The following is a 41,241-nucleotide window of genomic DNA, read 5'->3' on the forward strand; positions in this document are numbered from 1 at the left end:
CTGCCTTTTTCATCATATTTTAAAACAACATTGATGAATTTTTTGTTTCCCTCTTCTACTACATTGTAGCTCTCGATATAGCCCTTTTGAGCTAAAATTTTAAGAGTAGCCTCTACAACATTTGAGTGAAACAATTTAGCAGTGTCTAAGCGTCTCATAGCTGCATTTCTAATGCGGGTTAATCCGTCTGAAATAAGATCATTTACCATATCTACTCCTTCTTACCAGCTAGCTTTTTTAAGGCCAGGGATTAGACCCTCATTAGCCATTTTTCTTAAACATACACGGCAAATTCCAAAATCTCTATAAACAGAGTGCGGACGACCGCAAATTTGGCATCTTGTATATGCACGAGAGCTGAATTTAGCAGGGCGTTTTGCCTTAGCTATCATTGATTTTTTTGCCATATTACTTTCCTTTTGCGAAAGGCATGCCAAATAATTCTAGCAATTTAAACGCCTCTTTATCGCTATTTGTTGTAGTTACGATTGTAATGTTCATACCGTGAGTTCTTAGGATATTATCATACTCTACCTCAGGGAACATTAATTGCTCTTGCAAACCGAAGTTATAGTTACCGCGACCATCAAAGCCATTGCGTGCAACACCACGGAAGTCTTTTACTCTTGGTAATGCGATTGAGATAAGTTTATCAAAAAACGCATACATTTGCTCTTTGCGCAATGTAACCATAATACCGACAGGAAATCCCTCTCTGACTTTAAAACCAGCAACTGATTTTTTTGCATTTACAATAAGTGCTTTTTGACCTGCAATCAAAGAGATTGTATCAGCCATGTTTTGAAGCACTTTTTGATCTTTGCCAGATTCGCCTACACCAACGCTAATTACGATTTTTTCAAGTGCCGGAATTAGCATAGGATTTTTTATATCAAATTCTTTTTGTAAAGCTGGTCTAATTGACTCAACATATTTAGTTTGTAATCTGTTCATAATCAACCCTCAACCAATGCGACATTTGAAATATCCATAGGCATTTCTTTGTTTGTGAAACCGCCACTTGGATTTTGCTCAGTTGGTTTAACAGCTTTTTTAGCTATTTTACAACCCTCAACTATAACTTGTGATTTTTTAGGGAAAACAGCTTTTACAACGCCAGTTTTACCTTTATCATCACCTGCGATAATTTTTACTTGATCGCCTTTTTTAATCTTAAATTTCACTGCCATTATAGAACCTCCGGAGCCAATGAAACGATTTTCATAAAACCGCCGTATCTGACTTCTCTACCGATTGGGCCAAAAATACGAGTGCCAATCGGCTCTTTTTTTGCATCCAAAATTACAGCTGCATTTTCATCAAATCTAATCAAAGAGCCATTTCCTCTGTGAAGCTCTTTTTTTGTTCTAACGACGACGGCTTTTACAACTTGACCGCGTTTAATCTTGCCATTTGGTAGAGCTTTTTTTACAGAACAAACTATAATATCGCCTACTGTTGCATAGCGGCGTTTGCTACCACCCAAAACTTTAATACACATAAGTTCTTTTGCACCGCTGTTATCAGCTACTGCAAGTCTTGTAAAACTTTGTATCATTATTCAACTCCTGTTTTCAAAACCGCTTTTAAGCGAAATGTTTTTTTCGCACTAAGTGGTCTGCACTCAACTGCTGATATAGTATCGCCGATTTTGACGATATTGTTCTCGTCATGGATAAGATATTTTTTAAATCTTTTGACGATTTTTCTATATCTTGGGTGGATAACTCTTCTCTCTACCAAAATAGTAGCAGTTTTATTGCCCGCTTTTTTTACGACTACGCCTTGAATTTCTCTTTTAAATGCCATAACTCTATCCTTATTTTGCTTTTATAGCAGTATTGATTCTAGCGATATCTTTTTTGATCGCACGAATTTCATTAGGATTGCTTAACTGCATTGTTTTAAGCTTTTGCTTAGCCGTAAATAAAAGCAACTTATTATCTTTCAACATCTTATTTAGCTCAGCTAAATCTTTATCTTTCAAATCAGTATATTTCATTTTCGCTATCCCTAGTTACAATTTTTGTTTTGAAAGGTAATTTGTGGATTGATAGCGTAAGAGCTGCTCTTGCTTGCTCTTCACTTACACCAGTCATCTCGAAAATCATTCTGCCTGGTTTGATATTCATTACCCACTCTTCTACACCAGCTTTACCTTTACCCATACGAGTTTGTAGAGGTTTTTTGGTAAGTGGTTTATCAGGAAATACCTTAATCCAAATTTTAGCTTGGCGATTTACATAGCGAGTCATCGCGATACGAGCTGCTTCGATTTGGCGTGAATTAATTCTACCTGCTTCAACAGCTTTGATACCAAAATCACCAAATGTCAAAGCATTACCGCGAGTTGCGTAGCCGCGATTGCGACCTTTCATCATCTTACGATATTTTGTTCTTTTAGGCATCAACATGGCTATTTACCTCTTCTTGTTCTGCGTGGTTTTTTAGAAGCTTCTTCTGTTTTTTCAGCTTGAATTCCTTTTTGCAAAATTTCGCCTTTGAAAATCCAAACTTTAATACCGATATTTCCGTATGTAGTGTGAGCCTCAGCAAAACCATAATCGATTTTTGCTCTTAGAGTGTGAAGTGGAACGCGTCCCTCTAAATACCACTCTGTGCGAGCCATTTCAGCGCCACCTAAACGACCAGAAACTGAAATTTTAATACCTTTTGCGCCTGCTTTTTGCGCACCTTGAATTACTTTTTTCATAGCGCGTCTAAATGCAACCCTGCGCTCTAATTGCATAGCTACATTTTCAGCTGCCAAAAGTGCATTAGCGCCGACTTTGCGCTCTTCTTTGATGTTTAAATTCACATCTTTATTTACTAGTTTAACAACTTCGGCTCTTAAATTCTCTACTTCGCCACCTTTTTTACCGATGATAACACCTGGGCGAGCTGCAACGATAGTTACGCGAACTTTTTTAGCTGTTCTTTCAACAAGAATTTGGCTAATTCCTGCGTAATAAAGTTTAGCTTTTAGGAATTTACGGATTTTGTAATCCTCGCCGATGTTTTCTGATAGTGTTGATTTAGCAGGAAACCATCTTGATTCCCAGTTTCTATTGATACCTAGTCTTAAACCAATCGGATTAACTTTTTGTCCCATACTACGCTTCCTTACTTGGTTTTGCTACTTCAACGCTAATGTGTGAAGTTGGCTTTCTGATTCTGCTTGCTGTTCCACGAGCGCGTGGTCTAAATCTTTTTAGAACTGGACCAGCATCTACGCGACAACTTTTTACTATAACTTCCTCTGGTTCAAAACCGCCATTAGCAACTGCGCTTGAAATAGCAGTAGCGATATATTTTGCACCACGATTTGGAGTGAATTCCAATGTAGCAAGTGCAAATTCAGCGTTCATGCCTTGAACTTGTTTTGCGATAAGTCTTGCCTTAGTCGGTGAAAGGCGAACAAATTTGATAGTTGATTTACTCATTTATTTCCCCTTATTTACCGATTTTCTTTTGAACTGAGCCTTTGTGGCCTTTGAAAGTTCTAGTAGGAGCAAACTCACCTAATTTATAACCAATGTGGTGTTCTGTAACATACACTGGGATAAAATTTTTGCCATTATGCACATTAAATGTTAGTCCAATCATATCAGGAACGATTGTGCTGCGTCTTGACCAAGTTTTAATTGGTTTGTTATCGTTAGCAGCCTTTGCAGCTACTACTTTTTTCATTACATGATCATCTACGAAAGGACCTTTTTTAAGCGATCTAGCCATTTTTATTTTCCTTTCTTTCTAGAAATTATAAGCTTATCACTAGCTTTTTTACGACGAGTTTTCGCACCTTTTGTAGGTTTGCCCCATGGAGTAACTGGGTGACGACCTGAATTTTTCTTGCCTTCACCACCACCGTGTGGGTGATCTACTGGGTTCATCGCTGAACCTCTGGTTTGTGGGCGAATTCCTCTGTGGCGATTGCGACCAGCTTTTCCTAGAACGACATTGGCCCAGTCTTCGTTACCAACAACGCCGATAGTAGCCATACACTCAGCCAAAACTCTTCTCATCTCGCCTGATGGCAAACGAAGGATTACATATTTTTCCTCTTTACCCATTAGTTGAGCATATCCACCAGCCGAACGAGCCATTTGAGCGCCTTTGCCAGGTTTTAGCTCGATATTGTGCAAGATAGTTCCCACTGGGATACTTTTCATTTTCATTGCGTTGCCCGGTTTGATATCTAGTCCAGCCTCAGCAGAAGCAACGACATCGCCTACATTTAATTCATTTGGTCTGATAATATAGCGTTTCTCGCCATCAGCATAAGAGATCAAAGCAATTCTACAATTTCTGTTTGGATCGTATTCGATAGCCTCTACTTTACCTGGAATTCCAAATTTTCTTCTTTTGAAATCAATAATTCTGTAAAGTTTGCTAGCACCAGCTTCTTTATGGCGGCTTGTAATGCGACCATTATTGTTTCTACCAGCAGCGGCTGGGATTTTTACAAGTAGGCTTCTAACGCTTGCTTTTGCAGTGATATCATCGCTGCTAAGGCCTGTCATAAATCTTCTACTTGGAGTATATGGTTTGTATGTTTTAATCGCCATCTTACGCCTCCGCATTTTCTAGGGTTGCACCCTCTGGAAGTTTGACATAAAATTTCTTTACATCATCTCTTACGCCTAATCTTCCTCTAAATCTTTTAACTTTACCATCTTGGCGCAATGAATTTACTTTTACAGGCACGATGCCAAAGTATTCTTTCAAAACGCTTTTTAGTCCATTTTTAGTCATTGACGGACTTGTTTGGATAACAACTACGCCACTTTCTTGTAGGCCAAGAGACTTTTCTGTATAAAGTATAGTTTTGATATCTGTTATATCTGCCATTTTAGTCCTCTTTCACCAATGTTTCAAATGCAGCTTTTTCGCATACGATTGAGCTATATACTGCAACCAAATAAGCATTTACTTCGCTAGCATCAACTACATAGCAATTTTTCAAATTTCTGTATGCTAAAAGTGTTTGTGCATCTAGCTCGTTTTTAACGATTAAAGCATCTCTTACACCTAGTTTCTCGATAAATTTAGCAGCGTCTTTTGTTTTGCCGCTTTCTACGCTTAGGTTATCGAAAACATAAAATTTGCCCTCGTTTGCTTTTTCGTTCATAGCAAATTCAAGCGCAAGGCGTTTTTGTTTTTTATTGACTTTTTGCTCATAGTTTCTGTTGTTTGTCGGACCAAATGCAACCGCACCGCCAACCCAAACATTTGTTCTAGTCGAACCAGCTCTTGCACCGCCACGACCTTTTTGACGCCATGGTTTTTTGCCACCACCGCTAACTTCTGAACGACCTTTTGTTTGTGCCGTATTTGCACGAAGTGAAGCAAGGTAAGATTTTACATATAAATATAAATTGTGCGAATTTACCTCTGCATATTTTGCAGGAAGCTCGATTTCGCTAGCTTTTTCTAATTTTTCATTAAGAACGCTTACTTTACTCATTTTACTATCCTTATTCTGCCCATTGCACCATTAAATCCTGGGATAGAACCTTTTACTACCAAAATTTTATTCTCAGCATCGAAGCTTACTATCTCGTTTTTAGCAGTGATTGTCTCATTGCCTGTGTGACCTGCCATTCTCATACCTGGTTGGACGCGACCTGGCCACTCGCAGTTTCCGATAGAACCTGGTCTTCTGTGGAAGCGTGAGCCATGAGCTGCTGGACCGCCAGAGAAACCGTGGCGTTTGATAACACCTTGGAAACCTTTACCTTTTGAAGTAAAAGTAACTTTTACGATTTTAGCTGAGCTTAATACTTCTGTGCTTTGATCGCCAACCTCAGCATTTTCGACATTTAGTGTCGCGAATTTGTTAAATTCTTTGCTTAGGCTATACTTTTTCTGAATTCCTGCGATAGATTTGTTGTATGCTTTGCCGTTAGCGTAAGCTACGATAGCTTGCTTGTCGTTGCATACTTCGCAAATTTTAGTATTAATAAGCTTTAAAAGCGTTACAGGCGTGCTTTTGATGCCGACTGTTCTACTCATGCCTATTTTTTCTACGATATATTCCATACTTTAACTCCTTATTTGCCCATCGCATGAACTTCGACATTAACTTCTGGGGCTAAGTCAAGTTTAGTTAGCGAATCAACTGTATCAGGGGTTGCCGCTACGATATCTAGCATACGAGCGTGAATTCTCATCTCAAACTGCTCTCTCGAATCTTTGTTAATGTGTGGAGATTTCAAGACTGTGTAGCGTTTGATCTTCGTAGGCATTGGAACTGGACCTCTCACATCGGCGCCTGTTCTCTTGACGGCTTCTACAATTGCCGCAACTGTGCGATCTAAAACCCTATGGTCATAAGCTTTTAACTTTAACCTGATTTTTTGCATCTGCTTTCCTTAAAAAGAACTTGTCACAACGCGTGACCTTTTGCCTTAAAAACAAAAGACTGGGATTATATGAAAAAGGCAAAATTTTGTCAAGAAATTCACTAAATTTTATAGAATTTTTTCCTTTTTATAAGGAAATATTCTGAAATTTAGAGCAAAATTTTTGAAATTTTAAAATTTTGTAAATTTTGCTGAATTTATTTCCTTTTAATAAGGAAAATTTTAAAATGCAATTTATGCAAAATTTAGAATATTTTTATGACAATCTGCCAGAAGAGGCGAAATTTATAGCTAGAAAAACCTCCATTGATACGCCCAAAACTATACTTTATGGCGCGCTTGGGGCTGGGAAAAGTTTGATTTTGTTTGATTATATTTCAAATTTCAAAAAGGGCGAGTTTTTGTATATAAATTTCGCGGATTTGCGCTATGAATTTTTAAATCTAAGCGATGAATTTAATAAAATTTTTAAATTTTTAGAGCAAAATTCGCAGATTATCGCGCTGTTTTTGGATAATTTAGATGAAATTTTGCCGGGCGAAATTTCGCATTTGCAAAATTTGCTAAACTCTGGCGCCTCGCAAAATTTGCAAAGCATTATCATCTCCACGCGCAAAAGTAGCTTTACGCTAGCAAATTTTGCAAAGCTAAAAATTACGCCACTTTGTTTTGAAGAATTTATCGCTTTCGATAAACGCCACAGCGAGATAAACGCCATTATTTCGGCATTTTTCTCGCAAGGCGGGAGTGTGGGTGGCTTGCTTTTGCACTCAGCAGGGAGCATAAATTCCGAGCAAAACGCGCTAAAATCAGCTCTAAGCGCAAACGAGATTAAAATTTTAAAAGAGTGCGCGGCTTTCGTCGCAGCGTCATTTAGCGCGAATAAAATTTATATGAGCTTAAAGGAAAAAATCCGCATTTCAAAGGACAGCGTCTATGCCGCCATAGTGAAATTCGATGATGAAAATTTCATAAATTTTATCCCAAAATTTGGCGATGAAAAAGCGGCGAAAAAGATGTTTTTTTCGAATTTCAATCTCAAAGAAATTCTCGGCTTCAAAAAGGATTTTGTGAAAAAATTTTTAAACGCCGTGTATTGCGAGCTGGCAAATTTGGGCGCGCCCATTTACTACACCAAGGATTTGGATTTTTACCTGCCGAGCCGAAATTTAGGGGTTTTGATCGTGCCATTTAGCGCGAGTGAGATTGTGTTTTTGAGATTTAAAAAGCTGATTTTGGAGCTAAAACGGCTCAAAATCACGCGCCTTGCCGTGATCTCCATGGCAAATACAGGCGCGCTTGAAATCGAGGGGATAAAGTGCGAAGTCGTGCCGTTTCACAGCTTCGCACTGGGACTTTGATTATTTTATAACGATTTTGCCTTTGCCTACTTGTTCGGCTTTTAAATCTTTTTCTTTAATAATCATCATGACATCTTCGCAATTCCCTTCTTTACTTGTTATAATTTCAATCTCATTTTCGTTTTTTACATTAAACCTTGCACAAACTTCTTTGATTACTTTTATTTCTTTTGGAACATTTGTCATATTTTCCATTTTATCAAATTTGCCCATACTATTATAATATGCATCAAAATCATAAAATGCTGTTTGTATATTGTTTGCGGCTTTTGCTATTTCGGCATCAATTCTACTAGAAGCAACCATTGAATTAAAAACCAATTTCGTTTTTTTATCAAATTCGTCTAATGTAGATTTCTGCTCTAATGTCGCAAATCCATTACTTATCTTTTCAAATTCTATCTTTGATCGTTTAGTTATTTTTTTGCCTCCTAATTTGGCGGATTTATCAATATCCAAAAGTAATTCTCCTCTTTTTAGCCATATTAGCGTGTCATTTTCATTTTTTTCAGCGTAAATTTTAAAGAAAGAAGCTCCATTTTTAGCCTTATCGTTTGAGTGACTTCTAATTTTGCTCATAAGAATCGTATCCATTGCAACCTGACAAGTTTGCGATTCGATATTACTACCTTTTTTAAGATAAATTGTATTTTGACCATCATTAAGAACTTCGGCACAATAATCATCTCCACACCCGCTAAATCCAAATACCACAAAAGCCAAAAGGCTAAGAGTTAAAATTCTTTTCATATTTTTCCTTTGAAATGAAATTAAAATTTTCATTTTATCGTTTTTTTTTGTTTCGCTTAAAGTTAGCTGAAATTTTGGAATTTTTATTGAATTTTGAAATTTTGCTTACGCAACCTTGTAATACTGCGCCGAAATTTTACCTTTTATTATAAATGCAAAATTTTGCATTTAAATGTCATTGCGAGCCCGCTTTGCTGGCATGGCAATCCAGCAACGGCAAAACCGTTTATAAAAATCAAACATTGTTTAAATTTACTGGATTGCTTCGGCGATAAATCGCCTCGCAATGACAGATTATACAAATTTCGTTCGCTATTGTCATTGCGAGGAGCTGTGAAACAGCGACGAAGCAATCTACAAAGTCAAAATAAACAATATGGTAAATGGCAAAATTTTTGAATTTCATGGGTTTTAGAATTTCAAAATTTTGCCATTTTTGTGGTTGGTAGTTTAGGCTTTGTAGATTGCCACGCTCGTTTCACTCGCTCGCAATGACAGATTATACAAATTTCGTTCGCTATTGTCATTGCGAGGAGCTGTGAAACAGCGACGAAGCAATCTACAAAGTCAAAATTAATGATAAGGCAAATGGCAAAATTTTTGAATTTCATGGGTTTTTGGAATTTCAAATTTTGCCATTTTTGCGGTTGGTAATTTATGCTTTGTAGATTGCCACGGAATTTTGCTGGCGCAAAATCCCTCGCAATGACACTTAGAAGCGAAATATAAATTTCCTTAGACCACTTCGACAATGGTGCAAATTTACTTCGATTTGTCATTGCAAGCGCGAAACGCCGAAGCAATCTACGAGCTTAAAATTCACAAACACTAAATTCGTTATCATCGCAAGACGCAGGTTCCGCGCGCAAATTAACTATGTTTTAGCGCCAAATTCTACTGTCCGTAACGCCTAAAAATGTATGTGGAACAATCCAAGCATCTGTGTAAATCGTAACTTTTGGCATTTTACTCTCCTTTGTTTTTGATTTTTATCGTTAAAAATGGTTTTTCATTTGGCTTGACAACTCGACTATAAGTAACCCCTGAATTATTAGAATTATTAGAAAAATGAAGTGGTGTTTTGTAAATCAATATTTTCATATTTACACCTTGAATTTTAGAAGATTCTGATACATTTTTCATTATTTGTTCTAATTCTAAATTATTAAATCCATAGATATTAAAACATATTCTTCCAAATCAGTTACAAAACCGCAACTATACATCCAATTTTTATCTGTATTTTTTATCTCGGTATGTAAAATTTTACTTGCCTTTTCATTTGGCTCTGTTCTACAAGGGTCGCCACAGCCCGCAAGCCCCATAACCACGCAAACTGCAAGGCTAAATTTAAGAAATTTTTTCATTTTAATCCTTGATAAATTTATGAAATTTTGAAATTTTAAGACAAATTTGGCGCAAATTTCGCAAAATTTGCGCCAAATCAAAAATTTAATAAACCGAAATTTCGACCAAATTTCCGTCTGGATCGTATAGATACACGCTTTTCATCTTGCCAAGCGCGCCGGTTCGCTCCACAGGTCCTAGCTCGATTACAGCGCCACGAGAGGTGATTTCGCGCGCGATTTCATCGATATCACCTTGCGCGATTAGGCAAAAATCAGCCGAGCCGTAGGTTTGATTTTTCGCTACGGGTAGAAATTCGGCTAGTTTTTGGTGGATATTGATTTTAGAATCTCCGAATTTCACAGCCATTTTGGCGCCGTTTTGCACGATTTCAAGGCCTAAAATTTCGCCGTAAAATTTCAGCGTCGCCTCTAAATTTGCGCTTAAAATCACAAAGTGATCGATATTTTTGATTTTCACAATCTCCCCTTACGCGATAAAATCGCCGTCGAAAAGGTGTCTGACATCGCCTGATATACACGCAGTCTCGCCACGCTTTTTTACGCCGATTTTTTCGCCACTCACGCACGCCATATTTGCGTTTTCGCTCAGATTATAGTGCGCTCTGCCTGCGATATATGCGCTAGCTATGCCAGTTCCGCATGATAACACCTCTTTTTTCGCGCCGTGTGCGTATGTGCGAACTCTAACCCCAGTGTTACTCATCTCAGCATAACTTACATTGGCATTAAATTTCTCGCTAAGCTCGGTAGCTAGGGTGTGGTTGTATGCGCTCAAATCTTTGACAAAGGTTACGACATTTGGCATACCGACCTCGTATAAATACCACATGTGGCCATTGCTCATAAATCCCTCGCCAAGTCGATTGACATTATCAAACTCGACCTCGACATTTGCCGTGATTGCGCGGTTTGAGCCCATGCCATAAATTTGACCAAAATTTGAATCTCGTTTTTTTGTGCCAAAACTCACGCTTCTACCTGTGTCAAATCCACGAATTTCGCCGTTTATTACATTGGCGTCGTTTTTGAATTTCACATTTTTGCCAGATAAAAATCGCTCGTAGGCATACATACACACGACCATTGCGGCGTTTGCGCTTATCGGGCTTCTAGTGCCGTCTGGGTTGTAAAACTCCACAATAATATTATTGTCGTTGCTTCCAGGGGTTGTTTGGTTGCTTAGCGAAATAAATCCGTTGGCTCCGATACCCTCTGCGCGGTTGCAAAGCACCCTAGCTAAACTGCCACGCTCAGCACTTTGTGAAAACTCGACTACTACAAAATCATTTCCGCATGCGTTATACTTTGAAAAATTCAATTTATCTCCTTTAAAAAATTTTTCACATTTTTTTCAAGTGTTATTTTATCGCTAACATTTTCTATAACAAAATTTGCGTTTGCACGCTTAAATTCGATATCTGCTTGCAAACTAACTCTAAGCTCGGCTTGCTCACGCGTTAGTGCATTTCGCTCCATAATGCGCTCTATAAGCAAGTCGTGTAGGGCATATACGACTACGATTTTATCGAATTCATCGTATTTTTGACGCTCGAAATACAGCGGAATATCGGCGAAAAATGGTTTATTTAGGTGTTCTAAAATTTCAGATTGTCTTAGAATTTCATCTTTGATTTTTGGGTGCAAGATTGCTTCTAGTTTGGCAAGCTCTGACTTGTCGTTAAAGACCAAATCGCCTAGCTTTTTCCTGCGGATTCGCACGGATTTACCGTCTTTTATGATGTATTTGTTGCCAAAAATTTTTGAAATATCTATCCAAGATTTATCTAGTAGCTGGTGCGAGATTTCGTCTGCGTCGATGATTTGATAGCCCAAATCACGCAAAATTTTACTAACGCTAGATTTGCCAGATCCTATCGAGCCTGTGATTACATAACCATTTTTATATGCCATTTCACACCCCTTTATAGCGTTTTTATGCAATTTTAGCTAAAATAATTTAATTTTCTAATAAATCCAAAAAAAGGAAAAACCGTGATTAGCTACAAAGAAGCAGGTGTCGATATCGACGCAGGAAATGAGTTCGTGCAAAGTATAAAACCCCTAGTCAAATCCACAATGACCCCAGGCGTGATTGGCGGAATTGGCTCATTTAGCGGTGCGTTCGCACTACCAAGCGGGTATAAAAAACCAGCGATTTTGGGTGCAACTGACGGAGTGGGCACCAAACTTCGCCTAGCAATCGACACAGACAAGCTTGACGGCGTGGGTATCGATCTAGTCGCAATGTGCGTCAATGACCTCATCTGCAACTTCGCTACACCGCTATTTTTCCTAGATTATTACGCTACGGCAAAACTAGAAATCGCAAGCGCAAAACGCGTAGTAGCAGGTATCGCCGAGGGCTGCAAAATGGCTAGGTGCGCGCTAATCGGTGGCGAGACAGCCGAAATGCCGTCGATGTATGAGGGCAAAGATTTCGATTTGGCTGGTTTTGCCGTAGGAATAGCCGAGCAAGACGAGATAGATCGCACGAAATTTGTAGAGCGTGGCGATATTTTGATTGCTTTGCCAAGTAGTGGTTTGCACTCAAACGGCTTTTCGCTAGCGCGCAGAGTAGTTTCTGAGCTAGGGCTGAAATTTGACGAGAAAATCGGCGAAAAAACCCTAATCGACACGCTTTTAGAGCCGACTAGAATTTATGTAAAAGAGTTTTTGGTACTGAAAGATAAAATTCACGCCTGCGCGCATATCACGGGTGGTGGTTTGGTAGAAAATCTGCCTCGTGTATTCCCTGCTGGGCTTGGTGCGAAAATCGAGAAAAACGCAATCAAAACGCCTGAGATTTTTAAAATTTTAGCCAAAAAGGTCGAAGCAGCCGAAATGGAGCGCACATTTAATAACGGCGTGGGTTTGGTGTTAGTCGCACCGAAGACTAACGCTGATTTTGTGTTAGCTAACACCGACGGATATGTTATCGGCGAAGTGTGCGAGGGAAATGGCGTAATAATGGCGTAAATCACGCGCTAACAAAGACTAACAAATTTATGAAAAATTTCGTTTTTTGTTTGGTTTTGTGTGTTAGTGCGTTTGCTAACACACAAATTTCAGGGCTCGAAAAAGAGTGCGAAAACGGCAATACCGATAAATGCTTTGAGTTGGCGACAAATTTAGAAAATAGTTGCGATAAAACCAAAAATTTTGAAGTTGGCGCAAAAGCCATAAAATACTATGAAAAAATATGTAATTCAGATGAAACCTTTTTTTATGGCGCTTGCCTGAGGTTAGCGGGTATTTACACAAGAGGCAATTGCACACAGAAAAATTCAGCAAAAGCACTAAAATATCTAAAACTATGTTGCGACAAAGAGCATGTCGATAATGCTTGCAGTGTTTATCAAAGAGGTTTGGCATCGGTCGAACATTTCAGAAGCAAGTGTAAAAACGGCGAGCAAAGAGCCTGCGAGTGGCTAAAATCAAATGGATATTAAATTAAAATTTGGCGAAATTTTAAAATTCCGCCAAATTTCAGACTATTTTGCTAGATCAAAAATCTCTTTCACAGCTTTTGCGTCGTATTGTGGTAAGCCCCATTTTGGCGCGTCTCGCACGATGATTTCCATGACTTCACCTACATTGCTATCATCAATTTTTACCCCGCCAAGCGTCGTTGGGGTACCGATTTTATCAAACCACGCTTTAAGCGCGTCAATTCCAGCCTCTGCGCTATCAAGCCCAAAAATCTCTTTGGCAAAGCGCGCAAATTTGGCTTCATTATTTTTCTTATACCATTTCATCCACGCTGGCATTATCACGCTTAGACCTGCACCATGCGCACAATCAACCACCGCGCTCATTGCATGTTCTAACATGTGATTTGGATATGAATAACCACTAACACCAACATAAGTTAGTCCGTTTAATGCCATTGTCGCAGCCCACGCGAAATCGCCCCTAGCCTCGTAATCATCAGGGTTTTTAAGCAAAATTTCGGTTGTTTTCATAACGGTTTTGATGTTTGCTTCGATATACATATCGATGATTTCAGGGTGTTTTGTGGCTGTGAAATAGCCCTCGATTGAGTGTGCGATGATATCGCTAGCCGAATACACCAAATACTCAGGCGTTACGGTAGCTTGAAGCTCTGGGTTTATAACTGAAACTTTTGGGAACAAAGCTGGGCCATCTATGCCAAATTTTTGCTTTGTCGCTTCGTTTGTGACTACGCCGCCTCTATTCATCTCAGAACCAGTCGCGGCAAGTGTGATAATGTCAAAAATCATAAGTGCTTTTTGAACCTCTTTTGCGAAGAAAAAGTCCCACACATCGCCCTCATAGCACGCTCCTGCTGCGATTGCCTTACAGCTATCTAGCACGCTTCCGCCACCGATTGCTAGCACGCTATCTGCGCCGAAATCTTTCGCGATTTTCACGCCCTCATGGACTTTGCTAAGCACTGGATTGCTTTTGACCCCGCCAAGCTCGGCGTATTCTATGCCGTGAGCTTTGAGCGAATTTACGGCCGTATCGAAAAGTCCAGATTTTTTCACTCTATCGCTTCCATAAACCACAAGCGCCTTTTTCGCGCCGTATTTTGCCATATACTCGCCGATATTTTTCTCTTTACCCTTGCCAAATTCGACCTGCACAGGGTTTTTAAAACTGAAATTTTCCATAATTCTCCTTTAAAAAATTTCGCACATTATAACCGAATTTACAAAATTCTTATAGACAAATTTTACAAATTTATTGCCTAATTCTGCAAAATTTAAAATTCTTTGCTAAAATAAATCAAAATTTCAAAAGGGGCGAAAATGAAAGATAAAAACAAAATTTTAGATGAAATTGCAAATTTTATTGATAAAAATTATCCAAATTACGGCATTATAGATACACAAATCGAGCAGATTAAATTTTACCGCGCGGACGAAACCACCGAGTTTCGCAGCGGAATTTACAAGCCTAGTATCTGTATCGCTCTACGCGGAAACAAGCTAGTGAAATTTAACGGCAAAGAGTATTTTTATAACAAAGACCAATTCATGCTCACCCCTACTCACATACCGATTTCGGGCAGGGTTACGCAGTGCCCACTTTTGTCAATTATTGTCGAATTTAAAGTCGATGATTTGGCAGAGGCGATCAAAAACATAAATTTCACCCCGTCGAAAAAAAAGCTCAAAGAGAGCCTATATGTGAGCAAAATCAGCTTCGATTTGGCTGATTCTATCGCTAGGCTGGTGCATTTGCTAGAACGAGGCGGCGCGCACAGCGAGTATTTGGTAAATCTATCGATAAAAGAGGTTTTGTATTCGCTGATGAGTGGCGATGAGGGAGCTGCGAATTTCTTATACAAATTTATCCTAAACGGCACCATGCAAAACCAAATCGCACACGCTATCAGCGAGATTTCAGCGCATTTTAACGAAGCGATAAATATGAGCGATTTGGCTGAAAAAATCGGCATTAGCGTTTCGTCTTTTTACCACAATTTCAAAAAATTTACCGCCCTTTCGCCGCTAGAATTTCAAAAACGAATTAGACTAGAAGAAGCGAAATTTATGCTACTAAATACCACGACTTCGGTCTCGCAAGTGGCGTTTGATGTGGGCTATGAGAGCACGAGTCAGTTTAGCAGAGAATACGCACGCATGTATGGACTGCCCCCAAAAGCGCATATCCAAACGCTAAAAGAATTGACGCTGAGCTAAAATCGGTGTAATTTAAAATCGTATAAAAAAATGGTGTCAAGAGAGAGACTTGAACTCTCGACCTCCGGCTTATGAGACCAGCGCTCTAACCAGCTGAGCTACCTTGACACATTGTAGGAAAAATGGAGTTTATCCAAATTTTACTTATATAAAATTTAAAAAGCGCAAAATTTTAAATATAATTTATGCTAAAATAGCAAAATTTCATTTTCAAAGGGAAAATATGGGCGGTTTTACTATTTTTTTAATCATTGTTGCCGTTTTGATTTTTAGCATTATTGGGATTTATAACTCTTTGATTGCCAAGCGAAATCAGGTCGCAAATATCGCTTCTAGCGTCGATACACAGCTTAAAAAACGCTACGATTTGATCCCAAATTTACTCGCCTCTGTCAAAGCCTACCTAACGCACGAGCGCGAAGTATTGAGCAAAATCACGGCTTTGCGAAGCGAGGCGATGAGCGCCACAAACGACGCGCAAAAATTCGCCCTAAACGCCGAACTCTCGCGCACTCTTGGCTCGCTAAAAATCGCTGTGGAAAACTACCCAGAGCTAAAAGCCAACGAAAATGTTCTTCATCTCCAAGCCACACTAAGCGAAGTCGAGGAGCAAATCAGCGCAGCCAGACGCGCTTACAACGGCGCAGTTATGGTGTATAACAACGCATGCGAAATGTTTCCCACAAACCTCATCGCTAGCTTTTTTCACTTCAAAAAAAGCGAATTTTTCGCCGCCGATGATAGCGAAAAACGCGCGCCAAATTTATCAGAAATGCTAAAATAATGGAAAAAATTTTAAAATTTAAAAACGAAGAAATTATCCAGAATTTGGAAATTTTAGAAAAAAAGCGCGCAAAAATCGCCAAAAATTTACGCATTTTAAAGGTCGCTTCCTTTGCGCTTATTTTCGTCCTGCTCCCCGTTTTGCTACGATTTGTGCCTGATTTGCTCATTTCTAGCATAATTTGCGTTTTTGCCTCGCTTATGTTTTTTAGTATTTCGCACGCTAGGCTTATAACGCCCTTTAACGCGCGCTTTAAGGACGAAATCCTAAGCCTAATCGCCAAAGACGAAAATTTAAACTACGAGCGCAAGAGATTTTTCGAATTCGCCGAATTTAACGCGCCCGGGTTTTATGAAAGCGGTTTTAGCGTGTATAGGGGCGATGATTTTTTCGCCGGGGAAATCGAGGGCGTGAGGGCGCAGTTTTGCGATATTTATCTCGCCAAACAAACACAAACGCACACTAACCAAAAACAAACACCCAAACTAACAACCCTGTTTTATGGCATAACGCTTATAGCCGAATTTAACCAAAATTTCGCCTCCACGCTCCATGTCATCGACACTAACGCCAGAGCTAACTCACACCTAAAACGCGTTAGTATGGATAACGCTGAGTTTGAGCAGTATTTCCGCACATATTCAAATGATCCTATCAGCGCGCATTACATACTAACGCCCAAATTTATGGAGCAATTAATCGCACTTAGGGATTATTTCAAAGCCCCACTTAGCCTAGCATGTGAGGGAGGTAAAATTTGGCTATATATCGCACTTGGTAAAAACAGCTTCGAGCCAAATATTTCATACCCGCTCCTTGGCGAAAACTCCCCGGCCGTCACGCTAAAAAAGGAGTTGGAAAAATTTAAAATTTTGGCTAAAATTTTGAAAAACAATCAAAAAGCATTTGTGGAGAAAATATGAGTATAGTATCGTTTGAGCTGAAAAAAAAGACGATTTTAGAAAGTGAAGCGAGCGCGAAAAAACGGCTAATTATCGTCGTTTGCGTGGTTTGTGCGCTGGCGTTTTTGATTTTAAGTGGCGGATATTCGCTGAAATTTAAAATCATTTTGGGCTGTTTGATTGGGATTTGCGGGATTTTGGCGCACTCGTATTTTGACAAAAACCAAAAACAGCACTTCTCAGCCCTGCTCGACAAAGCATTTGATAATGAAATTTTGCTTTGGATTGCCAAGGAAACCGGGCTTACTTTTAAGCCATTTGGCGCATTTTTTTTAGAGGATTTAAGCTCGCTTCCGATTAAAAAAGACGCTAACACATGCGTTTGCAAACGATCACTAGTAGGCAAAGTAGGTGAAATCGAGGCGAAATTTGGCGATGCTGCGCTAACACGGGCTAACAAACGAAAAAAAAGTTTGCTCGGACTTGATAAATTCGAGTGGGGGCGCATAAATGACGGCAAAATTTACACTGGATTTATAGCGAAATTTGACTATCCGCTCGCTTTTGCTAGTGATTTTTCGGCGATTGGCAAGGGTGAGTTTATGCTCCAAACCCCGCACCTCAAACTCCAAAAGGCAAATATCGCCAAATCCGATATTTTCGACATTTACGCTGGCGAGAATTTTGACAGCGAGGTTTTAAAAGACGGCAAAATCCTAACCACGCTCGAACTCATCAGCATTAGCCTAAACTCCCCAGTGCAAATGCACGCTGTGAGCAACTCCGTATTTATCGCGGTTTCGAACGACACGCTCTTTACTCGCATAGACACGAACCAAAATGCAAATGTGATTTTAAGCATAAATATGATGATAGAAATCGCGCGAAATCTCGCTCCCTTCGCCACTAACGAAATCAAAGCGAGTGAAGAGCCAAAGATTACGGCTTTGCTAAACGAAATGCGCTCTTAGCGAAATTTAGCTTTTAAATTTAGGGTAAATTCGAGCGCTGAAATTTAGCCTTCTAATTTCACGGCAAATTCGCCAAATTCTGCCTTTGTCGCAGTCGCCAAATCGTTTGGATTTAGCCAAATTTGTTTGCCCCGCACTCCTGCGCTAACGCAAATTTGAGTTTGTGTTAGTGCGCGTGAGTCGATAAATGTGCGAAAGTGCTTTTTCATGCCAAGTGGCGAACAACCGCCCCTAACATAGCCTGTGATTTTTGTTAGCTCTTTTAGGTTCATTAGCTCGGCTCGTTTGACTTTCGCAATTCTAGCTAACGCCTTTAAATCAAGGTTTAAATCGCCTTGCAAACACGCTGTGATATATTCATTTCCGCACTCGCAAACTATCGTTTTATAGACCTGCTCGATAGGCTTTTGACACGAATTTGCCACATGCACGGCGTCAAGGTTGTTTTCATCTACTTCGTATTCTAGGATTTCATACTGAATTTTAAGCCCGTCAAGTATGCGACAAGCGTTAGTTTTTTCGATTTTTTTGGACATTTTTAGCCTATTTTCTTATCTTTTACATATTTTTTCAAAGCTTCGTTATCATCTAAAATTTTGTCAAATTCTCCATTAAATCTAGTTGGATTTTTTGTATCGTAATCTCTAATGGTTTCTAAAAATTTGGAAAAATCAATATTTTTATTACTTAAATCATTAACCACGCTAAAATCAAGTGTATTGTTAAATTTTGCTCTTGCCAAAATTTCGCTTTGAGCGATTTCACTTGGATTTAGGCTGATGACGCCAATGCCAAACGAGTTGTTTAATTTTTTTATCAATTCCATAAGCTCTTCATCGGTTACATCGACATTTAACGCAACCAAATACCCTTCATTAGCCCAACTTGAATTGCTAACAGCTTGAAAATAATACTCTCTAAAATTTCCCACATTTAGCTCTTTTTTCATTTCAAAAGAATAAATTGTTATCGGTAATTTTGCGTATTTGTCAATAAATTTCGTAAGACTTGGGGTAAAACTTTCATATTCAAATCTTGCCGCCACAATGTCAGGGTAGAGCCATTTATCTGCGCCTTTTTTATTTTTTTGACTTTTTTCGTGATAGATTGTTTTTGCCCTAGCGTAGAAATTTTCATTTGAATAAATAAAATTTACTAAAAGTTGATGCAAATCTCGCTCATGAAATGAAAATTTATCATCGCTTATAGTTTCATTTATTTTTTGCTCAATTTTACCGACTTTATTATTTTTCAAAACTACCAATTTTGGTCTTTCTTGATAAATTTCAAACGGAGTATCTAAATTATTTTTTACATCCATATAGATATCACGACTAAAACTTTCCCACGGAGTTTTCCCTTTAAAATTTAGCTTATGAACCAATCCAAATTCTACGGCTTTATTCCAAAATTTCATAGGACTAAGTGGAGAATTTCCTAGTTTTTGCAAAATTTCAACAGCTACATTTATGGCTTCACTTCTTTTTACTCTACTCATTTTATCGCCTTTGTTAAAAGTTCAAACAGAAAATTCTAACAGAATTTGTATTAAAAATGAATTTGCTTGTATTTTTACGCAAAAAATATTCAAGACAAAATAGGCGTAGTAATTTAAAAAATTTCAGGCTTTCAAGGGAGCGGACTAGGTCGTCCGTGACCGCAGGAAGCGTGAAATTTTTTAATTTAATCCGTCAAGTCTGGGGAATTTTAGTAATAAATTTTTTCTTGTTTTAAGAAATCTCGCAGGTCTTCATACTCGCTACTATCCAAATATCTCCACTTTCCGGGCTTCAAAGTCCCTAGCGTAACTCGCCCAAATGCCGTGCGTTTGAGATCCACCACTTCTAGGTCAAAATACCCAAAAAACCGCCTTAACTCCCTGTTTTGCCCTTCGTTTATGATAGCTTTGATTTTGGTGTAGCCACCACTGCTTGGCATTATGCGATATGCCAAAAAGGGCTTAAATTCCATTGATTTGATTTTGCTTTTGGCGTGAGCGCCCTTGGTGGCATCATCTGCGTAAAAGCCCTCTTTTATCGCCGTTACGACTTCATCACTCACTTCGCCTTTGACTTTTAGGTAATATTCGCGCTCGATGTCGCTTTTCATTAGAGCCGTGGCGATCGCAGGGGCGTCAGTTAATAGCAAAAGCCCTTCACTAGCAAAATCAAGCCGTCCGATACTAACAAATTTAGAAAATCCGTTTGGTAAGCTGTCATAAATCGTCTTGCGACCGCGGTCGTCTTTTTTGGTGACTAACTCGCCCTTTGGTTTGTGATAGACAATCACGCTAAATTCGGTTTTTTTCTTGACCAAACGCCCGTTTATGCGAATTTTCTCTTCACCGCTAACTTCGACAAACTCACTAACAACTCGCCCATTTATGCTAACTTTGCCGTTTTTGATTAGCTCGTCGGCTTCACGGCGTGAATAGCCCGTATTGTGCGAGATAAATTTATTTAAACGCATTTTTTCCATTTTACAGCCCTATGTTTTTAAGGTCGTGGATATGCACGGTGCCGATTGGGGTGCCGTTTTCGTCCGTAACGGCTAAAAGCTGAATTTTGAAATTTTCTATCATCTCTAACGCCTTGGAAGCTAAAATTTGCGAATTTTCAATGGTTTTTGGCGATTTTGTAGCAAATTTAATCGCGCTTTCTTCAAGGCTAAAATTCTCGCTCATGAGCGCCCTACGCAAATCGCCGTCGCTTAAAATCGCCGTTAGTTTTCCGTTAGTGTTAGTTAGCAAAACGGTGCCTAGTTTGCCGTGCGTCATCGCATTTATGGCTTCTTTTAGACTAACACTCTCGCTAACAATCGGCAAATCGTTAGTTCGCATGACATCGGCGACTTTTAGATATAGCCGTTTGCCAAGACTGCCGCCCGGGTGGAAGTTTGCGAAATCTTCTTTTTGAAATTTTCGCTCACTCATCAAACACACTGCTAACGCATCGCCTAACGCTAATGTTAGCGTGGTAGAAACCGTAGGCGCAGCCCCAAGCGGACAAGCTTCTTTTTCGATTTTAAGGCTGATAAATTCGTCGCTTATTCGCCCAAGAGAGCTATTTTTATTACTTGCCATTGCGATGATTTTCACGCCAAATCGCTTAATATGTGGCAAAATTCGCACTAACTCTTCGCTCTCGCCACTAAAACTTATCGCCAAAACCAAATCATCTTTGCCGACCATTCCCAAATCGCCGTGCAGGGCTTCTGTGGGGTGCATGAAAAAGCTAGGTGTGCCGGTACTTGCCAAAGTGGCAGCGATTTTTGCGCCGATATGTCCGCTTTTGCCCACACCTGTAACGATTAGCTTTCCTTTGCACTCTAAAATCAAATTTACCGCTCTTTCGATTTCATCGCCGATAAGCTCGGCGTGGCGTAAAAGCTCGCTACCTTCGAGCCTTAAAACCTCTTTTGCGTTTTCTAAAATGCCCATAAAATGCCCCTTACATTAGGTAAATAACCGGCACGATTGTCGGATATTTTTTCGTTTTTCTAAAAATGTGCTTTCGCACGGCTTGGCGAATTTGCGACTCTAACACGCGGTTATCAAGCAAAATTTCGGTTTTCATATTCGCCAAAAACTGCTCGATTAAGCCCTCCATATCCTTGGTAAAGGCAGATGTCTGCGACTCTGCGACAAGCCCATAGGTAATGACGCGAGATTTGATAAGCTTTTTGGCTGTTTTGTCGATTTGAGCGATGATTACAGCCACGCCAGCGTCGGCCAAATTTTGCCTGTGTTTTACGATTTCATCGGAAATTTGCTTATTGATTTGATTGTCAATGAAAACCTTGCCAGTTTTGACGGTTTTGACCCGTTTTAGGTATTTTTCGCAAATCTCCATTTGATCGCCGTCGTTCATCAAATAGATATTTTTCTCATCAATCCCGCATTCTATCGCAGTTTCGCGGTGTTTGACTATGTGGTTATACTCGCCATGAACTGGTAGGAAAAATTTCGGCTTGATTAGGCGAAGCATTAGTTTTTGCTCCTCTTGGGCAGCGTGTCCGCTGACATGGATTTCGCTGAAATCCTGATACGCCACCTTCGCGCCACTTTTTAGCAAGAAATTTAGCACGGTTGAGACGCTGTTTTCGTTGCCCGGAATCGCCTTTGCCGAAATGATAACTTGATCGGTTGGTTTGATTTTTATGTATTTGTGCTCATCTGTGGCCATACGATATAACGCGCTCATAGTCTCACCCTGAGAGCCTGTGGTTACGATCAAAACCTCATTGTCGGGGTATTTGCTAACCTCATCTGGATCGATGAAAATTTTGCGATCGAGCTCGACATAGCCTAGCTCCATTGCCGTAAATAGGTTTCGCTCCATACTTCGCCCTATCACGCAGACCTTGCGACCGTATTTCACACCGCGCTCGATCGCTTGATAGACGCGGTGGATATTCGAGCTAAATGTGCTCATAATCACGCGCCCTTTCGAGCTAGCAAAAATGCCGTCAAATGTCCTGCCTACCGAATTTTCGGATTTGGTAATGCCGTCTCTGTGAGAATTCGTGCTATCGCTCATCAGTAGCATTACGCCACGATCGCCATAATGCGCCAAGCGGTTTAAATCGGTCGGATAGCCGTCGATTGGGGTGTGGTCGATTTTAAAATCGCCAGTGTGGATAATCGTGCCAGCCTTTGTGGTAATCGCAAGTGCGCTAGCGTCGATAATCGAGTGCGTTATGTGGATAAATTCGACCTCAAAATCGCCGATTTTGTAAATTTTGCGCTTTTGCACTGGGCGGAAATAGCTTCGCTCTGCCTTTAAGCCATGCTCTTCAAATTTGTTTGAAATCATACCCAAAGGCAACGGCGTAGCGTAGATTGGGAATTGAAATTCCTTGAAAAAATAGGGCATTGCGCCGATGTGATCCTCGTGCGCGTGCGTGATGATGATACCTTTGACTTTATCAGCGATTTTGCGAACATAGCTAAAATCAGGGATCAAAATATCCACGCCGGGCATATTATCATCAGGAAAACTCATACCCACATCGACGATAATCGCGCTCGTAGCGGTCTCGAAAATCGTCATATTCGCGCCGATCTCGCCAAGTCCGCCAAGCGGAGTTATGCGGATAGTTTCACTAGAATTTGCATTTTTTAGCGGATAGAGCCTTGCTTCGTGCATAGCCTTATTCGCCGCGATCGCCTCGTCCATAGCCACATGCCACGGCTCGGTACCGGTTAGGCTTTTTGGCATATTTGTCTTGCGTTTGGAGCGTTTTTTCTTTTTAGCGCCCTCCTCTGAATTTGGGCTTTGCACGGCTGTTTCGCTGGATAGATTTTGCGCTTTTTCGCTTTTTGATTTTTTATTTTTTTTGTTTTCGTTTGCTGGGGTTTTTTGCTCGTCTTTTTGATTTTTGCTCTCATCAAACGATTTTTTTAAATTTTCCCTGTGTCTGCGGCGTCTATTTACCTTTTTTAAGCGCTCAGGGCCTGTAAAATCGGAGTTTTGCGCTTGATTGTTAGTTTTTTTCTCTTCCATTTTTCACCTTCAATTTTTTAAAAATATCTAAAAATAAGGCGAAATTTAACTCGTGCGGTCTTGTGTTTTCAAAAATTTCTAGTTCTTCGAAAATTTGGGTTATATCTGATTTGGGCGCGATTGCGCTTAGATTTTTGGCTAGCGTTTTTCTAGGAGAGGCGAAACACACTCTCAAAAACGCCTCAAATTCGCGCTTTTGCTCCACGCTTTGGAAAGGATTGCGCGTCTTTTCTATCCTCATCACGGCTGAAATGACCTTCGGAGCTGGCTCGAAAGCGTGTGGAGGCACCTCGAAAAGATACTGCGCCCCGCCACAGAGGCTAGCCAAAACCGAAATCGCGCCAAATTCCCGCTTCCCAGAAACTGCGCAAAATTTCTGCGCGACCTCTTTTTGCACCATTACAACCAAACCCTCACACAGCGGGTCTTCGATGGCTCGTAGGATTATATTTGTCGCGATATAATACGGCAAATTAGCAACCAAAAAATATGGTTTTTCGCTAAGAGAATTTTCCCAAATTTCCAAAACATCGCCCAAAACCAGCTCCAAATCGCGGTTTTTTATCTCTGTGGCGAAGCTTTGGCACAAAATCCGATATAAATCATTATCAATTTCGAAACTTTTTACTTTATAACTCTTCAAAAGATTACGAGTTAAATCACCCAAGCCAGGCCCAATTTCTACGATATTTTCAGCATTTTTGGGAATCGATTGGATAATTTTGTCTAAAATCAAACTATCTTTTAAAAAATTTTGTCCGAATTTTTTCTTTGCAACTATCATCGAGAAATTTTATCCAATTTTTACTTATAAAATGGTTATATAAGCGAAATTTGGCTAAAATTTACAAAAATTTTAAAGGGCAAAATTTTGAAAACATTTGCAAAACGAATAATTCCATGCCTAGATGTGCAAAATGGGCGCGTGGTAAAGGGCATAAATTTCGTAAATTTACGCGACGCAGGCGATCCTGTCGAAATCGCAAAACGCTATAACGACGAGGGTGCGGACGAGCTTTGTTTTTTAGACATTACGGCTAGTTTTGAGAATCGCGACACTATCGTGCATGTGGTCGAAAGCGTGGCAAAACAGCTTTTTATCCCGCTGACCGTGGGTGGCGGAATCCGTAAAATCGACGATATTTCGCGACTTTTGGATGTGGGTTGCGACAAGGTCAGCCTAAACTCATCAGCCATCGCAAATCCAGGTTTAATCGACGAAGCAGCGAAAAAATTTGGCTCTCAATGCGTCGTCGTGGCAATCGATGTCAAACGAACTGGTGAGGGCTACAATGTCTTTGTCAAAGGTGGCAGAGAAGACACCGGACTGGACGCTTATACGTGGGCAGAGGAAGTGCAAAACCGCGGTGCGGGGGAAATTTTGCTCACTTCTATGGACTGCGACGGCACCAAAAACGGCTTTGATTTAGAAGTTACGGGTAAAATTAGCAAAATGCTAAAAATCCCTGTCATCGCAAGTGGCGGTGCAGGAAATATGGAACATATCAAAGAAGCCTTTGAGTGTGGGGCAGACGCGGCACTCGCGGCGAGCATTTTTCACTTCGGCGAGATAAAAATCAAAGATTTAAAAGCCTATCTTTTGCAAAACGGCATAAGGGTTCGAAGTTGATAGTGTGCGCAGGAAATGGCGAAGAATTCGACTTCGCTCGCGCTGTCGGCGTGGGGCTCGTGGATTGCGCTATCAATTTAACCAAAATTTTAGCGAGCGAAAAACATAGCGAAATTTTGTTTGTAGGCAGTTGCGGTCTATATGGCGAAGGTAAAATTTTTGATATTTTCGAGTGCGAAACAGCCACAAACCACGAAATCTCCGAGCTTTGTGGCTACTCATACAGCCCGATTTTTGACCCTAATGTTTCATATGAAACATTTTGCAACTCATCAAATTTCATCACCACAGATGAAATTTGCGCGCAAAAATTCGCCACACTCGGCTACAAAATCGAAAATATGGAATTTTACTCTGTCGTCAAAGTCGCCGAAAGTTTCAAAATCCCAGCTCGCGGAATTTTCGTCGCGACGAATTTTTGCAACCAAAACGCACACGCAGAATTTTTGAAAAATCACGCAAAAGCCAAAGAAATTTTAGAAAATTACTTAAAACAAAAAGGAATAATTTGAAAAATATCCTAGATTTCACACTTGATGAACTATCCGAGCTTGTAACGCCAAAATTTAGAGCCAAGCAAATTTACGAGTGGATTTACAAAAAAGGTGTTAAAAATTTTGATGAAATGCTAAATTTACCAAAGGAATTAAGAGCAAATTTAAGCGAAAATTTCTATTTAGACTCCGTAAAATGCGTAAAATGCGAAGAGAGTATCGACGGAAGCAAAAAATATCTTTTCGAGCTAAAAGACGGCAAAACCATAGAAAGCGTTTTGCTTCCTATGAAAGATGAAGTCGCCGACGAAAACGGCAAAATTTCACGCCATGCAAGATACACGATTTGTGTCAGTTCGCAAGTTGGTTGCAAAATGGGCTGTGCGTTTTGTCTGACTGCCAAAGGCGGATTTGTGCGAAATCTCACAGCAGGTGAAATCGTCGGGCAAATTTTATACATAAAAATCGCAAATCAAATCCCTTACGAAAGACGCGTAAATATCGTATATATGGGTATGGGCGAACCGCTAGATAACCTAGCAAATGTTGCAAAAGCCGTGCAAATTCTAAAAGAAAATGATGGCCTAGCCATCGCTCCACGCCGCCAGACTATCAGCACGAGCGGTCTAGCTACACAGATAAAAAAGCTTGGCGAAATGGATTTGGGCGTTTTACTTGCCATTTCGCTTCACGCCGTAACCGACGAGCTTCGTGCCAAATTAATGCCGATAAACAAAGCCTACAACATAGCTTCGGTTATGGACGCCGTGCGAAATTTCCCCATAGATATGCGAAAGCGAGTGATGTTTGAATACCTTGTCATGGGTGGCGTAAATGATAGCCCTAGCGACGCAAAAACCCTTGTAAAGCTACTTCACGGCATAAAAGCAAAGGTAAATTTGATATATTTTAACCCGCACGAAGGAAGCCCGTATCTGCGCCCAAGCACGGAAAATATGGTAAAATTCCAAGATTATCTCAGCGCGCATGGCGTAACCTGCACGATTCGCCAAAGCAAGGGGCTTGACATAAGTGCTGCGTGCGGACAACTAAAAGAAAGAAACAAAAATGAGCACACTTGATATAATTGAAATTGTTTTCATCGCCATTGTCGCAGTTGTAGGCATTGGCGGAATTTTGTTCGTAGTTTTGAACGAGAAAAAATAATGGGCTAAATTGCTAGAAAAAATTCTTAAAACAATCTAGCCCATTATTTATAATTTAAATAGATTTATTTTACATGCTTTTGAGCTCGTATAAATTCCGGATTATCTTTTAACTTACGATTCCTTTGAAATTTATATATTGCCACAAGCAAAGTAAGTATGCCGCCACTAATCCATAACAAGCCTCCATCATTAAGAGTGGCAAGACCAAGAAACAATAAAACTATCGCAGCCACAAACCACCCAAGCCACGAACAACCATAAGCAATCTCTGCCTTGCAATCACCACAAACAATCGCACCAAATTTTATGTCATCTTTGCCGCAAAATGGACATGTTAATTCTCGTTTTTCCATGTTATCCTTTCAGATTAAAATTCACAATATCATACCCCCCCCCCCCCCCTTAAAAATTGCTTAAATTTGCAAATTTTAGCTGGTTTAGCTATCGTTTTTTCATAATACCAATCAGTTTATCAAATTTAGGAATTTGTAATAAATATAGAATTTATTGAAGCAATATTTTTATATCCATTTTGTTTCAAAATTTTAACGCTTTCAAAAACTCGCTTTTAAAATCAGCCTTTGTTTGAATATTATAAATTTTCCCGTTAAATTCGAAGTGCAAATTCGCTGCGTGCAAGCAAAGCCTAGAAGCACCTGTTAAATTTATCCGCTCTTCGACACTTAATTTCTCGTCCAAAATCGCTTCGAAAGTCGCCGTATCAGTCCCGTAAAGCGGGTCGCCTAAAATATTGTGTTTCACATGAAACAAATGCAAACGAATTTGATGCTGTCTTCCAGTCAGTGGCACGGCTCGAACCAAAGTGGCATTAAATTCGCTAAAATACTCTATCGGATAAATTTCGGTTATCGCCTTTTTGCCGTTTTCGCAAATTCGCATTTTTATAGCCACTTCGTCAGTTTCTAAACTCTCGCCTATTGGCTCATCGATTACAAATTCTCGCTCAACTTTCCCGCTCACCAAAGCAAAATATGATTTTTTCACTGCCCTATTTTCAAAAAGCATTTTTAGCGCATTTAAACTAGCCAAATTTTTTGCGACCAGTATCACGCCGCTTGTCTCTTTATCGAGCCTATGAACGACCGCCGCAGAGCGACCATAAAGCGACCAAATTTCATCATAAAGCGAATATTTGCAATGTCTGCCGTTTGGGTGAGAAAGCACTCCGCTAGGCTTATCAAAAACACCAAATTCTTCGCATTCAAAAATCGCGCGCAGTCCTTTTGGCTCACATTTATAATCTATCAAAAAAATCTCGCCCTTTGCCACGCTGTTTTTTGCCATTACCGCACCAGAGCTATCTAGCACCCTGCCCTTATCACACAGCCTTTGCGCAGTTTTCATATCGTGCCCCAAGCCCAGCAAAATCTCAAAAATTCGCCGATCTCTAAATTTACCTAAACTAAATTTCTCATACGCCATATTAACTAAGTTTTCAGCCCTTTTTTAATATAATTTCGGATTATATCAAATTTCAAATAAAGGCACAAAAATGGTAGAGCGATACGCACGAAAAATTATGAAAGACAAATGGACGCAATTTGCCAAATACGACGCTTGGCTAAAAGTGGAGCTGGCAGCGGTTAAGGCGTGGAACAAGCTTGGCTTTATCCCTGATGATGATTGCGAAAAAATTTGCAAAAACGCTAAATTTAGCGTCGAACGCATAGACGAAATCGAAAAAACGACAAAGCACGATGTGATTGCGTTTTTAACCAGCGTGAGCGAAAGTCTTGGCGAAGAGAGCAGATTTGTGCATTATGGTATGACAAGTAGCGATTGTATCGATACGGCTGTGGCATTGCAGATAAAAGATAGCTTGGATTTGATTATCGCTGACATCGAAGCCCTAAAATCGGCAATCAAAAATCAAGCGATGAAGCACAAAAATACGCTTATGGTTGGGCGAAGTCATGGAATTCACGGCGAACCGATAACTTTCGGGCTTGTTTTAGCGATTTGGCACGATGAAATTAACCGCGCATTAGAACTTATAAAACACGCTTATGGCGTCATAAGTGTCGGTCAAATCAGTGGCGCAATGGGAAATTTCGCCCACGCTCCGTTAGAACTTGAAGAGCTAGTTTGCCAAAATCTAGGCTTAAAACCAGCCCCGGCGTCAAACCAAGTCATACAAAGAGATCGCTACGCACAAGTTATGAACGCACTAGCGATTTTGGCTTCAAGCTGCGAAAAAATCGCCGTTGCGATCCGCCACTACCAAAGAACAGAAGTTTATGAGTGCGAAGAGTATTTTGCTCCCGGACAAAAAGGGAGCTCAGCTATGCCACACAAACGAAATCCCGTTCTTAGCGAAAATGTAACGGGGCTTTGCAGGGTTTTAAGAAGTTATGCGATTCCTGCTATGGAAAATGTCGCTTTGTGGCACGAAAGAGATATTAGTCATAGTTCGGTTGAGAGATTTATACTGCCAGATGGCTTTGTGACGGCGGATTTTATGCTAAATCGCCTTGCAAATTTGATCGAAAACCTAGTCGTTTATCCTGAAAATATGATGAAAAATTTAAATTTAACAGGCGGACTAGTTTTTTCACAAAGAGTTTTGCTAGAACTTCCTAAAAAAGGGCTGTCGCGTGAAGAAGCCTATAAAATCGTGCAAAGAAATGCGATGAAAGTTTGGGCTGATTTGCAAGAAGGCAAAAAGGCTATCGATGAAAACGGAGCTAGTTTGTATCTGCAAAATTTACTAGCCGATGAAGATTTGCGAAAGGCTTTGAGCGAAGATGAGATTAAAGCGTGTTTTGATTATGGATATTACACCAAAAATGTGGATAAAATTTTCGCTAGGGTGTTTGGGTAAGCTACAAGAGTAAAATTTAAAGGAGTCAGTATGAGAGAGAGCAAACAAGAGAGTTTTTTTGGCGCACGCGCACTTGTAGAAGGCGCTTTATCTTTGTTTTTTTGTTTATTATAGTTGCTATCTGCTTTCCGTTGTGGGAGGCGATTGCTATGAAGCATTTTCACGCCCCCAAACTAACTCTTTTGGAGTTTTTTGGGCTCTGCATTTTAGCTCGTTGTATTTTTGGATTAAAATTTTAAAAATTTAGCCCATTTTGGGCTAAATTTTCTGTCATAAAATCAAAAAATACCCAAATTTTCCCATAATAATTTAACTTAAAATTTAGCAAAACTCCAAAGCAAAATTTGGATAAATTTTCTTAAATCATAAGCTTTAAAAAGATACAATCGCACAATTATTTTTTCTTAGAAACGGACGCAAAAATGAAAGTAATTAAACGCAACGGTAGAACCGAAGAACTCGATATTTCAAAAATCAAAAAATTCACTGGGGACGCGGTAGCGGGGCTTGAAAATGTCAGCCTTAGCGAGCTAGAAGTCGATGCAAAAATTCAGTTTCGCGATATGATTACCACGGAGGAAATCCAGCAAACCCTTATCAAAACCGCCGTCGATAAAATCGACATAGACCGCCCAAACTGGACATTTGTGGCAGCGCGACTTTTCCTTTATGATTTGTATCACAAAGTATCGGGCTTCACCGGCTATCAATCGCTTCAAACCTACTTTGAGCGCGGTGAAAGCGAGGGGCGCATCATGCTAGGGCTAAAAGAAAAATACGACCTAGACGACTTAGACGCCTACATTAAGCCAGAGCGCGATTTGCAATTTACCTATCTTGGCATTAAAACGCTTTATGATCGCTATCTTATAAAAGACAGACAAGCAAAGCCGATTGAGCTTCCACAGCACATGTTTATGGCGATTGCTATGTTTTTGGCGCAAAATGAGCTAGACAGCCAAGGCTGGGCGAAAAAATTCTACGATTTAATAAGCAAATTTGAAGTCATGCTTGCCACTCCGACACTCTCAAACGCACGCACTACTCGCCACCAGCTTTCAAGCTGTTATGTAGGAAGCACGCCTGATAATATCGAAGGAATTTTTGATAGCTACAAAGAAATGGCGCTTTTATCAAAATTTGGTGGCGGTATCGGCTGGGACTGGTGCAAAGTCCGCGCAATGGGCGGCAGTATCGACGGACACAAAAACGCCGCAGGTGGCATAATACCTTTCCTAAAAATCACAAACGACATAGCCGTGGCTGTGGATCAACTAGGCACTAGAAAAGGCGCAATCGCCGTGTATATCGAGCCGTGGCACATGGATATAAACGACTTTTTGGATTTGCGTAAAAACTCAGGCGAAGAACGCCGCAGAGCGCATGAAATTTTCCCTGCTTTGTGGATAAATGATTTATTTATGAAACGCCTAGCAAATAACGAAAAATGGACGCTTTTCGACCCTGTCGATGTGGCTGATTTGTGCGATGTGTGGGGCGAAGAATTTGAAGCAAAATATATCGCCTACGAAAACGACCCAAATATCAGCAAATCAACCGTTCTAGCAAAAGAGCTTTGGAAAAAAATCCTAACTAGCTATTTTGAGACTGGAATGCCGTTTTTGTGCTTTAAAGATAACGCAAACAGGGTTAATCCAAATTCGCACAAAGGGCTAATTCGAAGCTCGAATTTATGCACCGAAATTTTCCAAAATACACAGCCAAATCACTACAAAACAAAAGTGATTTACGCTGACGGAAGCGAAGAGCTTTTTGAAGAAAACGAAGAAGTCGTCGTAAATGGTAAAATCACCAAAAAAGCTAAAAAAATCACCGCACTTGATACGATAAATGGCAAAGACATTTTCATCGTCGAAAAGGGCGTAGATGAGGGCGCAACGGCTGTTTGTAACCTAGCTAGTGTAAATTTAAGCAAAATTCACACGCCAGATGATATAAAACGAGTCGTGCCGATTGCCGTGCGAATGCTAGATAATGTAATAGAGCTAAATTTTTACCCACACGCAAAGGTAAAACGCACGAATTTGCGCTCTCGCGCCATAGGATTAGGCGTAATGGGCGAAGCGCAAATGCTTGCCGAAAAGGGTATTATTTGGGGAAGTTACGAGCATTTTGAGACAATCGATAAAATCATGGAAAACATAAGTTACAACGCCATTTACGCTTCATCAAATTTAGCCCTTGAAAAGGGCAAATACCCTGAATTCGACGGCTCAAAATGGTCGCAAGGAATTTTCCCAATCGATTTAGCAAACGAAAATGCTAAAAAACTAGTCGGTCGCGGGGGGCTTTTTGAAGATAATTCTTGCGACTGGGACGCACTTCGCGCAAAGGTTAAGAAAGACGGCATGAGAAACGGCTATTTAATGGCGATTGCGCCGACTTCATCAATTTCGATTTTAGTAGGCACGACGCAGACTATCGAGCCTGTTTATAAACGCAAATGGTTTGAACACAACCTAAGCGGCATGATTCCTGTGGTCGTGCCAAATCTAAGCCCTGATACTTGGCAAGCCTATGTTCCGGCATACGAGCTAGACCAAAGGCTGCTTATAAAAGCAGGTGCAATCCGCCAAAAATGGATAGATCAAGGTCAAAGCCTAAATATTTTTATCACGCTTGATAAGGCTAGCGGTAAGGTGCTAAATGACATTTACACCCTTGCGTGGGAGCTTGGCATTAAATCGACATATTATCTAAGAAGCGAAAGCCCTTCAACTGATGATTTCAACTCCGATGTCGCCGACAGAAGTATCGAGTGCGAAGGTTGCCAATAGCGCACAGGACGAAATTCTACGAATTTTTAAGTCTCCGAATTTAGACCAAATTTGGAGATTTTTTTGCAAATTTTGGTATCGCAAGATTTACCAAATTTTCACCTTACTGTTGTTTTCACTAAAATTATTCAAAATAATGTCGCTCTCACACATATTATCAAACCTGAATTTCGCACATAGAAACAAAACTATAAGGCAAAAAATCAAGCAATAGGAAAATAAAATTCTCGTTAAATTTTTTAAAATTCACATATACTTTACATTTTAAACAATTGCTTGACTATGCTGTTTTGGTAATTTATTGGTTTTTAAGGGGGGGGGGGGGTATAATCAAGATTATTCTTTGAAAGGAGCGTAAAATGAAAAAGATTGTTATCAAATTACAATCAAAAAATGAAGACAATTCTCCTGTTGTTGTAAAGCAAAGATCACAATGCAGAACAACTCACAAACGCCAAGATTGCTAATATAGCCCCAATTTTGGGGCTTTTATAAGGATTACAATGAACGATGAAATAACTATTTTAGAAGATGAAAAAGTAGAACTGCCCCAGAAATACACTCGTTATAAAATTTCATCAAAACATATACTTATAGCTCCAAATTATCCAAGCTGGATAATTTTAAACGAAAACGAATATCAAATGTTTTTGTTTTTGGAAAAGATGAATCTAAAAGAAGCATTAGAAAATTACGAAATGAAATTTGACACAAAAGCAGAAAATTTAAGAAATAAATTGCTTGAAATCATTTTCAATCATAATTTTTACAAAGACGGATATAAAAACACTAGCGATGAAGACGATATAAAAACGATACAAAAAAATATACACATTAACCTTACTAATGATTGTAATATGCGTTGTAAGCATTGCTTTGTCAATGCAGGGCGAGTAGAGAAAAAATATGTGAATATAGAAAAAATCATACAAAAAATTAATGAAATCACAAAAATAAACGGCTTTACAGAAGTTGTTATATCTGGCGGGGAACCGCTACTCCACAAAGAGATTTTCAAACTTTTAAGTGCATTAAAAGGACATAAAATCACGCTTTTCACAAACGGAATTTTGATAAATAATAAAAATATAGAAAAAATTGCCGAATTTGTGAGTGAAATACAGATAAGCTTTGAAGGAGTTTCGCCAGAAATTTACGAAAACAATCGTGGCAAAAATAATTATAAAAAAGTTTTAAATGCAATAAATTTGATAAAATCTAAAAATATCAAACTAATTCTAGCCATTACGATTTTGCCCGATACTTTAAGTGATATAAAACAAAATTTGCTTAATTTTATCAAAAAAATAGATTATTCAAATTTAGAAATTCGCCTAAACAACGAAATAGAATTAATCGGTGCGGCACCAAAAGAACTAAATTTAAAAAATTACAATAAAAAATTATCAGACAAAATCATATATGAGCTTATGAAAGAATTACTAAATTTGGGTATCGCAAAGACAAAGACAAAGGAACAAAATATAAGATTCAAAAACTGCGGTATAGGCACAAGCATAGTCATAGATGCGAATGGAAAAATTTATCCATGCTCTAAATTTGGCTCGTTTTATTTAAATTTAGATGAAAGTGCGGAAAAAATAATGGATAAATTTGACAATATAAATCGACAAACCTGCGTAAATTTTATGGAAAAATGTAAAAAATGTGACCTGAAATTTATATGCTGTGGCGGCTGTAAAATAGATAATCTAAATTTGAAAAATAATATGAGAAATGCGATTTGCGATAGAAAATACAAACAAAATATTTTGCGAGGCTTAATAGATGAGTGGGAAGCTAATCTCGTATAGTGGCATACAAACTCACAATTTAAAAAATTTAAGCATTAAAATAACCCCAAATACACTAACTTGTATTTGTGGTGCAAGTGGGTCAGGGAAATCAAGTTTGGTTTTCGATACGATACACAGAATATCTAAAAATGAGTTTAATTCTTTAATGGACGAAGATTGCGAAAATAGCGATTATATTGTAGGATCATACGAGAATATCCTATTTTCAGTTGCTCTAAAACAACTTAATTTCAATATAAATCCACGCTCTACGATACTTACATATTTTCATTTAGGCGATGAGTTATCTTTTGTTTTATCAAAAATTTCGCCAAATTTCACAAAAAATGCCATAAGTATAAATCATAAAAATATGTGTAAGCGGTGTTCTGGATTAGGATTTGAAAAAAAGCTAAATTTGGAGTGCATTATCGATAAAAAGACAAAAATAAAAGATAATCCATTTTTAATTTGGCATAATTCATACAAAGATTTTTATTCGCAAATTTTAATGTCATACTTAAAAGATTTAGATATTGATGAAAATTTAACATTTGATGAATTAAATGAAATTCAAAAAAATAAAATTCTTTACGAAAAATCTAATAAAAAATATAAAATTTCATATAAAATTGCAGGTAAAACAAGAGTAAAAACAGACTTTTATCGCGGTGTTATGTTAAGCGAAATAGACAAAATAAATGAAAAATATACACAAAAAATTATTTGTCAAAAATGTGGTGGTTCAAGGCTAGATGACAATATAAACAACATAAAAATTGCAAATTTTACATTAAAAGATATTTTGCTTTGTGATTTTTCTAAATTAATACAAATAATAAATTTTTTAAAAAATAAATACCCATATTTTAAAGCAAAAAGTTTGGAGCACTTTATCGAAAAATGCAATATTCTAGGTTTAGGGCACTTAAATTTAAGCAGATCTATACCATCTATCTCAGGTGGCGAACTACAAAGACTAAGAATAGTTAAAATTTTAATCAGCAAAATAAATAACATAGCAATATGTTTAGACGAGCCGACAAATTCACTTCACCCAAGCGAAATTAAAAATTTAACAGATGAAATAGAGCATTTAAAGCATAATAATACGATTATCGCAATAGAACACAATAAAGAGCTAATAAATAAAGCAAACAATATTTATTATTTGGATAAAGGCGAGTTTATATCGCCAAAAATAGATAATTACAATGGTGTTTTAAAAAATGATTTCAAGTCCTTTGCTTCCCAAAAAATAAAACTTTCAAATTTAGATTTTTTGAAATTTAGTGGCTATATTGAGATAAAATTTGGCTTATTAATCGGAATTAGCTCAAAATCTGGCATAGGAAAAACTAGCCTTTTAAAATATATTTTGCCGAGACAGATAAATTCGTATAAATATATCTCTCAAAAACCAATTAAATGTGGAATAAATTCAACCATAGCGACATATTGCGGAATTTTAGATGATATAAAAGAGATTTTTCATAAAAATAACGATATGTCTTTTAAAAATTTGAGTTGTAAAAAATGTGGTGGTAGCGGAAAAATCCTTGTATTAGAAAAATACAATCGCAAATTTTACCACGATTGCGAAGATTGTAGTGGTAGCGGATTTGATAAAAAAACAAAAGAAATTAAAATTTTAGATACGAGTATATTTGATATTTTAAATCAAAACATTGAAAACTTAATTCAGTCAAACCTACCAAGTAAAATAATGAAAAAACTAAATTTATTAAACGAACTTGGTTTGTCTCACTTGAATTTAAATAGGAAAATTTTAGAAATTTCAGGCGGAGAATCTCAAAGATTAAAACTATTTGAAGCTCTTAATGATAAAAGAAATAAAACTATTGCATTAGATGAACCTACAAAAGGATTAGATGATAAAGATATAATAAAGATTTTATCTTTATTATATAAAACGATACAAAATGAAACAAAAACTTTTATAGTTGCAGAACATAATCCTCTATTTTTAAGTTACTGTAATGAACTTATAGAACTAGCTAAAATAGGTGAAAATGTCGAAGTTATATTTAATTCAAACACAGAAAAAATTAAATGTTGTAAAAACAGCGAAATAAAACATTGGCTTAAAAAATAAAAACTACACAAATGCAACAAACTCCACCCAGACTTCTTATAAAATTTTTCTTAACTATAAACGCAAATGGTTTGAACACAACCTAAGCGGTATGATTCCTGTGGTCGTGCCAAATCTAAGCCCAGATACTTGGCAAGCCTATGTTCCAGCGTATGAGCTAGATCAGCGACTGCTTATAAAAGCAGGTGCAATCCGACAAAAATGGATAGATCAGGGTCAAAGCCTAAATATCTTTATCACGCTTGATAAGGCTAGCGGCAAGGTGCTAAATGACATTTACACCCTTGCGTGGGAGTTTGGCATTAAATCGACATATTATCTAAGAAGCGAAAGCCCATCAACTGATGATTTCAACTCCGATGTCGCAGACAGAAGTATTGAGTGCGAAGGTTGCCAGTAACGCACAATTAAATTTTGCTTTTGGCGAAATTTTAAAATTTCGCCAAATTTAGCCTAAATTTGCCATTTTTCCTTGAATTTATCTTTATAAGACTGCCTTTTATCCTTGATTTTATCGTTCGTGTGCTTGGCGAGATTTTCGAGGTAAGCAGAAGCAATTTGTAAAAGCATATTTGCTATCATTTTTTTATCATCTTTTGCAACCGTTTTGTATTTTTGCAAAATTTGAGGCACCGCGAGTGGCAGGTTATGCGGGATTTGCGCGAAGGTATCGAGGCTAGTGGCATTAAATAGCTCAAAAACCGCCTCAATTGCGATTTTGCGCTGAGTGGCGGTAGTATTTTGCATAAAATCGCTCAAAGTCTTATCAATAATCTTGCTCGAATTGCTAAGCCCCACAGCGTAGATAAAATCCTCCTTGCCCACCTCCCAGCTAAAAATATCGTGCGCAAAGACAAGCTTGGCGCTTGATTGGACGATTTTTATGCTCTCTTTGTGGCTTAGCAGATTTCCGATAATGCTCTCATTTGGGATATAGGTTTGGATTTTTGATAAAATTTCGCCACTCAAATTTTGCTCGTAAAATTCCGGCAAAAACCCCGGTCCGTCGTAGTTATAGACCTTTATTATGCGACCATGCACGCTAGGATTTGCCCTAAGCGCTGAGTAAATCGCCACATTTCCGCCCTTTGAATGTCCGCCGATTTTAAGGCGCGCATGCGGGTATTTTTGCGCGATTTTTTCTAGATATTTAAGCCCTGAGATTTGGCAAGGAAGCTCTTTTAAAAACGCCATATTAAAGTCCTCTTGCCAGCCCAAAATCGAATTATCCGTGCCGATAAACGATACGAAAATTTCTTCCACGCCCAAATGAATACACAGCGCGCCAAACTGCCTGATTGCCTCTTTGTCGTTATCTCGCTCTATATCACTCACGCGCAAATCCCCAAAACGCGCGCTTTGGGCTAAATTTAGCGCGAGTGTTTTATCGCCCTCCCACAAAAACTCATCATCGCTTAAATTTGCCAAATTTTCGCAAATTTCACCCAAATTTCCACCATTAAAAAGCGAAATTTTATGAAACGGCAAATACGAAAATCGCGCCAAAACAAGCGCGTCTAGCTCGTTAAATTTATGCTCGCTAAATTTCAAATCCCCGCGCCAAAAAAGATAGTCGTTGATATTCGCCATTTTACGCCCTAAATTCGGCCTGCAAGGCTAGTTTTGGGTCATAGCCTATGTTTTTCTCAAACTCGCTAAGCCTCATGTGGATCGAGCGAAGTTCGGTTATCGTCGTCCAATTCTCCGTAAATACGCTAAAACTTTGGCGCACTTTATTAAAGGCATTTGCTGTTTGGATTAGCACGCCAAGCGTGATTACCTTGGTAAAAAGCCCTGGCCCCATGATGAGATATGGCACGATGACAAGGATTTGCGAGTAAGTGTGAAGCCAAGTATCGAAATACAAATAGTGCAAAAAAAGCTTGTGGTAGTTAAATTTAAGCTTGTCAAAAAGCGAAATGAGCTTCTCCTCGCTTCCGTAATTCGCCTTGTCCTCCTCGGCAAAAACTAGCTCTTTTCGGAAGGCTGCTTCGACCTTTTGGTTGTTGTATTCTAGGCGTGGCAGGTAGCGTCCCACGAACCACGACACGCCAAGCCCACCCACGCTCACAGCTAGCGCAATCCAAACAAGAGAGCCCGGAATATCCTTGATAAAGGGCAAATTTATCCCACTACTTAGCCCCCATAAAATCGGAATAAACGCAAATAGCGTCATAAAGGCATAGACAATTCGCATGCCGACATCTTCAAGGGTTTTGGTGAAACGATAAATGTCCTCTTGGATACGCTGTGAGCTACCCTCTATGTCGCGCTCTACCCTGCGCCAAAAGCCAATGTATGAAAATGTCATCGCCTCGCGCCATTTTAGCACCCATACGCGCGTGATATAGCGCTCCGAAACTGCCGCTAGTATAAACCACATCGCAAGCCACAAAAACAAAAGCATAGCCTCATAAAACTCGTCAATCGTGTGTTTGTCGATCTCGCCACCCATATCGTAAAACGCCCTATACCACTCGTTAAATTTGACATTTAAAATGGTTTGAAATAAATTAATGCCGAGTATAAAAATTAGTCCGCCCCAGGCCAACAATCGCCATTTTGGACTTTTGAAAAACGATGAAAACATTACCTGCCTTTGTGAAATTTAATCCGCGATTTTACTGAAATTTATTAAATTTTGGAATTTTTGCAAAATTTAAATTAAATTTGTAACTACATTATCAAATTTTAATTAAATTTTCGCTACTCTTTGCGATAAAATATCAAAAAGGAGTAAATCCCCCCCCCGCAAAAGTTGCAAATTTCAATTTGCCAGGCGCAAATTTGCGCAAAACTACAAAAAGGAAATACTATGAAAAAGTTTCTTTTGGCATTGGCTGTCCTTGCGACAAGCGCATTTTCGTATTCGCTCGATGAGATTAGAGCGCGAGGTGAAATCCGTATCGGCGTGTATGACGCTGAACCGCCATTTGGCGAGCTTGTCAATGGTAAATTCGAGGGCTTTGAGGTCGAGCTTGCCGAAATTTTGGCAAAAAGGATTTTTGGCGAGAAACAAGGCCACATAAGCCTCATGGGCGTTACCAACGATGTGCGTTTTCCGCTTTTGCAAGAAAATAAAGTTGATATGATAGTTGCCGCTGTGTCTGTAACGCCAGAGCGCGCCCATTTAGCCGACTTCACGGCTCCGTATTTTACTGTAAATTTGGGTCTTCTCACCAGAAAAGGTAGCGACATCAAATCTGTCTTGGATTTAAAAGGCAAAAAAATCGGCGCATTGCTTAAAACCACAGGCGAAGCATTTTTGAATAAAGAGGGGATTCCTATCACTTACTGCAACGACAGCGTCGATTGCTATAAAAAAGTCAAAAATGGCGAACTTGACGGCTATGTCAATAACAACCTTTTTGTCTATGCTTATCCGATTTTTGACCCCACAATGGAGGTCAAACTCTCAAACCTTGGCAACACCGTTTTTCTATCAATCGCAATCCAAAAAGGAAACACAAGTTTGCTTGAATTTTTAAACGAGCAAATCATTGCTCTAAGCAAAGAGGGATTTTTCACAAAAGCCTATAACGAGACCTTTGAGCCGTTTTACAAGGGCACAATTGATAAAAAATACTTCCTACTCGACAATGTTTATAAATCGTTTTTCTAAAATTTTGGGCAAAATTTGCCCAAAATTTTACATTAAATTTTGAAATTTGCAGAATTTTACTAAAATTTCGCTCCATTTATCGCCGAAATCGTCGAACTATCCAGCGGTATGTATGATACGCTATCACTGTGTTTGAGCTCTCCTGCGTCCATTTTGAGGTATGGTTCGACCGCAGAGCCTTCTAGCACTCTCCCGCACAGCCCAGCGCGGTCAATCCGCACCTCCATAACGCTCATGCCATGGAAAATAAACTTCAAACAATCCCGCTTTTTCACGCGAAAAACGCTGTTTTTAAAATCCACGCTCGTCATATCCTTGATATTGGTCGAATACCGCCCCTGCGTGAGATTATAGGCGATGACATCGCTAAGTGCGGTTTTTAGGTCGTTTTTGGCCGCCACGACCAAGGCATCATCTCTCGAAGCTTGTAAGCGTGGAAGCGCAACGCCAACCAAAATCCCAACAATCACAATCACAAAAACAAGCTCAACCATACTAAATGCTTTTTTCATAGGATTTCCTTTTGTTTTTTCGAGTATAGCATTTAATGATGAAATTTGTAAATTTAGCTGTCATTGCGAGCGTAGCGAAGCAATCTACGAGTTTAAAATTTAAAGTATGCGATTTGCTGTCATTGCGAGCAAAGCGTTATAATTCAGGGAAATTCAGATAAATTTCAATTCTTAAATTCTCTCTAAATTTTACTGGATTGCTTCGTCGCTGTAAAACAGCTCCTCGCAATGACAAATTTGGCAAAATTTTAAATTTTGCCAAATCTAGCGTTTGAAATTTTAAATTCTTAGGGGCTGTGGCAGGTTTCCCTGCCACGAAGCAATCAAATTTAACTAAAACGCAATGCTAAGTGCCATTTGTGCGCTTACGCCTTCTTGTTTGCCAGCGTATCCTTTTACGCCAGCGTCGAATTTAAGCGTTTCGGTTTTGTATTGATAGCCAATTTCGCCAATTCCTGTTAGACCTTTTAGATCTGGGCTTAGTATCTCGCCTGTGCTACCATTTGGCACGATAAATCTACCGCCTGCTTCTGAGCTAAACTCATATTCGCCGGCAAGACCAACGAAGAATTTATTATGCTCATCT

General features: G+C 39.0%; 49 protein-coding genes, 1 tRNA gene and 2 pseudogenes (1 of these 52 only partly in view). 16 read left to right on the forward strand and 36 right to left on the reverse strand.

Features of this window, described 5'->3' with window-relative positions:
- The 16 genes and pseudogenes from rpsH to rpsJ all read right to left on the reverse strand — a co-directional run.
- Nucleotides 1–209, reverse strand: partial view of a 30S ribosomal protein S8 gene (gene rpsH, locus OFN67_RS04715; protein WP_270858564.1) — the 5' portion only. It extends 187 nt beyond the left edge of the window; the window shows 209 of its 396 coding nt (coding positions 1–209); its start codon is at nucleotides 207–209; its stop codon lies off the left edge, out of view.
- Nucleotides 210–221: 12 nt separating this feature from the next.
- Nucleotides 222–407 (reverse strand): type Z 30S ribosomal protein S14, encoded by a 186-nt coding sequence (locus tag OFN67_RS04720; protein WP_270858565.1) that lies wholly within the window; start codon nucleotides 405–407, stop codon nucleotides 222–224.
- Nucleotide 408: 1 nt separating this feature from the next.
- The gene (gene rplE / locus OFN67_RS04725) at nucleotides 409–954 is read right to left on the reverse strand and encodes a 50S ribosomal protein L5 (protein WP_270858566.1); all 546 of its coding nucleotides are present in this window, start codon (nucleotides 952–954) and stop codon (nucleotides 409–411) included.
- A 2-nt stretch (nucleotides 955–956) separates the two neighbouring features.
- The gene (gene rplX / locus OFN67_RS04730; protein ID WP_270858567.1) at nucleotides 957–1,190 is read right to left on the reverse strand and encodes a 50S ribosomal protein L24; all 234 of its coding nucleotides are present in this window, start codon (nucleotides 1,188–1,190) and stop codon (nucleotides 957–959) included.
- A complete protein-coding gene (gene rplN, locus OFN67_RS04735) occupies nucleotides 1,190–1,558 on the reverse strand; it encodes a 50S ribosomal protein L14 (RefSeq protein WP_270858568.1) in 369 nt (122 codons plus the stop codon). The genes rplX and rplN overlap by 1 nt, the downstream gene beginning before the upstream one ends.
- A complete protein-coding gene (gene rpsQ / locus OFN67_RS04740) occupies nucleotides 1,558–1,809 on the reverse strand; it encodes a 30S ribosomal protein S17 (RefSeq protein WP_270858569.1) in 252 nt (83 codons plus the stop codon). Before rpsQ ends, rplN begins: the two co-directional genes overlap by 1 nt.
- Before the next feature lie 10 nt (nucleotides 1,810–1,819).
- Nucleotides 1,820–2,002 carry a 50S ribosomal protein L29 gene (rpmC, locus tag OFN67_RS04745; protein ID WP_270858570.1) on the reverse strand — a complete coding sequence of 61 codons (183 nt, stop codon included), beginning with the start codon at nucleotides 2,000–2,002 and terminating at the stop codon, nucleotides 1,820–1,822.
- On the reverse strand, nucleotides 1,989–2,414 hold the full coding sequence (gene rplP, locus OFN67_RS04750; protein ID WP_270858571.1) for a 50S ribosomal protein L16: 426 nt from the start codon (nucleotides 2,412–2,414) through the stop codon (nucleotides 1,989–1,991). Before rplP ends, rpmC begins: the two co-directional genes overlap by 14 nt.
- Before the next feature lie 2 nt (nucleotides 2,415–2,416).
- Entirely contained in the window at nucleotides 2,417–3,112 is a 696-nt protein-coding gene (gene rpsC, locus OFN67_RS04755) for a 30S ribosomal protein S3 (protein ID WP_270858572.1), read from the reverse strand.
- Nucleotides 3,113–3,131: 19 nt separating this feature from the next.
- A pseudogene (gene rplV, locus OFN67_RS04760) lies at nucleotides 3,132–3,443 on the reverse strand (50S ribosomal protein L22); the annotation flags it as partial.
- Nucleotides 3,444–3,453: 10 nt separating this feature from the next.
- Entirely contained in the window at nucleotides 3,454–3,735 is a 282-nt protein-coding gene (gene rpsS / locus OFN67_RS04765; RefSeq protein ID WP_270858573.1) for a 30S ribosomal protein S19, read from the reverse strand.
- Between the two features lie 2 nt (nucleotides 3,736–3,737).
- Nucleotides 3,738–4,568, reverse strand: coding sequence for a 50S ribosomal protein L2 (rplB, locus tag OFN67_RS04770; protein WP_270858574.1), 831 nt, complete (start codon nucleotides 4,566–4,568; stop codon nucleotides 3,738–3,740).
- A gap of 1 nt (nucleotide 4,569) precedes the next feature.
- Nucleotides 4,570–4,851 (reverse strand): 50S ribosomal protein L23, encoded by a 282-nt coding sequence (locus OFN67_RS04775; protein ID WP_270858575.1) that lies wholly within the window; start codon nucleotides 4,849–4,851, stop codon nucleotides 4,570–4,572.
- 1 nt (nucleotide 4,852) lies between these two features.
- Nucleotides 4,853–5,467, reverse strand: coding sequence for a 50S ribosomal protein L4 (rplD, locus tag OFN67_RS04780; RefSeq protein WP_270858576.1), 615 nt, complete (start codon nucleotides 5,465–5,467; stop codon nucleotides 4,853–4,855).
- On the reverse strand, nucleotides 5,464–6,042 hold the full coding sequence (gene rplC / locus OFN67_RS04785; RefSeq protein ID WP_270858577.1) for a 50S ribosomal protein L3: 579 nt from the start codon (nucleotides 6,040–6,042) through the stop codon (nucleotides 5,464–5,466). The genes rplD and rplC overlap by 4 nt, the downstream gene beginning before the upstream one ends.
- Nucleotides 6,043–6,053: 11 nt before the next feature.
- Nucleotides 6,054–6,365 (reverse strand): 30S ribosomal protein S10, encoded by a 312-nt coding sequence (gene rpsJ / locus OFN67_RS04790; protein WP_270858578.1) that lies wholly within the window; start codon nucleotides 6,363–6,365, stop codon nucleotides 6,054–6,056.
- A 227-nt stretch (nucleotides 6,366–6,592) separates the two neighbouring features.
- Here rpsJ and OFN67_RS04795 point away from each other — a divergent pair, with 227 nt between their 5' ends.
- Nucleotides 6,593–7,726, forward strand: a complete 1,134-nt coding sequence (locus tag OFN67_RS04795) for an AAA family ATPase (protein WP_270867881.1) — start codon at nucleotides 6,593–6,595, stop codon at nucleotides 7,724–7,726.
- Here OFN67_RS04795 and OFN67_RS04800 read toward each other — a convergent pair whose 3' ends face one another.
- From OFN67_RS04800 to coaE, 6 genes are all read right to left on the reverse strand, one after another.
- Nucleotides 7,727–8,476 (reverse strand): hypothetical protein, encoded by a 750-nt coding sequence (locus OFN67_RS04800; protein WP_270867880.1) that lies wholly within the window; start codon nucleotides 8,474–8,476, stop codon nucleotides 7,727–7,729.
- Between the two features lie 966 nt (nucleotides 8,477–9,442).
- The gene (locus tag OFN67_RS04805) at nucleotides 9,443–9,577 is read right to left on the reverse strand and encodes a hypothetical protein (protein WP_270867879.1); all 135 of its coding nucleotides are present in this window, start codon (nucleotides 9,575–9,577) and stop codon (nucleotides 9,443–9,445) included.
- A 56-nt stretch (nucleotides 9,578–9,633) separates the two neighbouring features.
- Complete coding sequence (locus OFN67_RS04810) at nucleotides 9,634–9,843, reverse strand: hypothetical protein (protein WP_270867878.1); 210 nt, start codon at nucleotides 9,841–9,843, stop codon at nucleotides 9,634–9,636.
- 85 nt (nucleotides 9,844–9,928) lie between these two features.
- Nucleotides 9,929–10,303, reverse strand: a complete 375-nt coding sequence (locus tag OFN67_RS04815) for a VOC family protein (RefSeq protein WP_270867877.1) — start codon at nucleotides 10,301–10,303, stop codon at nucleotides 9,929–9,931.
- A gap of 9 nt (nucleotides 10,304–10,312) precedes the next feature.
- On the reverse strand, nucleotides 10,313–11,164 hold the full coding sequence (locus tag OFN67_RS04820; RefSeq protein ID WP_270867876.1) for a diaminopimelate epimerase: 852 nt from the start codon (nucleotides 11,162–11,164) through the stop codon (nucleotides 10,313–10,315).
- On the reverse strand, nucleotides 11,161–11,757 hold the full coding sequence (coaE, locus tag OFN67_RS04825) for a dephospho-CoA kinase (protein ID WP_270867875.1): 597 nt from the start codon (nucleotides 11,755–11,757) through the stop codon (nucleotides 11,161–11,163). The genes OFN67_RS04820 and coaE overlap by 4 nt, the downstream gene beginning before the upstream one ends.
- Before the next feature lie 81 nt (nucleotides 11,758–11,838).
- Between coaE and purM the strand changes: the two genes are divergently transcribed.
- Nucleotides 11,839–12,822: a phosphoribosylformylglycinamidine cyclo-ligase gene (gene purM, locus OFN67_RS04830; protein WP_270867874.1), complete on the forward strand. Its 984-nt coding sequence runs from the start codon at nucleotides 11,839–11,841 to the stop codon at nucleotides 12,820–12,822.
- 29 nt (nucleotides 12,823–12,851) lie between these two features.
- The gene (locus OFN67_RS04835; RefSeq protein ID WP_270867873.1) at nucleotides 12,852–13,295 is read left to right on the forward strand and encodes a tetratricopeptide repeat protein; all 444 of its coding nucleotides are present in this window, start codon (nucleotides 12,852–12,854) and stop codon (nucleotides 13,293–13,295) included.
- Nucleotides 13,296–13,337: 42 nt separating this feature from the next.
- On the opposite strand, the gene OFN67_RS04840 is transcribed toward OFN67_RS04835, so the two are convergent.
- Nucleotides 13,338–14,480 (reverse strand): iron-containing alcohol dehydrogenase, encoded by a 1,143-nt coding sequence (locus OFN67_RS04840; protein WP_270867872.1) that lies wholly within the window; start codon nucleotides 14,478–14,480, stop codon nucleotides 13,338–13,340.
- Between the two features lie 138 nt (nucleotides 14,481–14,618).
- On the opposite strand from OFN67_RS04840, the gene OFN67_RS04845 reads away from it, so the two are divergent.
- Nucleotides 14,619–15,515: an AraC family transcriptional regulator gene (locus OFN67_RS04845; protein ID WP_270867871.1), complete on the forward strand. Its 897-nt coding sequence runs from the start codon at nucleotides 14,619–14,621 to the stop codon at nucleotides 15,513–15,515.
- A gap of 31 nt (nucleotides 15,516–15,546) precedes the next feature.
- Here OFN67_RS04845 and OFN67_RS04850 read toward each other — a convergent pair.
- Nucleotides 15,547–15,623 (reverse strand) — tRNA-Met (locus OFN67_RS04850).
- A gap of 115 nt (nucleotides 15,624–15,738) precedes the next feature.
- Here OFN67_RS04850 and OFN67_RS04855 point away from each other — a divergent pair.
- From OFN67_RS04855 to OFN67_RS04865, 3 genes are read left to right on the forward strand one after another with little or no spacing between them, the layout of a single operon-like run.
- A complete protein-coding gene (locus OFN67_RS04855) occupies nucleotides 15,739–16,299 on the forward strand; it encodes a LemA family protein (protein WP_270867870.1) in 561 nt (186 codons plus the stop codon).
- Nucleotides 16,299–17,222 (forward strand): DUF3137 domain-containing protein, encoded by a 924-nt coding sequence (locus tag OFN67_RS04860; protein ID WP_270867869.1) that lies wholly within the window; start codon nucleotides 16,299–16,301, stop codon nucleotides 17,220–17,222. Before OFN67_RS04855 ends, OFN67_RS04860 begins: the two co-directional genes overlap by 1 nt.
- Nucleotides 17,219–18,172: a hypothetical protein gene (locus OFN67_RS04865; protein ID WP_270867868.1), complete on the forward strand. Its 954-nt coding sequence runs from the start codon at nucleotides 17,219–17,221 to the stop codon at nucleotides 18,170–18,172. The genes OFN67_RS04860 and OFN67_RS04865 overlap by 4 nt, the downstream gene beginning before the upstream one ends.
- A 44-nt stretch (nucleotides 18,173–18,216) precedes the next feature.
- Here OFN67_RS04865 and ybaK read toward each other — a convergent pair whose 3' ends face one another.
- From ybaK to rsmA, 6 genes are all read right to left on the reverse strand, one after another.
- The gene (gene ybaK / locus OFN67_RS04870) at nucleotides 18,217–18,708 is read right to left on the reverse strand and encodes a Cys-tRNA(Pro) deacylase (protein ID WP_270867867.1); all 492 of its coding nucleotides are present in this window, start codon (nucleotides 18,706–18,708) and stop codon (nucleotides 18,217–18,219) included.
- A gap of 2 nt (nucleotides 18,709–18,710) precedes the next feature.
- On the reverse strand, nucleotides 18,711–19,670 hold the full coding sequence (locus OFN67_RS04875; protein WP_270867866.1) for an HrgA protein: 960 nt from the start codon (nucleotides 19,668–19,670) through the stop codon (nucleotides 18,711–18,713).
- A 209-nt stretch (nucleotides 19,671–19,879) separates the two neighbouring features.
- Nucleotides 19,880–20,650 (reverse strand): pseudouridine synthase, encoded by a 771-nt coding sequence (locus OFN67_RS04880; RefSeq protein WP_270867865.1) that lies wholly within the window; start codon nucleotides 20,648–20,650, stop codon nucleotides 19,880–19,882.
- A gap of 1 nt (nucleotide 20,651) precedes the next feature.
- The gene (locus OFN67_RS04885) at nucleotides 20,652–21,611 is read right to left on the reverse strand and encodes a KpsF/GutQ family sugar-phosphate isomerase (RefSeq protein WP_270867864.1); all 960 of its coding nucleotides are present in this window, start codon (nucleotides 21,609–21,611) and stop codon (nucleotides 20,652–20,654) included.
- Nucleotides 21,612–21,621: 10 nt separating this feature from the next.
- A complete protein-coding gene (locus OFN67_RS04890; protein ID WP_270867863.1) occupies nucleotides 21,622–23,676 on the reverse strand; it encodes a ribonuclease J in 2,055 nt (684 codons plus the stop codon).
- A complete protein-coding gene (gene rsmA, locus OFN67_RS04895; protein WP_270867862.1) occupies nucleotides 23,657–24,460 on the reverse strand; it encodes a 16S rRNA (adenine(1518)-N(6)/adenine(1519)-N(6))-dimethyltransferase RsmA in 804 nt (267 codons plus the stop codon). The genes OFN67_RS04890 and rsmA overlap by 20 nt, the downstream gene beginning before the upstream one ends.
- Before the next feature lie 87 nt (nucleotides 24,461–24,547).
- On the opposite strand from rsmA, the gene hisF reads away from it, so the two are divergent.
- The 3 genes from hisF to rlmN are packed head-to-tail and all read left to right on the forward strand — an operon-like array spanning nucleotide 24,548 to nucleotide 26,882.
- Complete coding sequence (hisF, locus tag OFN67_RS04900; RefSeq protein WP_270867861.1) at nucleotides 24,548–25,306, forward strand: imidazole glycerol phosphate synthase subunit HisF; 759 nt, start codon at nucleotides 24,548–24,550, stop codon at nucleotides 25,304–25,306.
- 2 nt (nucleotides 25,307–25,308) lie between these two features.
- The gene (locus OFN67_RS04905) at nucleotides 25,309–25,818 is read left to right on the forward strand and encodes a phosphorylase family protein (protein ID WP_333720333.1); all 510 of its coding nucleotides are present in this window, start codon (nucleotides 25,309–25,311) and stop codon (nucleotides 25,816–25,818) included.
- Entirely contained in the window at nucleotides 25,815–26,882 is a 1,068-nt protein-coding gene (gene rlmN / locus OFN67_RS04910; RefSeq protein ID WP_270867859.1) for a 23S rRNA (adenine(2503)-C(2))-methyltransferase RlmN, read from the forward strand. The genes OFN67_RS04905 and rlmN overlap by 4 nt, the downstream gene beginning before the upstream one ends.
- Nucleotides 26,883–27,031: 149 nt before the next feature.
- Here the strand turns inward: rlmN and OFN67_RS04920 are convergent, their stop codons facing one another.
- Nucleotides 27,032–27,322 (reverse strand): hypothetical protein, encoded by a 291-nt coding sequence (locus tag OFN67_RS04920; RefSeq protein ID WP_270867857.1) that lies wholly within the window; start codon nucleotides 27,320–27,322, stop codon nucleotides 27,032–27,034.
- A 184-nt stretch (nucleotides 27,323–27,506) separates the two neighbouring features.
- The gene (locus OFN67_RS04925) at nucleotides 27,507–28,334 is read right to left on the reverse strand and encodes an RluA family pseudouridine synthase (protein WP_270867856.1); all 828 of its coding nucleotides are present in this window, start codon (nucleotides 28,332–28,334) and stop codon (nucleotides 27,507–27,509) included.
- Between the two features lie 148 nt (nucleotides 28,335–28,482).
- On the opposite strand from OFN67_RS04925, the gene purB reads away from it, so the two are divergent.
- The 5 genes and pseudogenes from purB to OFN67_RS04950 all read left to right on the forward strand — a co-directional run.
- Nucleotides 28,483–29,811, forward strand: a complete 1,329-nt coding sequence (purB, locus tag OFN67_RS04930; RefSeq protein ID WP_270867855.1) for an adenylosuccinate lyase — start codon at nucleotides 28,483–28,485, stop codon at nucleotides 29,809–29,811.
- Nucleotides 29,812–30,233: 422 nt separating this feature from the next.
- Nucleotides 30,234–32,609: a ribonucleoside-diphosphate reductase subunit alpha gene (locus tag OFN67_RS04935; RefSeq protein ID WP_270867854.1), complete on the forward strand. Its 2,376-nt coding sequence runs from the start codon at nucleotides 30,234–30,236 to the stop codon at nucleotides 32,607–32,609.
- A gap of 503 nt (nucleotides 32,610–33,112) precedes the next feature.
- Nucleotides 33,113–34,423 (forward strand): radical SAM/SPASM domain-containing protein, encoded by a 1,311-nt coding sequence (locus OFN67_RS04940; RefSeq protein ID WP_270867853.1) that lies wholly within the window; start codon nucleotides 33,113–33,115, stop codon nucleotides 34,421–34,423.
- Nucleotides 34,398–36,521, forward strand: a complete 2,124-nt coding sequence (locus OFN67_RS04945) for a hypothetical protein (protein WP_270867852.1) — start codon at nucleotides 34,398–34,400, stop codon at nucleotides 36,519–36,521. The genes OFN67_RS04940 and OFN67_RS04945 overlap by 26 nt, the downstream gene beginning before the upstream one ends.
- Nucleotides 36,522–36,576: 55 nt before the next feature.
- A pseudogene (locus OFN67_RS04950) lies at nucleotides 36,577–36,921 on the forward strand (ribonucleoside-diphosphate reductase subunit alpha); the annotation flags it as partial.
- 53 nt (nucleotides 36,922–36,974) lie between these two features.
- Here OFN67_RS04950 and OFN67_RS04955 read toward each other — a convergent pair.
- Nucleotides 36,975–38,111, reverse strand: coding sequence for an Mbeg1-like protein (locus OFN67_RS04955; RefSeq protein ID WP_270867851.1), 1,137 nt, complete (start codon nucleotides 38,109–38,111; stop codon nucleotides 36,975–36,977).
- Between the two features lies 1 nt (nucleotide 38,112).
- A complete protein-coding gene (locus OFN67_RS04960; RefSeq protein WP_270867850.1) occupies nucleotides 38,113–39,111 on the reverse strand; it encodes a putative transporter in 999 nt (332 codons plus the stop codon).
- Between the two features lie 225 nt (nucleotides 39,112–39,336).
- Here OFN67_RS04960 and OFN67_RS04965 point away from each other — a divergent pair, with 225 nt between their 5' ends.
- Nucleotides 39,337–40,143 carry a transporter substrate-binding domain-containing protein gene (locus OFN67_RS04965; RefSeq protein WP_270867849.1) on the forward strand — a complete coding sequence of 269 codons (807 nt, stop codon included), beginning with the start codon at nucleotides 39,337–39,339 and terminating at the stop codon, nucleotides 40,141–40,143.
- Between the two features lie 59 nt (nucleotides 40,144–40,202).
- On the opposite strand, the gene OFN67_RS04970 is transcribed toward OFN67_RS04965, so the two are convergent.
- Together OFN67_RS04970 and OFN67_RS04975 are read right to left on the reverse strand one after the other, a co-directional pair.
- Entirely contained in the window at nucleotides 40,203–40,655 is a 453-nt protein-coding gene (locus OFN67_RS04970; protein ID WP_270862674.1) for a type II secretion system protein, read from the reverse strand.
- A 333-nt stretch (nucleotides 40,656–40,988) separates the two neighbouring features.
- The coding region (locus tag OFN67_RS04975) for a hypothetical protein (protein ID WP_443101033.1) at nucleotides 40,989–41,241 on the reverse strand (253 nt) is incomplete at its 5' end.

Origin of the sequence: Campylobacter sp. JMF_11 EL3 (genome assembly GCF_027736965.1) — a bacterium.
Taxonomy (GTDB): Bacteria; Campylobacterota; Campylobacteria; order Campylobacterales; family Campylobacteraceae; genus Campylobacter_B.

Excerpts from the sequence above, each read along its gene's own strand:
- OFN67_RS04720 (WP_270858565.1), bottom strand. The coding sequence starts at position 407 with ATGGCAAAAAAATCAATGATAGCTAAGGCAAAACGCCCTGCTAAATTC.
- rplE (WP_270858566.1), bottom strand. The coding sequence starts at position 954 with ATGAACAGATTACAAACTAAATATGTTGAGTCAATTAGACCAGCTTTA.
- rplX (WP_270858567.1), bottom strand. The coding sequence starts at position 1,190 with ATGGCAGTGAAATTTAAGATTAAAAAAGGCGATCAAGTAAAAATTATC.
- rplN (WP_270858568.1), bottom strand. The coding sequence starts at position 1,558 with ATGATACAAAGTTTTACAAGACTTGCAGTAGCTGATAACAGCGGTGCA.
- rpsQ (WP_270858569.1), bottom strand. The coding sequence starts at position 1,809 with ATGGCATTTAAAAGAGAAATTCAAGGCGTAGTCGTAAAAAAAGCGGGC.
- rpmC (WP_270858570.1), bottom strand. The coding sequence starts at position 2,002 with ATGAAATATACTGATTTGAAAGATAAAGATTTAGCTGAGCTAAATAAG.
- rplP (WP_270858571.1), bottom strand. The coding sequence starts at position 2,414 with ATGTTGATGCCTAAAAGAACAAAATATCGTAAGATGATGAAAGGTCGC.
- rpsC (WP_270858572.1), bottom strand. The coding sequence starts at position 3,112 with ATGGGACAAAAAGTTAATCCGATTGGTTTAAGACTAGGTATCAATAGA.
- rpsS (WP_270858573.1), bottom strand. The coding sequence starts at position 3,735 with ATGGCTAGATCGCTTAAAAAAGGTCCTTTCGTAGATGATCATGTAATG.
- rplB (WP_270858574.1), bottom strand. The coding sequence starts at position 4,568 with ATGGCGATTAAAACATACAAACCATATACTCCAAGTAGAAGATTTATG.
- OFN67_RS04775 (WP_270858575.1), bottom strand. The coding sequence starts at position 4,851 with ATGGCAGATATAACAGATATCAAAACTATACTTTATACAGAAAAGTCT.
- rplD (WP_270858576.1), bottom strand. The coding sequence starts at position 5,467 with ATGAGTAAAGTAAGCGTTCTTAATGAAAAATTAGAAAAAGCTAGCGAA.
- rplC (WP_270858577.1), bottom strand. The coding sequence starts at position 6,042 with ATGGAATATATCGTAGAAAAAATAGGCATGAGTAGAACAGTCGGCATC.
- rpsJ (WP_270858578.1), bottom strand. The coding sequence starts at position 6,365 with ATGCAAAAAATCAGGTTAAAGTTAAAAGCTTATGACCATAGGGTTTTA.
- OFN67_RS04795 (WP_270867881.1), top strand. The coding sequence starts at position 6,593 with ATGCAATTTATGCAAAATTTAGAATATTTTTATGACAATCTGCCAGAA.
- OFN67_RS04800 (WP_270867880.1), bottom strand. The coding sequence starts at position 8,476 with ATGAAAAGAATTTTAACTCTTAGCCTTTTGGCTTTTGTGGTATTTGGA.
- OFN67_RS04805 (WP_270867879.1), bottom strand. The coding sequence starts at position 9,577 with ATGAAAATATTGATTTACAAAACACCACTTCATTTTTCTAATAATTCT.
- OFN67_RS04810 (WP_270867878.1), bottom strand. The coding sequence starts at position 9,843 with ATGAAAAAATTTCTTAAATTTAGCCTTGCAGTTTGCGTGGTTATGGGG.
- coaE (WP_270867875.1), bottom strand. The coding sequence starts at position 11,757 with ATGGCATATAAAAATGGTTATGTAATCACAGGCTCGATAGGATCTGGC.
- OFN67_RS04835 (WP_270867873.1), top strand. The coding sequence starts at position 12,852 with ATGAAAAATTTCGTTTTTTGTTTGGTTTTGTGTGTTAGTGCGTTTGCT.
- OFN67_RS04840 (WP_270867872.1), bottom strand. The coding sequence starts at position 14,480 with ATGGAAAATTTCAGTTTTAAAAACCCTGTGCAGGTCGAATTTGGCAAG.
- OFN67_RS04845 (WP_270867871.1), top strand. The coding sequence starts at position 14,619 with ATGAAAGATAAAAACAAAATTTTAGATGAAATTGCAAATTTTATTGAT.
- OFN67_RS04855 (WP_270867870.1), top strand. The coding sequence starts at position 15,739 with ATGGGCGGTTTTACTATTTTTTTAATCATTGTTGCCGTTTTGATTTTT.
- OFN67_RS04860 (WP_270867869.1), top strand. The coding sequence starts at position 16,299 with ATGGAAAAAATTTTAAAATTTAAAAACGAAGAAATTATCCAGAATTTG.
- OFN67_RS04865 (WP_270867868.1), top strand. The coding sequence starts at position 17,219 with ATGAGTATAGTATCGTTTGAGCTGAAAAAAAAGACGATTTTAGAAAGT.
- ybaK (WP_270867867.1), bottom strand. The coding sequence starts at position 18,708 with ATGTCCAAAAAAATCGAAAAAACTAACGCTTGTCGCATACTTGACGGG.
- OFN67_RS04875 (WP_270867866.1), bottom strand. The coding sequence starts at position 19,670 with ATGAGTAGAGTAAAAAGAAGTGAAGCCATAAATGTAGCTGTTGAAATT.
- OFN67_RS04880 (WP_270867865.1), bottom strand. The coding sequence starts at position 20,650 with ATGGAAAAAATGCGTTTAAATAAATTTATCTCGCACAATACGGGCTAT.
- OFN67_RS04885 (WP_270867864.1), bottom strand. The coding sequence starts at position 21,611 with ATGGGCATTTTAGAAAACGCAAAAGAGGTTTTAAGGCTCGAAGGTAGC.
- OFN67_RS04890 (WP_270867863.1), bottom strand. The coding sequence starts at position 23,676 with ATGGAAGAGAAAAAAACTAACAATCAAGCGCAAAACTCCGATTTTACA.
- rsmA (WP_270867862.1), bottom strand. The coding sequence starts at position 24,460 with ATGATAGTTGCAAAGAAAAAATTCGGACAAAATTTTTTAAAAGATAGT.
- OFN67_RS04920 (WP_270867857.1), bottom strand. The coding sequence starts at position 27,322 with ATGGAAAAACGAGAATTAACATGTCCATTTTGCGGCAAAGATGACATA.
- OFN67_RS04925 (WP_270867856.1), bottom strand. The coding sequence starts at position 28,334 with ATGAAAACTGCGCAAAGGCTGTGTGATAAGGGCAGGGTGCTAGATAGC.
- purB (WP_270867855.1), top strand. The coding sequence starts at position 28,483 with ATGGTAGAGCGATACGCACGAAAAATTATGAAAGACAAATGGACGCAA.
- OFN67_RS04935 (WP_270867854.1), top strand. The coding sequence starts at position 30,234 with ATGAAAGTAATTAAACGCAACGGTAGAACCGAAGAACTCGATATTTCA.
- OFN67_RS04940 (WP_270867853.1), top strand. The coding sequence starts at position 33,113 with ATGAACGATGAAATAACTATTTTAGAAGATGAAAAAGTAGAACTGCCC.
- OFN67_RS04945 (WP_270867852.1), top strand. The coding sequence starts at position 34,398 with ATGAGTGGGAAGCTAATCTCGTATAGTGGCATACAAACTCACAATTTA.
- OFN67_RS04955 (WP_270867851.1), bottom strand. The coding sequence starts at position 38,111 with ATGGCGAATATCAACGACTATCTTTTTTGGCGCGGGGATTTGAAATTT.
- OFN67_RS04960 (WP_270867850.1), bottom strand. The coding sequence starts at position 39,111 with ATGTTTTCATCGTTTTTCAAAAGTCCAAAATGGCGATTGTTGGCCTGG.
- OFN67_RS04965 (WP_270867849.1), top strand. The coding sequence starts at position 39,337 with ATGAAAAAGTTTCTTTTGGCATTGGCTGTCCTTGCGACAAGCGCATTT.
- OFN67_RS04970 (WP_270862674.1), bottom strand. The coding sequence starts at position 40,655 with ATGAAAAAAGCATTTAGTATGGTTGAGCTTGTTTTTGTGATTGTGATT.